58 protein-coding genes (2 of these 58 running past the window's edge) are annotated in these 57,671 nt (G+C 43.4%); 52 read left to right on the forward strand and 6 right to left on the reverse strand.

The genetic code is table 11. The features are described from left to right. The 4 genes in view from A0128_RS09755 to A0128_RS09770 are tightly spaced (at most 7 nt apart) and all read left to right on the forward strand, a layout consistent with a single transcriptional unit that may run on beyond the window. Positions 1-1,026 carry the 3' portion of a TolC family protein gene (locus tag A0128_RS09755; RefSeq protein ID WP_069607333.1) on the forward strand. The gene continues 363 nt to the left of window position 1, outside the view, so 1,026 of the gene's 1,389 nt are visible here — the last part of the coding sequence; its start codon lies beyond the left edge, outside the window; the stop codon is at positions 1,024-1,026. Further along, positions 1,023-2,090: a heavy metal-binding domain-containing protein gene (locus A0128_RS09760; protein WP_069607334.1), complete on the forward strand. Its 1,068-nt coding sequence runs from the start codon at positions 1,023-1,025 to the stop codon at positions 2,088-2,090. The genes A0128_RS09755 and A0128_RS09760 overlap by 4 nt, the downstream gene beginning before the upstream one ends. A gap of 7 nt (positions 2,091-2,097) precedes the next feature. After that, the gene (locus A0128_RS09765; RefSeq protein WP_069607335.1) at positions 2,098-5,508 is read left to right on the forward strand and encodes an efflux RND transporter permease subunit; all 3,411 of its coding nucleotides are present in this window, start codon (positions 2,098-2,100) and stop codon (positions 5,506-5,508) included. Further along, positions 5,505-5,741 (forward strand): hypothetical protein, encoded by a 237-nt coding sequence (locus tag A0128_RS09770; protein ID WP_069607336.1) that lies wholly within the window; start codon positions 5,505-5,507, stop codon positions 5,739-5,741. The genes A0128_RS09765 and A0128_RS09770 overlap by 4 nt, the downstream gene beginning before the upstream one ends. Positions 5,742-5,842: 101 nt before the next feature. Here the strand turns inward: A0128_RS09770 and A0128_RS09775 are convergent, their stop codons facing one another. Further along, positions 5,843-6,694: a flagellin N-terminal helical domain-containing protein gene (locus tag A0128_RS09775; RefSeq protein ID WP_069607337.1), complete on the reverse strand. Its 852-nt coding sequence runs from the start codon at positions 6,692-6,694 to the stop codon at positions 5,843-5,845. A 329-nt stretch (positions 6,695-7,023) separates the two neighbouring features. On the opposite strand from A0128_RS09775, the gene A0128_RS09780 reads away from it, so the two are divergent. The 3 genes from A0128_RS09780 to A0128_RS09790 are packed head-to-tail and all read left to right on the forward strand — an operon-like array spanning position 7,024 to position 10,174. Continuing rightward, positions 7,024-7,575 (forward strand): cob(I)yrinic acid a,c-diamide adenosyltransferase, encoded by a 552-nt coding sequence (locus tag A0128_RS09780; RefSeq protein ID WP_069609230.1) that lies wholly within the window; start codon positions 7,024-7,026, stop codon positions 7,573-7,575. After that, positions 7,551-8,855 carry a peptide MFS transporter gene (locus A0128_RS09785; RefSeq protein ID WP_069607338.1) on the forward strand — a complete coding sequence of 435 codons (1,305 nt, stop codon included), beginning with the start codon at positions 7,551-7,553 and terminating at the stop codon, positions 8,853-8,855. The genes A0128_RS09780 and A0128_RS09785 overlap by 25 nt, the downstream gene beginning before the upstream one ends. Positions 8,856-8,899: 44 nt before the next feature. Next, positions 8,900-10,174: a C40 family peptidase gene (locus A0128_RS09790; protein ID WP_069607339.1), complete on the forward strand. Its 1,275-nt coding sequence runs from the start codon at positions 8,900-8,902 to the stop codon at positions 10,172-10,174. Between the two features lie 198 nt (positions 10,175-10,372). On the opposite strand, the gene A0128_RS09795 is transcribed toward A0128_RS09790, so the two are convergent. Next, positions 10,373-10,906 (reverse strand): DUF1564 domain-containing protein, encoded by a 534-nt coding sequence (locus tag A0128_RS09795; RefSeq protein WP_069607340.1) that lies wholly within the window; start codon positions 10,904-10,906, stop codon positions 10,373-10,375. Positions 10,907-11,191: 285 nt separating this feature from the next. After that, positions 11,192-11,815 (reverse strand): LON peptidase substrate-binding domain-containing protein, encoded by a 624-nt coding sequence (locus A0128_RS09800; protein ID WP_083244212.1) that lies wholly within the window; start codon positions 11,813-11,815, stop codon positions 11,192-11,194. A 54-nt stretch (positions 11,816-11,869) separates the two neighbouring features. On the opposite strand from A0128_RS09800, the gene rfaE1 reads away from it, so the two are divergent. The 28 genes from rfaE1 (at position 11,870) to A0128_RS09940 (ending at position 35,677) form a co-directional block, all read left to right on the forward strand. Then, positions 11,870-12,883 (forward strand): D-glycero-beta-D-manno-heptose-7-phosphate kinase, encoded by a 1,014-nt coding sequence (gene rfaE1 / locus A0128_RS09805; protein ID WP_069607342.1) that lies wholly within the window; start codon positions 11,870-11,872, stop codon positions 12,881-12,883. A 3-nt stretch (positions 12,884-12,886) separates the two neighbouring features. Further along, positions 12,887-13,363 (forward strand): D-glycero-beta-D-manno-heptose 1-phosphate adenylyltransferase, encoded by a 477-nt coding sequence (gene rfaE2 / locus A0128_RS09810; RefSeq protein WP_069607343.1) that lies wholly within the window; start codon positions 12,887-12,889, stop codon positions 13,361-13,363. A gap of 100 nt (positions 13,364-13,463) precedes the next feature. Next, positions 13,464-15,080 carry a CTP synthase gene (gene pyrG / locus A0128_RS09815; protein WP_069607344.1) on the forward strand — a complete coding sequence of 539 codons (1,617 nt, stop codon included), beginning with the start codon at positions 13,464-13,466 and terminating at the stop codon, positions 15,078-15,080. 2 nt (positions 15,081-15,082) lie between these two features. Continuing rightward, positions 15,083-15,946 carry a 3-deoxy-8-phosphooctulonate synthase gene (gene kdsA, locus A0128_RS09820; RefSeq protein ID WP_069607345.1) on the forward strand — a complete coding sequence of 288 codons (864 nt, stop codon included), beginning with the start codon at positions 15,083-15,085 and terminating at the stop codon, positions 15,944-15,946. 11 nt (positions 15,947-15,957) lie between these two features. Next, the gene (gene lptC / locus A0128_RS09825; RefSeq protein WP_069607346.1) at positions 15,958-16,542 is read left to right on the forward strand and encodes an LPS export ABC transporter periplasmic protein LptC; all 585 of its coding nucleotides are present in this window, start codon (positions 15,958-15,960) and stop codon (positions 16,540-16,542) included. Then, on the forward strand, positions 16,539-17,909 hold the full coding sequence (locus tag A0128_RS09830; protein WP_069607347.1) for an LptA/OstA family protein: 1,371 nt from the start codon (positions 16,539-16,541) through the stop codon (positions 17,907-17,909). Before lptC ends, A0128_RS09830 begins: the two co-directional genes overlap by 4 nt. 9 nt (positions 17,910-17,918) lie before the next feature. Beyond that, a complete protein-coding gene (gene lptB, locus A0128_RS09835; RefSeq protein WP_069607348.1) occupies positions 17,919-18,644 on the forward strand; it encodes an LPS export ABC transporter ATP-binding protein in 726 nt (241 codons plus the stop codon). Further along, positions 18,641-20,062, forward strand: coding sequence for an RNA polymerase factor sigma-54 (rpoN, locus tag A0128_RS09840; RefSeq protein WP_069607349.1), 1,422 nt, complete (start codon positions 18,641-18,643; stop codon positions 20,060-20,062). The genes lptB and rpoN overlap by 4 nt, the downstream gene beginning before the upstream one ends. 4 nt (positions 20,063-20,066) lie before the next feature. Further along, entirely contained in the window at positions 20,067-21,029 is a 963-nt protein-coding gene (gene hprK, locus A0128_RS09845) for an HPr(Ser) kinase/phosphatase (RefSeq protein ID WP_069607350.1), read from the forward strand. Then, complete coding sequence (locus tag A0128_RS09850) at positions 21,004-21,267, forward strand: HPr family phosphocarrier protein (RefSeq protein WP_156781812.1); 264 nt, start codon at positions 21,004-21,006, stop codon at positions 21,265-21,267. Before hprK ends, A0128_RS09850 begins: the two co-directional genes overlap by 26 nt. Positions 21,268-21,285: 18 nt before the next feature. Then, positions 21,286-23,076, forward strand: coding sequence for an LIC_11548 family sensor histidine kinase (locus A0128_RS09855; protein ID WP_069607352.1), 1,791 nt, complete (start codon positions 21,286-21,288; stop codon positions 23,074-23,076). A 6-nt stretch (positions 23,077-23,082) separates the two neighbouring features. Then, the gene (locus A0128_RS09860; RefSeq protein ID WP_069607353.1) at positions 23,083-24,429 is read left to right on the forward strand and encodes a sigma-54-dependent transcriptional regulator; all 1,347 of its coding nucleotides are present in this window, start codon (positions 23,083-23,085) and stop codon (positions 24,427-24,429) included. Beyond that, positions 24,422-25,264, forward strand: coding sequence for a hypothetical protein (locus A0128_RS09865; protein ID WP_069607354.1), 843 nt, complete (start codon positions 24,422-24,424; stop codon positions 25,262-25,264). The genes A0128_RS09860 and A0128_RS09865 overlap by 8 nt, the downstream gene beginning before the upstream one ends. Then, on the forward strand, positions 25,261-27,204 hold the full coding sequence (priA, locus tag A0128_RS09870; RefSeq protein ID WP_069607355.1) for a replication restart helicase PriA: 1,944 nt from the start codon (positions 25,261-25,263) through the stop codon (positions 27,202-27,204). Before A0128_RS09865 ends, priA begins: the two co-directional genes overlap by 4 nt. A 1-nt stretch (position 27,205) precedes the next feature. After that, complete coding sequence (gene fmt, locus A0128_RS09875; RefSeq protein ID WP_069607356.1) at positions 27,206-28,153, forward strand: methionyl-tRNA formyltransferase; 948 nt, start codon at positions 27,206-27,208, stop codon at positions 28,151-28,153. Continuing rightward, a complete protein-coding gene (locus A0128_RS09880; protein WP_069607357.1) occupies positions 28,150-29,145 on the forward strand; it encodes a PASTA domain-containing protein in 996 nt (331 codons plus the stop codon). The genes fmt and A0128_RS09880 overlap by 4 nt, the downstream gene beginning before the upstream one ends. Continuing rightward, complete coding sequence (gene rpe / locus A0128_RS09885) at positions 29,142-29,789, forward strand: ribulose-phosphate 3-epimerase (protein ID WP_069607358.1); 648 nt, start codon at positions 29,142-29,144, stop codon at positions 29,787-29,789. Before A0128_RS09880 ends, rpe begins: the two co-directional genes overlap by 4 nt. Before the next feature lie 123 nt (positions 29,790-29,912). Then, complete coding sequence (gene rpsP, locus A0128_RS09890) at positions 29,913-30,179, forward strand: 30S ribosomal protein S16 (RefSeq protein WP_069607359.1); 267 nt, start codon at positions 29,913-29,915, stop codon at positions 30,177-30,179. Continuing rightward, positions 30,179-30,409, forward strand: a complete 231-nt coding sequence (locus A0128_RS09895) for a KH domain-containing protein (RefSeq protein WP_000391865.1) — start codon at positions 30,179-30,181, stop codon at positions 30,407-30,409. Before rpsP ends, A0128_RS09895 begins: the two co-directional genes overlap by 1 nt. Further along, positions 30,402-30,932, forward strand: coding sequence for a ribosome maturation factor RimM (gene rimM, locus A0128_RS09900; RefSeq protein WP_069607360.1), 531 nt, complete (start codon positions 30,402-30,404; stop codon positions 30,930-30,932). Before A0128_RS09895 ends, rimM begins: the two co-directional genes overlap by 8 nt. Further along, on the forward strand, positions 30,922-31,590 hold the full coding sequence (gene trmD, locus A0128_RS09905) for a tRNA (guanosine(37)-N1)-methyltransferase TrmD (RefSeq protein WP_069607361.1): 669 nt from the start codon (positions 30,922-30,924) through the stop codon (positions 31,588-31,590). Before rimM ends, trmD begins: the two co-directional genes overlap by 11 nt. Then, positions 31,587-32,018, forward strand: a complete 432-nt coding sequence (gene rplS / locus A0128_RS09910; RefSeq protein WP_069607362.1) for a 50S ribosomal protein L19 — start codon at positions 31,587-31,589, stop codon at positions 32,016-32,018. The genes trmD and rplS overlap by 4 nt, the downstream gene beginning before the upstream one ends. 6 nt (positions 32,019-32,024) lie before the next feature. Further along, positions 32,025-32,690: a ribonuclease HII gene (locus A0128_RS09915; protein WP_069607363.1), complete on the forward strand. Its 666-nt coding sequence runs from the start codon at positions 32,025-32,027 to the stop codon at positions 32,688-32,690. Between the two features lie 127 nt (positions 32,691-32,817). Then, positions 32,818-33,567 (forward strand): hypothetical protein, encoded by a 750-nt coding sequence (locus A0128_RS09920; RefSeq protein ID WP_069607364.1) that lies wholly within the window; start codon positions 32,818-32,820, stop codon positions 33,565-33,567. Then, positions 33,568-33,831: an EscU/YscU/HrcU family type III secretion system export apparatus switch protein gene (locus tag A0128_RS09925; protein ID WP_069607365.1), complete on the forward strand. Its 264-nt coding sequence runs from the start codon at positions 33,568-33,570 to the stop codon at positions 33,829-33,831. It abuts the gene before it with no gap. Position 33,832: 1 nt separating this feature from the next. Next, positions 33,833-35,023: an HD-GYP domain-containing protein gene (locus A0128_RS09930; RefSeq protein ID WP_069607366.1), complete on the forward strand. Its 1,191-nt coding sequence runs from the start codon at positions 33,833-33,835 to the stop codon at positions 35,021-35,023. A gap of 10 nt (positions 35,024-35,033) precedes the next feature. Further along, a complete protein-coding gene (locus A0128_RS09935; RefSeq protein WP_069607367.1) occupies positions 35,034-35,384 on the forward strand; it encodes a YraN family protein in 351 nt (116 codons plus the stop codon). Between the two features lie 95 nt (positions 35,385-35,479). Further along, a complete protein-coding gene (locus A0128_RS09940; protein ID WP_069607368.1) occupies positions 35,480-35,677 on the forward strand; it encodes a hypothetical protein in 198 nt (65 codons plus the stop codon). A 19-nt stretch (positions 35,678-35,696) separates the two neighbouring features. Here the strand turns inward: A0128_RS09940 and A0128_RS09945 are convergent, their stop codons facing one another. After that, the gene (locus tag A0128_RS09945) at positions 35,697-37,226 is read right to left on the reverse strand and encodes a YifB family Mg chelatase-like AAA ATPase (protein WP_069607369.1); all 1,530 of its coding nucleotides are present in this window, start codon (positions 37,224-37,226) and stop codon (positions 35,697-35,699) included. Between the two features lie 249 nt (positions 37,227-37,475). Between A0128_RS09945 and A0128_RS09950 the strand changes: the two genes are divergently transcribed. The 15 genes from A0128_RS09950 (at position 37,476) to A0128_RS10020 (ending at position 51,633) form a co-directional block, all read left to right on the forward strand. After that, positions 37,476-37,850, forward strand: coding sequence for a type II secretion system-associated lipoprotein (locus A0128_RS09950; RefSeq protein ID WP_069607370.1), 375 nt, complete (start codon positions 37,476-37,478; stop codon positions 37,848-37,850). After that, positions 37,819-38,832 carry a M23 family metallopeptidase gene (locus tag A0128_RS09955; protein WP_083244100.1) on the forward strand — a complete coding sequence of 338 codons (1,014 nt, stop codon included), beginning with the start codon at positions 37,819-37,821 and terminating at the stop codon, positions 38,830-38,832. Before A0128_RS09950 ends, A0128_RS09955 begins: the two co-directional genes overlap by 32 nt. Before the next feature lie 60 nt (positions 38,833-38,892). Next, positions 38,893-39,795, forward strand: coding sequence for a general secretion pathway protein GspC (locus A0128_RS09960; RefSeq protein ID WP_069607371.1), 903 nt, complete (start codon positions 38,893-38,895; stop codon positions 39,793-39,795). 5 nt (positions 39,796-39,800) lie between these two features. Continuing rightward, positions 39,801-41,588 (forward strand): type II secretion system secretin GspD, encoded by a 1,788-nt coding sequence (gspD, locus tag A0128_RS09965; RefSeq protein WP_069607372.1) that lies wholly within the window; start codon positions 39,801-39,803, stop codon positions 41,586-41,588. Position 41,589: 1 nt separating this feature from the next. Continuing rightward, entirely contained in the window at positions 41,590-43,263 is a 1,674-nt protein-coding gene (gene gspE, locus A0128_RS09970) for a type II secretion system ATPase GspE (protein WP_069607373.1), read from the forward strand. 5 nt (positions 43,264-43,268) lie between these two features. Further along, a complete protein-coding gene (locus A0128_RS09975; protein ID WP_069607374.1) occupies positions 43,269-44,495 on the forward strand; it encodes a type II secretion system F family protein in 1,227 nt (408 codons plus the stop codon). A 21-nt stretch (positions 44,496-44,516) separates the two neighbouring features. Next, complete coding sequence (gene gspG / locus A0128_RS09980; RefSeq protein WP_069607375.1) at positions 44,517-44,993, forward strand: type II secretion system major pseudopilin GspG; 477 nt, start codon at positions 44,517-44,519, stop codon at positions 44,991-44,993. Positions 44,994-45,014: 21 nt separating this feature from the next. Then, positions 45,015-45,587: a type II secretion system protein gene (locus tag A0128_RS09985; protein WP_069607376.1), complete on the forward strand. Its 573-nt coding sequence runs from the start codon at positions 45,015-45,017 to the stop codon at positions 45,585-45,587. Next, positions 45,562-46,101: a type II secretion system protein gene (locus A0128_RS09990; RefSeq protein WP_069607377.1), complete on the forward strand. Its 540-nt coding sequence runs from the start codon at positions 45,562-45,564 to the stop codon at positions 46,099-46,101. Before A0128_RS09985 ends, A0128_RS09990 begins: the two co-directional genes overlap by 26 nt. A 1-nt stretch (position 46,102) precedes the next feature. Further along, positions 46,103-46,747 carry a type II secretion system protein GspJ gene (locus A0128_RS09995; protein ID WP_427854303.1) on the forward strand — a complete coding sequence of 215 codons (645 nt, stop codon included), beginning with the start codon at positions 46,103-46,105 and terminating at the stop codon, positions 46,745-46,747. Further along, a complete protein-coding gene (locus tag A0128_RS10000; protein WP_069607379.1) occupies positions 46,710-47,879 on the forward strand; it encodes a type II secretion system minor pseudopilin in 1,170 nt (389 codons plus the stop codon). Before A0128_RS09995 ends, A0128_RS10000 begins: the two co-directional genes overlap by 38 nt. 7 nt (positions 47,880-47,886) lie before the next feature. Next, complete coding sequence (pilM, locus tag A0128_RS10005; RefSeq protein WP_069607380.1) at positions 47,887-49,512, forward strand: cell division protein FtsA; 1,626 nt, start codon at positions 47,887-47,889, stop codon at positions 49,510-49,512. A 7-nt stretch (positions 49,513-49,519) separates the two neighbouring features. Beyond that, positions 49,520-50,044: a hypothetical protein gene (locus A0128_RS10010; RefSeq protein WP_069607381.1), complete on the forward strand. Its 525-nt coding sequence runs from the start codon at positions 49,520-49,522 to the stop codon at positions 50,042-50,044. Further along, positions 50,041-50,952, forward strand: coding sequence for a type II secretion system protein GspN (gspN, locus tag A0128_RS10015; RefSeq protein WP_069607382.1), 912 nt, complete (start codon positions 50,041-50,043; stop codon positions 50,950-50,952). Before A0128_RS10010 ends, gspN begins: the two co-directional genes overlap by 4 nt. 99 nt (positions 50,953-51,051) lie before the next feature. Next, complete coding sequence (locus tag A0128_RS10020; protein ID WP_069607383.1) at positions 51,052-51,633, forward strand: D-Ala-D-Ala carboxypeptidase family metallohydrolase; 582 nt, start codon at positions 51,052-51,054, stop codon at positions 51,631-51,633. 23 nt (positions 51,634-51,656) lie between these two features. On the opposite strand, the gene A0128_RS10025 is transcribed toward A0128_RS10020, so the two are convergent. Next, positions 51,657-52,232, reverse strand: a complete 576-nt coding sequence (locus tag A0128_RS10025; protein WP_069607384.1) for a TetR/AcrR family transcriptional regulator — start codon at positions 52,230-52,232, stop codon at positions 51,657-51,659. A 226-nt stretch (positions 52,233-52,458) separates the two neighbouring features. Here A0128_RS10025 and A0128_RS10030 point away from each other — a divergent pair, with 226 nt between their 5' ends. Both A0128_RS10030 and A0128_RS22210 read left to right on the forward strand, forming a co-directional pair. After that, positions 52,459-52,683, forward strand: coding sequence for a tautomerase family protein (locus A0128_RS10030; RefSeq protein ID WP_069607385.1), 225 nt, complete (start codon positions 52,459-52,461; stop codon positions 52,681-52,683). Positions 52,684-52,707: 24 nt separating this feature from the next. Next, entirely contained in the window at positions 52,708-53,775 is a 1,068-nt protein-coding gene (locus tag A0128_RS22210) for a zinc-dependent alcohol dehydrogenase (RefSeq protein ID WP_069607386.1), read from the forward strand. A gap of 404 nt (positions 53,776-54,179) precedes the next feature. On the opposite strand, the gene A0128_RS10040 is transcribed toward A0128_RS22210, so the two are convergent. Then, positions 54,180-57,671, reverse strand: the 3' portion of a protein-coding gene (locus A0128_RS10040; protein WP_069607387.1) for a vitamin B12-dependent ribonucleotide reductase. 108 nt of this gene lie beyond the right edge of the window; the window shows 3,492 of its 3,600 coding nt (coding positions 109-3,600); the start codon falls outside the window, past its right edge; its stop codon occupies positions 54,180-54,182.

Genomic DNA, 57,671 nt, shown 5'->3' on the forward strand with positions numbered 1-57,671 from the left:
GGTTTTAGTTATCTCTCCGGAATCAATCGACTTTTGGGAGATCTTCTCTCCAAGCTCAATCGATATCAAAGACTTCAGAGCAAAAAGAACTTAAACGGAAAGATTGTGCAAATTCTTTCGGCGCAGAAGAATATCTCGGAAAGTTATTATTCTTCCGGAAATATTTCCCTCGCGGGAAGCCTCAAGGCCACGGTAGCAAAAACTGAGTCCTTTGAAAAAGAAACGGAATACAATACAAATCTAAAAGACCTTTCTTCTCAATTGAGTTACTTTCAAATCCAAGAGAGGCTCTCCTTTCACGATCTTTCTTCTTTGAATCTCGAAGACTACTTTAAAGAAAATGAATCTAAAATTCTAGGCTTAAAGGATTCTTTAGAAAAGGCCGCGAGTTCAAATCCGGAATACAAATCCTTTCTCACCGGTGAAAAAAGACTCAAAGAATCGGCCAAACTCAGTAAACTTTCTCTTCTTCCTCAAACCGAAGTTTTTGTTTCGTACATGAATCGTAGAAATCAAAATTTCGCGATCGATCGTGGACCGTTGAACTATCAATTGATGGATACGACGGAATACAGAGGCGACCTTTTTAGCTTCGGTGTGAATTTAAGAATTCCAGTTTGGTCAGCACTCAAATGGGAAAGTATTACGGGCCAGTATGAAAGGGAAGCGGACGCGGGAAAAGAATCCGCAGAGAAGGTGAAGATGCAGGTGATCTCGGAATTAAATCGTAACGTAGAACTGATCCGTGGTTACGAGAAGCAGATTGAAATTCTCGAGAAAAGATTGATTCCCGAATTGGAAAGGGTCGTTCGAGCCAACGCTTCTTTGTATGTTCCCGGAAAGGCGAGTCCGCAAGATATTCTGATGACTCAAGTGGAAGTGATCAACGCTCAAATTCGTAAGGAAGATCTGATAGAAAGGAAAAACGAATCGATCTTAAACGTACTTCGAATCCTGAGTCAAATTTATTCCGAACCAAACGATGGAACCCATTCCGGTCATGGAGAAGAAGGAGCTCGTCTATGAAATTCTCGTTTCGCTTTGCAGTCACGGTTATCCTGATCCTCGTTTTTGCCTGGAACTGCGCTAAAGAAAAGGAAATTTATTATTGCCCGATGCACCCGACGTATACTTCCGATCGTCCCGGGACCTGTCCCATCTGCAATATGGATCTGGTCAAAAGGACAAAAGGAGAGCATGAGGATCATAATACAAGTTCACCGAATTCTAATATAGAATCTTCGACAAAAGAAGATCACAATTCTCACGATCCAAAAAGTAGCGAAAATGCAGCTTCCGCATTGGAACTTTCGCTTTCCTTAGAAAAACAACAATCCATCGGTATCAAAACAGATCTGGTTCTAAAAAGGGATCTGACAAAAAAGATCTCAGCGTATTCTACGGTTGCTTATGATCCCGAGTTATACACGGCTTTGACGGAGTATAAGGAGATGCTTCGTTCTCGAGAATTTTTCTTGGATGCGGGCTCCGCAATAGGAGGTCAAAATCTTCAAATCCGTTTGCGACAGTTAGGTCTTTCCACGGATCAGATTCGACTTTGGACTTCCGGTAAAAGAGATCCATCGGAACTCATATTGGGTGGAAAATCAGGAAGAGCTCATATCTATTCCCAGATCTACGAATCGGATTTCTCATCGGTTCATGTCGGTTTAAAAATTTTGTTCAAGACCAACGTTTATCCGGACGTGATCTTTCCGGGAACGATTCGAAGTATCGATACGATCCTGGATAAGAACAGTAGAACCCTTCGTCTGCGAAGCGAAGTGGAAGACGGGCGACAAAAACTCAAACCACAAATGTTTGGAGATCTGGAAATTCAGATTCCTCTAAAACAAACGTTGAGCGTGCCGACTTCCGCGATTTTAGATACGGGAACTCATAAAGTCGTTTATGTTCAAACGGGACCGGATCGTTTTTTGGCGACTCAGGTCAAGACCGGATTGAGTATCGGAGCTTGGACCGAAATCAAAGAAGGATTGAAGGAAGGGGAAAGGGTTGTCTCCGAATCCACGTTCCTAATCGATTCCGAAGCAAGAATCCGCTTTGGCTCCGCGTTACACAATCATTGAGGTCGTCATGATTCAGAACATCATTCGTTTTTCAGTAAATCATAAATTTCTAATTCTTTTGGTAACGATCGGACTTCTTTTAGGATCCGTCATCTCTCTAAAGAACATTCCATTGGACGCGATTCCCGATCTTTCGGATACGCAGGTAATCGTATATTCCCGATGGGATCGAAGCCCCGATATCTTAGAAGACCAGGTAACGTATCCGATCATCACTTCTCTTCTGGGAGCTCCTAAGATCAAGGCGGTTCGTGGATTTTCAGATTTTGGATTTTCCTATGTTTATGTGATCTTTCAAGATGGAACGGATATCTACTGGGCCAGATCCCGTGTGCTCGAATATTTAACGCGGATTCAATCGAATCTTCCGGCCGGAGTGAAGATAGAATTGGGTCCGGACGCGAGTTCGGTGGGTTGGGTCTATCAGTATGCGCTGACCGATACGACCGGAAATTCTTCTCTTTCCGATCTTAGAACCTATCAGGATTTCAAACTCAAATTCTTACTCAACGCGGTGCCGGGAGTCTCCGAAGTGGCATCGATTGGGGGATTTAAAAAACAATACCAGATTACACTTCAACCAAACGCTTTACGTTCCTATAATGTAGATTTCGAAACTTTGATCCGAAAAATACGAGAAAGTAACCAGGAAACAGGCGGCAGACTCGTAGAACTTTCCGGAGCCGAGTTTATGGTCCGGGGAAGGGGATATCTTTCTTCCATCGAGGACATCGAAAACATATCCTTAGGAACGGATCTGAACGGAACTCCTATTCTTGTAAAAAACGTAGCAACGGTTTCATTGGGTCCGGATCTGAGACGAGGAATCGCGGACTTAAACGGAGAAGGAGACGTGGTCGGCGGGACGATTGTTATGCGACACGGAGAAAACGCGTTAAACGTCATAGATCGCCTCAAAACCAAAATAGAATCGATCCGAAAAAACCTGCCAAACGGAACAGAGCTCGTAACGACCTACGATCGATCGGAACTGATCGAACACGCGATCTCCACACTTCGATGGAAGTTGATCGAAGAGATGTTGATCGTATCCGCCGTAATCCTTTTGTTTCTCTGGCATTTTCCTTCGGCGATCATTCCGATCCTAACGATTCCAATCAGCGTTCTCATTACGTTTATTCCGATGTATCTTTTGGATATCAACGCAAACCTCATGTCTCTTTCCGGAATGGCGATTTCCATCGGAGTCCTCGTCGACGGGGCCATCGTAGAAGTTGAAAATGCGTATAAGAAATTAGAAGAATGGGAAACCTCCGGAAGAATCGGGGACTATCACCAAGTCCGATTGGAAGCCCTTTTGGAAGTCGGCCCCTCCGTTTTCTTTTCTTTGCTCGTCATCGCGGTCGCGTTTTTTCCCGTATTCGCGCTCGTGGATCAAGAGGGGAGGTTATTTAAACCTTTAGCATATTCAAAAAACATTGCAATGGCGGTCGCGGCCTTACTTGCCATCACTTTGGATCCTGCCTTTCGAATGCTTTTTACAAGGATGGATCCCTTTGTTTTTAAGAGCACATTGATTTCTAAGATGGCAACGAGTCTTTTTGTGGGAAAATACTATCCGGAAGAAAAACATCCTGTCAGTAAAATTCTGTTTCACTTTTACGGACCGGCCTGCCGCTGGGTTTTACACAATCCTAAGAAGACGATCTCCACCGGACTTATCTTGGTGATCCTAACGATACCGGTTTACTTGAGTTTAGGATCCGAGTTCATGCCTCCGCTTGACGAAGAATCCCTTTTGTACATGCCCACCACGTTACCCGGAATCGGAGTGGCCGAAGCTGAAAAACTAATGACCGCGATGGATAAAAAATTAAAATCCATTCCCGAAGTCAAAAGGGTTTTTGGAAAATCGGGGCGCTCGGACACTGCAACGGACTCGGCCCCGTTTTCCATGATGGAAACCGTAGTTCTTCTACATCCAAAAGAAGAATGGAGAAGGGCGGATCGATTCTATTCTTCTTGGCCTCGAATTCTACAATGGCCTTTTCTTCCGTTCACATCGGAAAGAGTTACCAAAGAAGAATTGGTCGCGATCCTCAATCAAGAGATGCAATTTCCCGGAGCCACTAACGCCTGGACGATGCCGATCAAAGCAAGAATCGATATGTTGAGCACGGGAATGCGGACTCCTATCGGAATCAAGGTATTAGGAGCCTCTTTAGAAGAAATCGAAAGGATCGGAGTTTCCATCGAATCTCTTCTAAAAACCGTTCCGGAAACGAGAAGTGTCTTCGCTGAAAGAACCGCGGGAGGTTATTATCTCGATGTCGAATTAAAACGAACTAGTTTAGCAAGGTATAATATATCCGTAGACGCGGCCCAACAAATCGTGGTCTCCGCGATAGGCGGAGAATCGATCACACAAACGATAGAAGGAAGAGAAAGATTTTCTGTCAATCTTCGTTATCCGAGAGAGTTAAGAGATTCCGTAGAAAAGATGAAAACGATTCTGGTTCCGACCGCGACCTTTGGACATATTCCGTTAAGCGAAATCGCGGACATTCGGGTCAAAACAGGTCCTTCTATGATCCGGGACGAAAATGGATTTTTGGCTGGATACATCTACGTAGATCCGTCGACTACTGACATCGGCGGTTACGTGGATCGAGCCAAAAAAATCGTCTCCGAAAAAATTCTTCTTCCGAGCGGATATTCGATAGAATGGAGCGGTCAATATGAAAATATGATTCGTGTTCGGGAGAGAATGAAATACGTCCTCCCACTTACGATTTTTATTATATTCCTTTTATTGTATGCAAATACAAAGTCGTATGCAAAAACATTGATCATTCTTCTTGCGGTTCCTTTTTCTTTGATCGGGGCGATCGGTCTTTTGTATATCCTTGACTATCATATCTCGGTTGCGGTCTGGGTGGGAATGATCGCACTCATGGGATTGGATGCGGAAACGGGAGTTTTTATGCTTCTTTATTTGGATCTTTCTTATGAAGACGCAAAGAAAAAGGGAAAACTGCGCAACCAAGAAGAATGGATAGACGCAGTATTACACGGAGCCGTCCATCGGGTGCGTCCTAAGATCATGACGGTGCTCGCCGCCATGATGGGTTTGATGCCGATCCTTTGGTCCCAGAGTACTGGTTCGGATGTAATGAAACGAATCGCGGCTCCGATGGTCGGCGGTCTTGTGACGAGTTTTATCTTAGAATTGCTGGTCTATCCTCCGATCTATCTGCTCTGGAAACAAGGAACACTTTCCTCTCTTCTTAAATTCGGAAATCCGAAGGAACAAAGCGGACTCCGAATGGAATCATACTTCCCGGAAACGGAAAAGTTTATTCAGAATGAGGAAGAAACCTCGGATTCGAAAACTGAAAATCTTGTAAGCGAAAATAAAAATCGAAAGAGAAAACATACAAAGAAGGAAAAACCATGATTCAAAAGACAATTCAAATTCTTATCTTAATCGGATTCTTGTCCGCGGCCGCATTGTCTGCGCACGAACACGAAGGCGATCACAAGGATCACAAAGATTCCATGGATAAACACCATGAACACGGAAAAGACGGGGATCATTCCAAACACAAGGAATCCGGGAAAGGAAAAGAAAAACATTCCGGAAAGGAGCACGATCATTCTAAGATGAAAGAATCGAAAGGAAAGAAGTAGAAAGCGACCTGCGAAAGCAGAAGGTTTCTTTAGAAGAAGTTTTGAAAACAAAAAAGCCGCCCGAAGGGCGGCTTTGAAACGTAAATTCAAATCAAAATTGTTTAACCGAATCTGTCGCTTAACAATTTCACTACCTGATCCGGTCTCATGTTCGCCTGAGCCAACATAGCAGAACCACTCTTGGTAAGAATTTGGTTTCTTGTATAATCAACGATCTGCTCCGCCATATCCGCGTCCCTTACACGGCTTTCTGCAGCGACCATATTCACGTAACTGGATTGTAGTCCTTGAGAAGTAATTTCCAAACGATTGTAGTAAGCTCCAAGATCGGCCCTTTGCTGATTTACTTTGGAAATCGCCGTGTCCAAAATTCCGATCATCGCGTTCGCGCTGGCCGGAGAGGAGAGGGCTTGTTTTTTTCCATTTGTCATCAATTGCAAACCGGTTGCGTTCATCGAATCGATAAAGATATCCAGTTTTTCGTTCTGGTTTGGACCAACCTGAAGTTGAATCGGCTTATTCGATTGTTTGGAATGATCGCCCGAAAGAGGTTTGATTCGATTGAACTCGGCGGATTTTCCGATTCTATCCACTTCCTCGATCAATTGATCGACTTCCAGTTGAACCAGTTTACGGTCTTCGTTGGAATAGATTCCATTTGAAGTTTGGATGGAAAGCTCTCTGAGCCTCTGCAGAATGTTGTTCACCTGTTCGAGAGTTCCTTCCGTAACCTGAATAAAGGAAACCCCGTCCATAACGTTTCGTTCTGCTTGCGCGAGACCGCGGATCTGAGTCCGCATCTTTTCGGACATGGCAAAACCCAAGGCGTCGTCTCCGGCACGATTGATTCGTTGCCCGGTGGAGAGTTTCTCCATGGTCTTATCCAATTCTTTATTCACGCTCTTCAGTACATTATTTGTACGGAGCGCGCTTATGTTGTGATTGATGATCATTGTCACAACCTCCCTGTATCGTGTTGCCCGGATCCGTCCGGGCCGAAGTTTGGGGCAGAAGCCTGCCTTTGTTTATCCACTGCGAACTTCCACTCTGTTTGGAACGGAGGTGAAAGTTTTTATATTTTTTTCCTAAAGTCTTGTCCAGAGGGAGCCGAACTTAAGTTTAGGGAAGTTTTGTCAAAATATTACACACAACCCTCCTTGAAAGCAACTCTTTTCCTTTTCCTCCCAAAAAAATCCTTTCCTTTCCATCGCGTTTTCTGAATGTTTTGATCGTATTTTGTCTCATCCTCGAATTGAGGATTTCGGAAACGAGTTTAAGAATTATGAAAATTTATACAAAGAAAGGGGACTTCGGTCAGACGTCCCTGGCGACAGGAGCTAAGGTTCCCAAATCCGATCGAAGAGTGGAATTGTATGGAACAGCCGATGAACTCAATTCTACAATTGGGGTCATAAAGTCTTTTTTGTCCGATGGAAGCGCTCTCCATTCTCCCTTGGAAACGATTCAGAACTTGCTTTTCGAGCTCGGATCCGAACTGGCCGGCTTCCGTCCCAAAGAAGAATCCTGCATTTTAGAAGAGGACATTTCGTTCCTGGAAAAGCAGATCGATCAGATGCAGGAAAAATTAACTCCGCTAAAAAAGTTTATTCTCCCGGGTGGAACAAAGGCTTCTTCCTTCTTACATATTTCAAGAACGGTTTCGAGAAGACTGGAAAGAGAAATGGTCCGTTATAAGGAAGAGGGACTGGAAATTCTTTCTCCTCCGATGATTTTTATGAATCGCCTCTCCGATTATTTTTTTGTCGCTGCGCGTTATGCGAACTTAGAGGAAAATATTCAGGAACCGACATGGACCTCCAGAGCAAAAGCTTAAGTTCTCATCCGAAATCGCTTTCGATTCTTTTTCTAACGGAAACCTGGGAGCGCTTTAGTTTTTACGGAATGCGGGCCTTGCTTGTTCTGTTTCTTACAAAAGTGTTTCACTATTCGGATCCGGTTGCACAAGATATCTATGGATATTATATCGGACTCGTCTATCTCACTCCTTTGATCGGCGGATATCTCGCTGATCGATATCTCGGCTTTAAAGTATCGATCTATCTCGGAACTACCCTTATGATGTTTGGTCATTTGAGCCTCGCCTTTGAAACAAAACCGTTTTTCTTTTTAGGACTCGCGTTACTCATCATCGGAGTCGGTTTTTTTAAACCGAATATATCGACGGTCATGGGAAGAATTTACGAAGAAGAAAACAAGAATCACATGAAAGATTCCGGTTTTACGATTTTCTATATGGGAATCAATCTCGGAGGTTTTTTAGGTCCGATCTTTTGCGGATACTTTAGCGCTGCCTTCGGTTGGGGATACGGTTTTGGAGTCGCGGCCTTCGGGGTCTTTTTTGGAATTCTGGTTTTTCTTTTTGGCCAAAGAATGATTCCCAAAAGTGTATTTGAACCTGGTAAAAAAAATCAACTGAACCAATCGGGAACGCCAGTTTCTCTTACCAAAGAAGAAAAGGAAAGAGTCGCGGTAATTTTTATCTTTGCTACGTTTATGATCATCTTCTGGGGAGTCTTTGAACAAATCGGATCTTCGATGAATCTTTTTATCGATCGTCACGTGGACCGCAATTTATTTGGATACGAAATTCCGACGCCGCTCTTTCAATCTCTGAATCCGCTTTTGATTCTTCTTTTTGCTCCTTTAGTTGCATCGTTTTGGACGGCACTTTCGAAACGAGATCTAAAACCCGATACTTCTACCAGATTTGCCTATGGCTTCCTCATCTTAAGTCTTGGATATCTGACCTTGATCGGGGCTACGTATGACTTTCGACCTGGGAGTAAAATTTCAGCTCTCTGGCTTCTTCTCATGGTGGCTCTTATAACGATTGGAGAATTGTTTACTTCTCCCGTAGGTTTATCCCTTGTAACAAAACTTGCCCCCACTCATCTGGGAGGTTTTTTGATGGGGATTTGGTTTATCTCCAGTTTTTTTGGAGGTATTCTTACCGGAAAGTTAGGCGGGCTTATGAGCACGGATAGTTTTCCTTCTTTTTTCGGTATGTTTGCGGGACTGGCATTTATCGGAAGTCTGATTCTTTATTTGGCAAGAAAGAAGTTTCAAGCGTGGATGCACGGCGGAGATTTGTAAGGTTCGATTGTTCCTTAACGTTTTTAATATATTAGGAGATTCTTATGTTTAGAATTTTATTTACGATCTGGATTCTTTTTTTATTTCAAACCGGAATTTCCGCGGATCCGTTTTCCGATCTTCTCAAGGAAGATTTTGAAACCGGTCAAACACTCCTAATTAAGAATTCGGTCTTTCAAAAATTGGGCGGAAAATCCAAGGATCCAAAGGTGATAGAAATTACAAAGAATACGATTCCGTGGGCTATCATGGAAGGTTTGGCGCCGGACGCGGTTGCGGACCTAATCGTAAATCAATACTACGTTTCTCTTTCAGGAATGCGTTTTACCGAATCCGAAGACGCGATTCCAGCTCTGGCAAAACAAAAACTTTCTGAAAAAGATTTTGTTTTGGTTTCGCTCTTTGTCAAAGAAACCGATCAAGCAGGAATCCGAGAAGAAATCAGAAACGTGTTTCTTTCGACGGCTCTCAAGTCTCGTTGGGACGGCTTTTCTATCCTTGCAGGAGGAAGGGCTTTGATTGCCGGAAAGTATGCGGGAATTCCGGAAAATAGATTGGCTTCACGGGTTCTAAGTCTCCTTCCTACCAAGGGTGGATCTTCTTCTTTTGAAAAAACGGATTCTGCATTTCGCCAAGCGATTTTTTTCAATCCGACAAATGATCGTTATACGCTGGCTTCCGATCTTCTTTCTCAATTGAAAACTCTTCATTCCGGAACAAAAAGTAAATCCTTGGATACTTGGACCGCGTCGATCGCAACGGCACGCACATTGGACAGCGGATTAAACTCTGCCGGTGAGATTGTAATTGGAGACAGACCAAAATTCGGTTTTGAAGAAAATATTCCGGAACCTCCTTTAGTTCCCGAGGTAGAACCCGATGCTCCCGTAGTTCCTGGAAAAGCCGATTGGGAAGTATTACGTTCTTCGAATTTACTTTCCGTCATTAAGGAATGGCAGGGGACTCCATATTATTGGGGAGGAACTTCTAAAAAAGGAGTCGATTGTTCGGGGTTTACGTTTAGTTCGTTAACGGATTCTCGAGTGGGAGTTCCGGCAAAAATCGTTCCTCGCCTGGGAAGAGATCAGGCGAAATCAGGAAGTCATGTTTCTCATGAAAATCTACAAGCTGGCGACCTAATTTTCTTTTCGGCTTCTCCCAATCAGAGTAAGATTACGCACGTCGGGCTTGTGATTTCAGATAAAGAATTTTCTCATGCTTCTTCAACGAGGGGAGTTGTAATCGATAAGATTTCTATGAAATGGTGGATCGATCGTTACGTGACTTCGAGAAGGGTATTTAAGAAGGTGAGTCCTTAAGTTTCTTTTAAAGTTTCACCCTCTCGTGAACGAATTGAATTTGATAAAGTGAAACCCAGCCTATGTTTGCAGATTTAGTTTAAAATGAACGATACTCCTGCTTATAAAAAGCGTATATCTCTTTATCGGTAAACCCCCGGAGCATTGCTTTAAAAACGTAACGTCGTTTCGGTTGATATTCAATTCGTTTTTTAAGAATTAAAACCAGTCTCGATAATCTAAAATTGAGAAAAGATGAGACGGTTCGCTTTCTAAACTCCGACTGATTCTATTTTTTGGAAAATCGACGTGGAGGATATATCTGTAATTCCTGTGAAATGTGGGAGCTCCCTCATTCATTATATTCACGATAGAACTTCCAACTCCAATTTCATCCAACCACAGCAGATAATTAAAAAGATAACAACGGGACACGCCATGAGTCTGCGCGAGAACTCCAAGCAAAGTCCAACTAGCCTTTCCCACACGAACATTCATCCGTTTCATTTTAGATCTTCCCGTGCTAGGTTGATACAAAGTCTTTCCCGCATTCTTACCCAGACGTTTTATGGAAGTCAGGTATTTTCCATATCTTATCAAAAGGATCGGGATTCTTCTTGAAAGCGTTCTCTTTTCTTTTTCTTCCAAGCGAGATAAGGTCGAATCCGGTATAAGTAAAGTGACAACTTCCGTTTTGTTTTCATTGAAAATGGAACGAATCTCGTGTTCTGAATTTAAAAGTAATGTGCCCATGCACAAAACGGTTCCTTCTCTTTTCTCTTCGTGCTGGATTGAAGCAAAAAAATTAAATTCTTCCCAAAAAAAATCAATCTTCCGTCGCGAATTTGCGTTGGGCCGGCCACCGCTCAAAATCTCAATCTCGGGTTCTACATTCCAAAAACTTTCTATCGACGAGAGAAATTATTAAAAGCTTCTCGGGGAAGAATAGCTGGAAAAACGGACTTAGGAGAGAAAGGTTAGAGATATATTAAGAAAACAGAAACTATCAAATCGTTTCGAGTTTCAAAAACGTAAAATTCATTCCTTTAGATTGAGTTCTTCCACAATCTCCAAAAGAATTTTTGTTTTTTCCATAGGATTCGGATCGACTAAAATTTCCTGCTTTTTAGAAAATTTGAAATTGAGAATGGAAGCGATAAAATCGATGGGAAAGGGATGCGTTATGAGTTCATTCATTCTCAAAATCAGATCCTCTCCTGCGCCCTCTGAAAGAAGAATTCTTTTGGTCATAAAGAGAAGTCTTTCGAAAATTTTCTTAAAGTCTTCGTCCTTTAGATATTCAAAATCGGGTTCGATCTTTTCGATCCTTGCGACCCGAAATGGTTCTACGGTTTCATAGTCTATGAGTTTTGCGATTCCTTTGCCTTCTAGGAGAATATTGGATCTTCCGTCGGGAAGCGGATCTCTTCGAATGATCTTTCCCCAGCCAAAAACGGTTTCGATTTCCGGATGTTTCGAAGGAGCTCTGGATTTCGCGGGAAGAATCGGAGCCACAGCCAATTCCTCTCCGGATTCCATACAATAATCCAACATCAGCCTGTATCGGGGTTCGAAGATATGTAGAGGTAAGTAAGTCCCAGGGAATAGAATGATTTCCGGCAAAGGAAAGATAGGGACAGTAGTAGTTGACACGGGAAGGATACTATAGCTGCTTAGAGAGAAACCGTAAATCAAAATCCAAAGGCTTGGTAGAATTTGTATTATCTGGACCGAAATCGTTTTCAAACTTCCACAGAAAAACTAAAAGACTTAAGAATCATCGTAATCGGTGATTTTATTTTGGACGAATATCTCATCGGCGAGGTAAACCGAATTTCTCCGGAAGCTCCAGTGCCCGTTGTCTGGGTGAGAAAGGAAAAGATTACTTTAGGAGGAGCCGGGAACGTAGTTAAAAACTTATCGACTTTAGGCGTCAAATCGGTAATCCTTGGAAGAGCCGGAAAAGACGAAAAAGCAAAGAGTCTTTTAGAACTTCTTTCCAACGAAAACACAGACCGAGAAAAAAACTTTCTTCTTCAATCCGAAGAGGTTCCGACGATTCTCAAGACAAGGGTGATCGCGGGTCACCAACAAGTTTGCAGAATCGACAAAGAAGAATTAAAGCCGATCACAAAAAAAGAAGAAGACCTTCTCATCCAAGCATTCTTAGATAGAATCGATTCTTCCGACGCAGTCATTCTTTCCGATTACGATAAGGGAACCTTGACTCCGAGACTCATTCAAGAAATTTCAAGAATCTGTTTGGATAAGAAAAAGATAGTTACGGTCGATCCTCAGGTGAGTCATTTTTTTCTCTACAAAGGCGTGAGCATTCTCACTCCGAATCATCACGAGGCGGGAAAGGCGATCGGAAAAAAACTCGAGACGGATTCCGAAATTCTTCAAGCAGCGCAAGAAATCACCGAAAAACTTTCTTCTCCTTCTCTTATGATCACGAGAGGTGAAAAGGGAATGAGTTTATATCTGACTTCCAAAGAAGAAATCTTTCACATTCCTACCGTCGCCAGAGAAGTCTTCGACGTAACAGGAGCCGGGGACACCGTGATCAGCGCTTACACCGCTTATCACGCGGCGGGACTCAATGAGCTAGACGCAAGTGTAGTCTCCAACGCCGCCGCGGGAGTCGTCGTCGGAAAACTCGGAGCCGAAACCGTAACTCCGGAAGAATTAAAAACTTCTCTTCAAACGATGGGAACCTTTCAGGGTTAGAATATGGATTTGAAAAATCATATCGTTCCTTGGGAAAAAGTTGCTTCCTTTTCCGATCAAATTCGAAATTCTAAAAAAATCGTTTTTACAAACGGATGTTTTGATCTCGTTCATCGTGGACATATCACTTATCTTTCGCAAGCAAAAGAACTCGGAGATTTTCTCTGGATCGGACTGAACGGGGACTCATCCGTAAAAAGGCTCAAAGGAGATCATAGACCCGTCGTTTCCGAAGAAGATCGAGCCATTCTTCTTGGAAACCTTCGATTTGTGGACGCGGTCACCGTCTTCTCTCAAGACACACCGTTAGAGCTCTTACGTTTGGTCCGACCTGCGATTCACGTCAAGGGTGGAGATTACAAAATCGAAGATTTACCGGAAACCCCTTTGGTTCGAGAATTCGGGGGAGAAGTCAAGATCTTGCCTTTTGTACCCGGAAAATCCACGTCACTATTAATAGAGAAAATCCTGAAACTCTAAAACTTACCTTTTCCATTTTTTTAGAGACAGAATTCCGAGAAATTCCTGTTTGAATTTCTGGAAACTCCCAAAACTCTGTTCTGAAAGGCGGGAATGGAAGTTGTCGAGAACTAAGTTTATCTTTGTAACCGGAGGGGTGAGTTCCTCACTTGGAAAAGGGGTCACCGTAGCGGCTCTTGGATGTCTTTTGGAAAGTAGAGGATATACGGTTTCCCTCCAAAAGATGGATCCATATATCAACATCGATCCGGGAACGATGAGTCCGTATCAGCACGGGGAAGTGTATGTTACCGCGGACGGAGCCGAGACCGATTTGGATCTTGGTTACTACGAACGTTTTACCCATTCCAAACTCACACGGAAGAATTCGGTTTCTACCGGACAGATTTATAATACTGTAATTCAAAGAGAAAGAAAAGGAGACTATCTCGGTAGAACCGTTCAGGTAGTTCCTCACATCACAAACGAAATTCGAAACCGAATGTATATCGTCGCTCGGGAAGAGAATCCGGATTTTATCATCGTAGAAATCGGTGGCACCGTCGGCGACATCGAATCCATTCCATTCTTAGAAGCCATCCGTCAGATGCGATACGAACACGGAAGTTCCAACGTCCTTTTTGTTCACCTCACATTAGTTCCAACAATCACCGCCGCCGGAGAAGCAAAAACAAAACCGACACAACACTCTGTGAAAGAATTGCTCGGTCTTGGAATTCAACCGGACATCTTGGTCTGTAGAGTTTCTCAGCCGATGACAAAAGAGATGAAAAATAAACTTTCTCTTTTTTGCAACGTAAAGGAAGAGAACGTAATTTCAGCGAGCGATATCTCCACTTCTATATACGAAATTCCTAAAATGTATAAGGAAGAAAAGTTAGACGAAGTCGTTTTAAAAACGATGGGTCTAGAACTGGGAACTTCCAAATTCGAAGGTTGGGATACGATGGTGAAAGGTCTTCTCACCACGAAACATACCGTCCAAGTGGCCGTAGTCGGAAAGTATATTTCCTTACAAGACGCTTATCGTTCCATCTACGAAAGCCTTTCTCACGGCGGAATCGCCCACGAAACAAAAGTGGAATTTGTCAAAATCGATCCCGAAAATCTAGATAAAGAAAACGTAATTGAAGCTCTCAAAAACGTACACGGAATTTTGGTTCCGGGCGGCTTTGGAGATCGTGGAATCGAAGGAAAAATTCTCGCAATCCAATACGCGAGAACGCAAGGAATTCCATTCTTTGGAATCTGTCTCGGAATGCAGTGCGCGGTCGTTGAGTTTGGAAGAAACGTTCTCGGTTTGAAGGATGCGAATTCTACAGAAATCAGACCGGACACGGAAAACCCCGTGATATCACTCTTAGAAGAACAAAACGACATCGAACAGATGGGCGGAACGATGAGACTCGGTTCTTATCCTTGTAAAATAAAAAAAGGAACCCTTGCTTTCGCGGAATACAAGTCGGAGCTCATACACGAACGTCATAGACATCGTTTTGAATTTACGAACCGATACAAACAACAATATGAGGAAAACGGAATGGTTCTTTCCGGCTCCTCTCCGGACGATAACCTCGTTGAGATCGTTGAAATTCCAAAACACAAATGGTTTATCGGAGTTCAGTTCCATCCGGAATTCCAGTCTAAACCTACGGCGCCCCATCCTTTATTCGCTGGATTTATCGGTGCGACCGTGAAATATTTAAAGAAAGGATAATCATGAAAGACAATACCTGCACCCAAAGAGAATTCCTAAACGGAGCCAAGATCGGAGGAGACCAACCTTTCTTTCTGATTTCGGGCCCATGTGTGATGGAAAACCGAGACCTCTTGGATCGGGTCTGCGCGGAGATGATCGAAATCTGCGGAGAATTAAAAATTCCTTATGTTTTCAAAAGCAGTTTTGACAAAGCAAACCGTTCCTCGGTAAATTCTTACAGAGGTCCCGGACTTTCGGAAGGCATTAAGAATTTAGAATATATTAAGAATAAATACAACGTTCCGGTTCTCACCGACATTCACGAAACTCACCAAATCGGACCGCTCAAAGACGTCTTAGACATCTACCAAATTCCCGCGTTCCTCTGTAGACAAACCGATCTCATCGCGGAATCTGCAAAAACCGGCAAATGGGTAAACGTCAAAAAGGGACAGTTCTTAGCTCCCGCAGACACGCGTCATATCGCGGTGAAAATGAAAGAATCCGGAAACGATAAAGTTCTCGTGACCGAAAGAGGAACGAGCTTTGGTTACGGAAATCTTGTCTTCGACGGAAGAGCGGTTCCTATCATTCACGGATTCGATATCCCCGTAATTTTTGACGCAACTCATTCCGCACAACTTCCGGGCGCGGCGGGAAATAGCACCGGCGGTCAGAGGGAATTTATTCCGAGCATTCTTCGTTCCGCGGTTTCCTTAGGAATCGAAGGAATCTTTATGGAAGTACATCCGGATCCCGACAAGGCTCTTTCCGACGCAACGACTCAATATCCTCTTTCTCAGATCAAAAGTCTTCTGAAGGAAATGATTGCGCTGGATCGTTACGTAAAAAAAGAAATTCTATCCACTGCAAATCATTCGTAATCGGACTTCTTATGAAACGCAAAGATGAAAGTTGGAATCGATCGTTATTCTTTCTGATTCTCTTTGGATTCTTTGCGAGTTCTTTTGAAAATTGTAAAAAAGTAAACTACGAAAGAGTAGAAAAGGAAAGAGAAAGCGGGGCTTCCATTTCCATTCGAAACTTCAAACGAGAAGCCTACGACCAAGACGGAAAACTTCAGTGGGAACTAAGAGCGGAAGAATCCTACGTCTACGTAAACGAGAACAAAACAATTTTTTACAATATCGATTTCGACCAATTCGAAAACGGAAAATTCAAATCCAAACTCTTAGGTGAAAAAGGGGAAATCAATCACAAGACCCGATTGATGAAACTGGAAGGCAAAATTTTTCTGAGAACGGACGACAACAAAATTCTTACCGCAAAACAAATCGAATACAATATGGACACTAAGAAGTTGGAATCCAATTCGGAAGTGACCGTAAGCGCTGACGGAACAACGATTCATGGAATCGGATTACGTGCTGATAAGGACTTAAACAAATTTACGATCTTAAGACCTTCCGCGATTACTCAGGGCGGAACAAACCCGCTCAAAGCGGCCGGTTCCAAATGATTCGAAAGGTTTTGCTTTTGATTCTATTTTGTTTTGCGTTTTCGCAAAATCATGGAAACGTAAAACCACCTCTTCTCATCGGCAGCGAAACCGCCGACCGAAAATTTGTAAGTATTCCCGAAAACGTGGAAAAGAAAAACACGGCTCCGAGTTTTCCGACCCTCTGGGGCGGCTCCGCTTTGACTCAGGAAGATAAGATGGTCTCCGGTCTCAAGATCACCGCATTCATTTTAGAAGGCGGGGCTTGGATTCAACACAAGAAGGTCAAACTCTCCGCCAATCAAATCGAAGTCTATGGAAAGGACGCATTCAAAGGATTCTTAAAAGGCGGTGTGTTTATCCAAGACGGAGACAACGGAGTCACCTTACGCGCGGGTACTGGAGAATACGATAAGCTCGAAGAAAAGATTTATATCAAAGATCGTCCCAGACTCTTTCACACGGACAAAAGCGGAACCAAGACCGTCATCTCCGCGACCTTTATCGAAAGAAACCTCGCCAAAAAAACCACTCTCTTAAAAGAAAACGTCGTCATCGCTCATCCGCAAATAACGATCCTTTGTAAAGAAGCAGTCTTTGAAGAAGACGAAGACAAGATCACGACAGACCCCAATCCAATCTTAATCGCTAAGGATCGTTATCTCACAGGAAATCAACTCACGTTTTATACGAATGAAAATCGAGTCGAGCTTACGGGAGAAAGTATTCTTTTTCAGAATTATATGGATACCGAAAAGGTTGAAAATAAGGATTCAAAAGAGAAACAACAACCGACCGAAGAAAAAACAAAAAAAGAAGTTAGACGAATCGCGATTTTTAAAGGTGATCGTTTAATCAGTGATAAAGACGAAACCGGAGAAAACAGAGTCGGTCTCTATGGAAACGCCACCATCTATCGTCATACCATGAAAATGAATGCTGAAAAGTTAATCAGCTATGGAAAAAATTCCACAAAAGTTGAAGCCAGAAATCAGATCACGATGCACGATCGTGAAAACCGATTGATCCTCTCCGGGAATGTCCTTGACTACTTCAAAAATGAACAGTACATTCATTTGACCGATTCGGGAAAAATCGATTTTCTCGATAAAAAAACGGACGCGGTAACGAGTACGATGACCGCTGTCGAGTTTGAAAGATTTATGGATAAGAATGAAACAGTCATTCGTGGAAACGTTCTGATAGAAGGCAAAGATTCTTCCGCAACGGGAGAATATGCTACGTATTTTGAAAAAGAGGAAAAAGTGTATCTTGAGGGAAATCCAACGTTGAAAAAAAACGGCCGAGACATTCATGCAGGAAGAATTATATTCTTTCCTAGAGAAGGCAGAGCCCTTTTGACCGATGGGATCATTCCCGGAAAGTAAATTACGAATATGAGTAAAACCTTCCGAATGGAAAACCTGGTCAAGGTCTACAACAAAAGAAAGGTCGTAGACGGAGCCAGCTTCGATATCAAAAAAGGAGAAGTGGTCGGATTGCTCGGTCCCAATGGAGCCGGTAAAACCACTTCTTTCTATATGTCCGTAGGATTTGTAAGACCGGACTCAGGCAAAGTTTATATAGACGGACAAGACGTAACCGATTCTCCGATGCATATCCGTGCGAGGTCCGGAGTAGGTTATCTCGCACAAGAAGCTTCTATCTTTCGTAAACTCACAGTCGCCGAAAACCTGGAAGCCATTTTAGAAACGATGAATCTCCCCCGAGCCGAAGTCATTCGAAGAAGAGATGAACTCCTAATTGAATTGCAGATCATGCGAGTCGCCAATCAAAAGGGTTATACTCTTTCGGGTGGGGAAAGAAGACGTTGTGAAATCGCAAGAGCCCTCGTGACCAACCCGGACTTTATTCTTTTGGATGAACCCTTTGCCGGAGTAGATCCGATCGCGGTAAAAGATATTCAAACCGTAATTCAATCCTTAAAAGACAGAGGACTCGGAATTCTCATCACGGACCACAACGTAAGAGAAACTTTGAAGATCACCGATCGCGCCTATATCATGTACAGCGGAAGAATTTTGATCTCCGGTTCCACACACGATCTCGTCAACGATCCAGAAACCAGAAGAATTTATTTGGGCGAGGATTTTACGCTGTGAACCTCAGTCATTCACTAGTTCAAAAACAGACTCAGAAACTGGTGATGACCCAGGACTTAAGACAGTCCATCGAACTTCTGCCCTTATCCACTCTTGAACTTTCGGATCGAATCAGTTCCGAGCTCGTTGAAAATCCGATGCTCGAAGAGGAATACGCATCCGAAAGAAATCGAACCCCCGATCTCTACAGTCGAGACGATCTCAAACGAAAGGAAAAAAATGATTTCCTAAAGAATTCGGATATCACCTGGCAGGATAATTTTTCCATCGATCGCGCCGGCTCGGGAGGAACGGATGCGAGCGATCGAAATCAAAAATACATAGAATCTTCTCCCGAAAAAAGTTCTCTTTCCGAACACTTACTCTGGCAACTCAGACTTTCCAATTTAAAACCGGATGAAATCGCGATCGGAGAAATTCTCATTTCAATGCTCGACGATCACGGTTTTATTTCCATACCGATCAAAGATCTTTGCGTGGAAATGAAGCTGAATGAAAAAAAGGTTCGTAAAATTCTTGGACAGATCCACAGACTCGATCCGATCGGAATCGGAGCCAAGGACGTCCAAGAAACTCTTCTCATACAAGCTAATATCCTAAAGCCGGACGATACAAAACTTCATACTCTGATTCGAGAACATATCAAGGATCTCGAGAAGCTGGATTACAAAACGATTTCCAAAAAGATGGAGCTTTCACTCGAAGCCGTGGAAAGCCTCGCATCCGAAATCAAAAAGTTGGAACCGTATCCGGCGACTCTCTACACGGCAAACAAACCGGACTACGTCATTCCAGACGTGGTAGTAAGGGAAGTAGACGGAGAATTCGATATCTATATCAACGACGAGTGGATTCCCAGGCTCAAGATCAATAAAGAATATAAGAATATTCTAAAAAACGCAAAAGACTCGGACAAGGAATACATCACGACAAAACTCGGCTCGGCCGAATGGTTGATTCGATCGGTCAACCAGAGAAGACAGACCTTGTTCAAGGTCACATCCGCCATCATAGAAATGCAGACCGAATTCTTCCGTAAAGGAATTCAATTCATCAAACCGCTAACGCTCAAGGATATCGCAGAAAGACTGGACATGCACGAGTCTACGGTTTCCCGGATCACATCCAATAAATACGTTCAAACCTCTCGCGGAATTTTAGAATTAAAATGGTTTTTTTCTTCCGGGGTTCGTTCAGCGGAAGGTGGAATCGAATCTTCCAAAAAAATCCATGATCTGATCCGAAATCTGGTGAAAGACGAACAACCTGAAAATCCGCTGTCCGATCAAGAAATCGTAGAAGAGATTCAGAAACAGGGAATCGAAATCGCAAGAAGAACCGTCGCCAAATACAGAAAGACATTGAAGATTCTTCCGTCCAGTCAGAGAAAAAAAGTCAAGTCTTTGGAGTCCAGATAACCCTATGTCCATGCCGGGAATCAACGTTTCGAATATTCTCAACGAACACGAGGAATTGGGTCTTCGCCTTTTGGCGGGCGAAAAAGGTCTCACCAATCGAATCAACATGTCCGAGATCAATCGCCCCGGTCTTTCCCTCACCGGTTTTTACGAAAGTTTTGCACACGATCGGATTCAGATTTTCGGAAAAGGAGAATGGGCTTATATAACTTCCCGATCTCCCGAAGACCTCAAACAAATCGCCGCCGATTTTTTTAGCTTTCATCTCAATTGTATCATTTTCACACACGGAAATCCTCCGCCTCCGATCTTCCAAGAAAACTGCGAAAGACTCGGAATTCCTCTGATGATTTCGGACGTTTCAACTCATAAGTTCATCACTCTGATCTCAGGAATCTTGGATCGAAGCCTAGCGCCGAGAACGATGAGACACGGGGTTTTGATAGAAGTTTTCGGAATCGGAATTCTTCTTTCTGGAAAAAGCGGAGTTGGTAAAAGCGAAACGGCTCTGGAACTCATCGAAAGAGGGCACCGTTTGGTCGCCGACGATATGGTGGAGATCAGAAGGCTTTCCGAAAGTTATTTGATTGGAACCTGTTCGGATCTCTTACGTCACCACATGGAAATTCGTGGATTAGGAATTTTGAATATTAAAGATATCTTTGGTATTGGTTCGGTCAGAGACCACAAATTGATAGAACTCATCATCCATCTGGAAGAATGGGCCGAAGACAAGGACTTTGATCGAACGGGTCTTGAAAATCCCACGGAAGAATTACTCGGGGTGCAGATTCCTCTGATCCGAGTTCCGGTAAGACCGGGAAGGAACATTCCGATCATCGTCGAGACCGCGGCGATGAACCAACGTTTGCGTAAATTGGGCAAAAACGCCGCGCAAGAATTCAATCAAAAATTAGGTCAATATTTACAGCAGGGTAAAATTGAAAGAAATCCTCCTCAAAATTAATGAGAATGGGACTGGGATGCACGCGAGACCAGCCTCCGTATTCGTAAATTGCGCTTCCAGATTTCCCTGCGAAATCACGGTAGTCAAAGACGACGTGGAAGTGAACGGAAAGAGTATCATGGGACTTATGATGCTCGCCCTCGCTCCGGGAAACGAATTTACGATTCAGGTCCGAGGCGACAAAGAAGAAGAAGCCTTGGAGGCTTTGACAAATCTCGTAAAAAACGACTTTGTTTGAAATTTTCTTTCTCCTCCCATGAACGATGAAACCAGATACTATCTAAGAGATTTACTCATCTTAGGTTTGATCATTCTTCTTTCCGTGATTCTCGCGGAAGCGATTCAATTTTCAGGAAGGAACATTCAAACCGACGATATCGGATTCTTAGATCGAATCGTAGTCTATATATTCTTTTTTATTCCGTTATTCTCCCTTTCTCTTTTGATTTCTTACTTCTATCGAAACAAAAGAAATCTCGAAACGGGAAGACTCAAGAGTTCGATTCGTTATCGATTGACCCTTTCTTTTATTTTCGTGGCTTTACTTCCTTCGGTGCCGATCCTTTTTCTTTCCTCGAATATCACCGGAAAAATCTACGAACGATTCTATGGAATCGATATTGAAGAAGCACTTTCCTCCGGTGAATCGCTGATTCGCAACGAAGAAGAACCGAAGAAAAAAATCCTGATCGAAAAAACAAGACTCTTGGAAAGTTTTTTAAGAATCCATCCTCTCAACTTGGAAAGTCTGGTCGCGGGAGCCTCTAAACTGAATCTCATCCAGAGCGACGAGTTTTACGTAGGAATCTACGAAAACGAAAAATCTATATTAGAAAATCGTGGTTTAAAATACAAACCCCTTGAAAAAGACTTTAAACCCTTTTCCAAAACTTCTCTCTGGACGGAATTTACTAGTTATCGTCCGGATTATTGTATGTATTATCTTCGAGTTCCGTTTCCGATCGGAAAACGAATTCTTCAAACCGGAATCAGAATCCACAAAGGAGAAGAGAAGATCGTCTACTCGCTCATCTCCACGCGCAGAAACTACGATCGTGCCGATTTGGCAAAAGAAAAACTTCCGTATCGAATTCGTTTAACATTTAGTATCATCACCGTTTCTATTTTTCTGTTAGCGATTTATTTTTCTCTTCTTTTCGCGAGAAGAATTTCAAGACCGATCATCGAGCTCGCAAACGCGACTCAGAAAATTTCGATGGGGGACACGGACATCAGTTTAGAAATCCGTGAAACCGGAGAAATCGGAGCCTTGATCGATTCTTTTAATCAGATGGTTCAGGATCTCAAATCCAAAAACGCGGAGCTCATGCAAAGTCAGAGAATCGCCGCCTGGAAGGAAGTCGCCCAAAGAATGGCTCATGAGATCAAAAATCCTCTGACTCCGATTCAACTTTCCGCGGAAAGGATTCGAAGAAAGATGAAATCAGAAAACTGGGAAGAGTTTCACGAAGTTGTGGAAAGCGGAACCAAAACGATCATCAAACAAGTTCGAGTTTTGGAACATCTTGTAAACGAGTTCTCCGACTTTGCCCGCATGCCCGCGCCAAAGCTCATCAATCAAAACTTAGAACCGATCATCGTGGAAGCAGTCAAACTTTTTGAACACACACCTCAGATCAAAATTGAAACAAGAATCGCAAAGTCCTTTCCTCAACTTTTTTTGGATCAAAAGATTATCCTTCGAGTTTTAACGAACCTCATTAAAAATTCCATTGAAGCGATCGAAAGAAAACGAGAGAAAGAGGAACTTCCGGATTATATCGGTTCCATTTTGATTTCCGTTTCGATTAGCAGAAAGATTATGCGAAGGGTTGCGATCATCGCGATCGAGGACAACGGAATCGGAATCTCACCCGAATTAAAACAAAAAGTATTCGAACCTTATTATTCCACAAAAAACAACAACACTTCGGGAATCGGCCTTGCGATTGTACAGAAAAGTGTGATTGACCATAACGGGCATATCTCGATAGATTCTTCCAGTATGGGCGGTTGCCGTTTCCAAATCGAACTCCCGGTTTCTTAAAACTCAATGAAAATATTTATCGCCGACGACGAACCCGAAATCAGAAAGTCTCTGAAAGAAATTTTAGAAGACGAGGGCTTTGAAGTCGAAACGTTTTCGACCGGAAAGGCCCTCCTCAAACAACTCAAAGGAGACAGGCCGTCTTTAATTCTTCTCGACGTTTGGCTTGGAAAAGAGGACGGAATCGTAGTCTTAGACGAATGTAAAAAAATATATCCGACCCTTCCGATCTTAATGATCTCCGGACACGGAACGATTGAAATCGCGGTTTCCGCCACCAAAAAAGGTGCGGTCGACTTTTTGGAAAAACCTCTTTCCATCGAAAAGGTGCTCCAAGCGATAGAAAACGTAATCCAACCGGATGAAAAAAATCAAACCGCCGACATTAAATTAGAATATGATGAAATTCTGGGAAACTCTCCCGCGATTCAAAAAGTAAAGTTTGCAATCGCACAAGCCGCCTCGACAAACGCTAGAGTGTTTATCTATGGGGAGAATGGAACCGGCAAAGAACTCGTCGCCAAAACTATATTCAAGAATTCTAAAAGAAAAGATCTTCCTTTTGTGGAAATGAACTGCGCGGCCATCCCGGAAGAATTGATCGAATCCGAACTTTTCGGTTTTACCAAGGGCGCTTTCACAGGAGCGACCGATTCCAGAATCGGAAAATTCGAAGCAGCTAACGGCGGAACTCTATTCTTAGACGAGATCTGCGACATGTCTCTTTCGACTCAGGCGAAAGTATTACGAATCTTGCAAGAACAGAGATTCGAAAAATTAGGAAGCACCGAAACGATCACCGTCGATGTAAGAATCATCGCAGCCACCAACATTCCGGTCGAAGAGGCGATCCGAGACGGAAAATTTCGTGAAGACCTTTACTATCGTTTGAACGTGATTCCGATCACGATTCCTCCTTTGAGAGAAAGAACGTCCGATATTCCCTTACTCGTGGATTATTATATCGCAAAGACCTTGGAAGAAAACAACCTTCCTCCGAAAAAAATCGAATCCGAAGCGGTCTCCATTCTTCAAAATCATTTTTGGCCCGGAAACATAAGAGAGCTCAAAAACATCATGGAACGACTTTGTATTATGACCGTGGGTTCTACGATCACGGCAAACGACGCAAGGGACGCGCTCAAAGGTTTCAAAACGGCGAACGAAATGGTGGAGCTCGGAGATTTCAGAAAGGCAAAAGAAGAATTTGAAAGACAGTATATTATAAAAACATTACAGACAAACGAAGGGAACGTGACCAGAACATCCCGAGTTCTCGGAATCGAACGCTCGCATTTATACAGAAAGATGAAGTCGCTTAACATTTCTTCGGATCAATACACCGATGGATAAACAAATTCTTACAAGCTTAGGAAGAATTTTGGGCGACTTACGTTTTTTGATTCAAAAAAAACAGGTTCCGATTCTACAATTTACAGGAGAAAAACCTCCCGAAACCACCGAACTCGTCTGGAAAGAGGACTGGAATCCGGGAGAAGAACAAAAAGACCTTCAACTCGAAGCCGAAGGAATTCAAGTACGAAGACCGGCCCGAGCAGCCGAAAGGAATTTTACCTGCAAACTCTGCGTTGATCGAATCAGTGCCGTTCGAAACTTTCTCGTAAAGGGAAGAAAACCTGTATTAGTACTTCATTATACGGGGGAAATCGCTCCGGGAAGACCTTCCTTTTCCAAAACTTCCCCGGATCAGATCTTTAGAACCAAGGACGCGGAAGAACTTTTCGGAAGAATGATCCAAAAACAATTCGGCTTTAGTCATCAGGAATTCTACTATCAAGAATATCCGGCTTGTATCTTTGCTCATTCCAAATCCAACGCGGAAGACTGGAAACTCAGAACTGAAAAGTGCGAAACCCAAGTTAAGGAAACGATCGAATCCGAAAAGATCAAAGGAATCATCCTCTTGGGAACGAGTGCGATCGCCGTCTACGGAAAGGAAAAAGCCCTGGAGATGATGGGAAGAACGTTAGACTTCCTTCCCGGAATTCCAATGGTAGTATTACGTTCTCCGGAAGCGATCTCCGCGATCGAAACCAAACGGAAAAACTTTTCAGGCTCTAAAGAATCCTTCGAATTCGAGACGATCAAAAAAGAAGAGATCTCAATCAAAGAAAGTATTCTTTCCCAACTCGCGCTCTTTCAAACCAAACTCAAGGACGTACTTTGATCTATTACGCCGAGGTCGCGTTTGATCTTCCGATCGAGGAAGACACTTTTACATACGAGGTTCCTCCCGGTACAAAAGTTGGAGTCCGTGTTCACGCAAAGTTGCGCAATCGAGAAGAAGAGGGCATCATTGTTTCCGTTCACCAAAACGAACCAAGCTACAAGGTTCTGCCTGTGGATAAGATCATAGATAAAACTCCGATTCTTCTCCAAGAACAGATCGACTTGGCGTATTGGATGAAGGATCAATACATCGCTTCCTTGGGAGAATGTATCTACAAGATGATTCCCGCCGGAAGAAGACAGGTCAAACTCGAAGCCTTTCCCTCGGACGCGGAAGGGAAACCCGTAAAACTCAATCAAGAACAGGATGTCGCTTATCAAAATATAGTTTCAACTTTCGGTCAAACGGCGGTTCATCTTTTATTCGGAATCACCGGTTCCGGAAAAACGGAAGTCTACATCCATCTCATCCAAAAAATTTTGGAAAGTTCGGATCGATCCGTGATTCTTCTCGTTCCCGAAATTAGTTTGACCTTTCATATCATTCGAAAACTGGAACTCATCTTTCCGGGTCAACTCGCGGTATTACATTCCGCCCTGAAAGTTTCCGAAAAATTCAAAGCATACAACGAACTTCTCACCGGCAAAAAAAGAATCGCGGTGGGAACAAGAAGTGCGGTCTTCGCACCCGTTTCGAACGTGGGTCTGATCATCATAGACGAGGATCATGATTCTTCCTTTAAAGAACATTCGAGTCCGAGATACCACGCAAGACAAGTCGCGATGCAGAGGTGCAAGACAAACAACGCGGTTCTCGTGATGGGGACGGCGACACCTTCCCTAGAAATCTATCACTTAGCGAAAGAAGGGAAAATTCATCTTCATACCCTCACCAAACGGCCCGAAGGCGTTATGCCTCCTACGGTTCGTATCGTGGAAAATCAAAAAGAATCCAACGTTTTAAGTTCGGAACTTTCCTTTGCAATAAAACAACGTTTGGATAAAAAAGAGCAGGTGATTCTTCTTTTAAATCGAAGAGGTTACAGTCCTCTGATCTATTCTCCTGCGACTTCGTCGTACGTTCCTTGTCCGAATTGTACGACCAATCTTTGTTATCACAAAAAAGGGACCGCGATCTGCCACCTCTGCGGCCACACCGAAACGTTAGACTCGCTTGAAAAACGAATGGGCGAAACCCTGACCCTCAAAGGAACGGGAACTCAAAAGCTGGAAGAAAATCTTCTCGAAGCGTTTCCGCAAACACGCGTCGAACGTCTCGATCAGGATTCGATCCAGGATCGAAGTTTGTTAAACGAAGTCATCTCCCGTCTTTTAGGAGGTGAGATCGATATTCTTACCGGAACCCAGATGATCGCAAAAGGTCTGGATGCGTCCCAAGTAACGTTAGTCGGTGTTTTAAACGCGGGAATCGGACTCGGTCTTCCGGATTTTAGAGCCAACGAAAGGGTTTTTTCCCTTTTGACCCAGGTTGCGGGAAGAGCGGGGCGTTCGACGCTCAAAGGCGAGGTTCTGATCGAAACCAACGCACCAGACCACCCGGTCATTCAGATGGCGATGACCCAAGACTATATTCAATTTTATGAATGGGAAATCCCCGTTCGAAAGGAATTATTTTATCCGCCGTTCTCCCGTTTGATTCGAATTGTATCCAGATCCAAAGACGAGACCGTTTCTCTGGAAACGATCGAACTCGTCTTTAACGCTCTTAAAAAATTCTTTCCTTCGAAAGATACGGTTATGCTCGGCCCGGCGCCTTGCCCTTTTTATAGAATCGATTCCAACTTTCGAAATCATATCATTCTCAAAACGTCTTCGATTCAATATTGGAGAGAGATCATCAAAAAAGAAGTTCGTCCTTTGAAACTTTCCAAAAAAGTTTATCTTGAAATCGACTTTGATCCCTTAGATTTGGTGTAATATGAAAATCGGATACTTTGGAACCCCGGAACATTCCGCAGAGCTTTTAAAAGCGTTGATCGACTCGAAGATCGTCGAAGTTCTTTTTGTAGTCACCAATCCGGACCGTGCCAAGGGAAGAAGCAGAACTCCCGAACATGGGCCCGTAAAAAAGATCGCTCTCGAACACGGACTTCCCGTGTTTCAATATGAATCCATCAAAAAAGAAAAGGAACAAGCTCTTCAAGACTTCGGATCCTTTCCTGCGGATCTCTATATCATCTTTGCTTACGGATCGATTCTTCCATCCGAGGTTTTTAGAAATCCTCCTCTGACTTCGATCAACTTACACGGCTCCCTTCTTCCGGATCTACGCGGCGCGTCCCCCGTACAAACCGCGCTCTGGAAAGGTTATACAAAATCCGGAATCACGATCCAATACATCACCGAAAAGATGGACGAGGGAGACGTTGTCGCTTATCAAGAAGTGGAAATCACTTCCGAAGATAACACCGGAACCTTGATGGATAAGATTACGAAAGCGGGAATCACAACCATTCTTCGTTTACTCCGGGAATTCGACGGCAAACCTTTCTCAGCGACTCCGCAAGATTCTTCCAAAGCAACCTATTGCGGAAAGATCAAAGCGGAAGATAGAATTCTGGATTGGTCTTTGGACGCGGATGATCTTCACAATCGAATTCGCGCTCTCTTTCCGGACGCAGTGGCAACCACTCAGTTCCGAGAGAAACGACTCCATATTCTAAAGTCCAGGACTTCCGAACTTCCGGCGAAGCTTCCGCCTGAGCCTGGTAAATTGAAACGATTGGACAAAAAAGGCCTTCTTACACAGTGTGGTGATGGTAGATTTTTGGAAATTCTGGAATTGCAACCGGAAAACAAGAACAGGATGTCCTCATCCGATTTTCTCAACGGTTTCAGAATCCAAGAAGGGGAAACATTCGGGTGAATCAGGAACAAATCAAAGAGAAATACCTTCCGATCGGGGGTTATATCTTATTCTTAGCGGCTGGTCTTTTATTATTCTTTAGCGCCGCATTCTTAGTCGTATTCGTTAGAACCAAAAGCACAGCGAAGGTAATCGTTCCCGATCTGGTCGGAAAGTCTTATCCCGAAGTTCACAACGAACTCAATCGTCTTCAGTTGAAGGTGCGTCTGGAAAACAAACGTTATCCAGACAAAACGGACGGAATCATTCTCTATCAATCCATTCGTCCGGGAAGAGAAATCGAAGCCGGAAGTAAGATTGTTCTCGCGGTCAACACGGGAGTGGATCGACTTCTTGTTCCCGACGTCAGGGGACAGTCCATTGATTCCGCAAGAGCTAATCTTCAAAAAGTTCTCGCCGGAGAAACTTATGTAGAATTACAAATCGGTGGAATCACTTATATTGAACCACAAGCCGACCAACTTCCAAACACGGTCATCGATCAAATCCCGGAACCAGGGAAGAATACAACTTCTCGAGAAAAAGTATTCCTACTCGTAACCAAGGCGCCTGCCAAAACAAAAGAAGAATTTGCGCCGACTTCTTTTCAAGGTGCGTCCTTTCCTCTCGTTCAAAAGAGCTTAACTCGTTCCGGAATTAAGAGTAGGGTGGAAGAAATCATCAGCACAAGAGTTCGCACCGAAAACGGACTCATTCAATCCGCGAGAATGGAAGGAGATGAAATTCGGTTCAAAGTATTCTACTTCGAACCCGAGCTCGCGGTCGAAAGCGGATATGAACTTTTCTCCTACGAGGTTGGAGACAACGGAGAATACAAGGCGGTCGTCAAACCGGAAAACCAAGACGTGGCCGATGTTCTCACACTTCCAGTGAGTCTCAAAGACGGAGAAAAGTTTCAGACCGTATTCTATAGAAAGGGAAGCGTAAAGTTAACCCTTCTAGACGCAACCGATTCCAAAGTAAAATCCAAATCCTACGAGAGTGAACTTTGAAAATTTCCGCATCCATTTTAGCTACTAAACTCACAGAACTCGGAAAGACCGTTCCCGATTACGATCCTTCCGCCATCGACTTGATGCACATGGATGTCATGGACGGAAACTTCGTTCCTCAGATCAGCTTCGGAGAAGCCCTGAGCAAGGAAGTAAAAGCACTCACTTCCATTCCTTTGGATGTGCATCTTATGGTTTCCAAACCGGAAAACCACGTTTCCAAATACTACGAACTGAGTCCCTATTGTATTACGTTTCATATCGAAACCACCGATTTTCCGGTGCGTTTGGCTCAGGAAATCAAGTCCCAGGGAACCAAGGTCGGAGTTTCTCTGAATCCGGGAACAACCGTTTCTTCTTTGGAAAACGTTCTTCCGTATATCGATTTGATTCTTCTGATGACAGTGGAACCTGGATTTTACGGACAAAAGTTTATCGTGAACGGAATGGAAAAAATCCGCAAAGCGAAGGAACTCATCGGTTCCAGACCTATCGAACTCGAAGTGGACGGCGGCGTAAACGATACCAATATCCAAGAGCTCAAGAAGAATGGGGTGGATATCGTGGTAGTCGGAGCTGGACTTTATAAAACCGGAAACCCGGTGGAGAACGCAAAACATCTCAAATCCCTGGCAAAATCCTGAACCTGCATTTTTGTCGGATCATTTCTTGACAGAGGGACATATTGTCCAATATTGGTAAAAATCATGCATTCTTTTTCCCTACAAATCCTTGTAGGGAAAAAATGATAAAAGGAAAACGATCCCTTGGTAAAGCTTAGATTACAAAGAACTGGAACCAAACACGACCCTCATTATAGAATTGTTGCCGCTGACAGCAGAGCACCTAGAGACGGAAAATTTGTAGATATCGTTGGTCACTATCATCCAGCACAAATCAAAGAACAGACTACCTTCAATAAGGAAAAAATTCTTACTTGGCTGAAAAACGGAGCTCAACCTACTGGAACCGTTTTGAACCTGTTTAAAAGCGCAGGCATTTGGGCTGAATACAAAACCACCCTGAAGAAGTAATGGAAGAATTGCTGAAGTACATCGTTGCTTCTCTCGTTGAATTTCCCGAAGAAATCGTAATTCGGGAAATCGAAGGGGAAGAACAGAACATCATCGAACTTCGCGTTTCCCCAAAAGACGTGGGAAAAGTAATCGGTAAGAACGGTCGTATTGCAAAATCCCTGCGCGCGATTCTTACTGCGGCTTCCGTAAAAGCAGGAAAAAACTTCTCGCTCGAAATCATTGACTGAAGGCTGGATTTCACTCGGCCAACTCGGAAAACCCTTTGGAATCAAAGGGTTTCTTCGTTTTAATGTGAGAGAAACCGTTCTCACAGAATTCAAACTTCCCATTCAACTAAAACTTCGCAAACCGGATCCCAATTTTCCGGAGAAAGACATTACAATTCTCGAATTGCAAGCGCATACTGGAAAGTTTATCCTTCGGATCGAAGGAATCAACACTCCGGAAGAAGCAGAAAGATTTACCGGTGGAATCCTTCTTTTACCGGCTCATCTACTTCCTAAGATCAAAACCAAGGACGAATTCTATATCTCCGATTTGATCGGACTTCAGGCCGTGGACGAATCCGGAAAGAAATTGACTTGGGTCTTGAAAGAAGTTTTAGACAATCCGGCGCATCCTATTCTTTCTTTTACACGACCTGAGGGAGAAGAAATTTTAATTCCTTTCATTCACGTCTACGTCGGGGAAGTGGATTTAGAAAAGAAAACCATCGTCCTCAATCAACCGGAGGTATGGAATGAAATTTAATTTCATCACTCTTTTTCCGGACAAGATTCGTTCTTACTTCTCAGAAGGACTTCAACAAAAAGCAATCGAAGCCGGAGTATTCTCCGTAAACCTCGTTCGCCTTCGAGACTTCGCCGGGAACAAACACAACCGTGTGGATGATACGATATACGGCGGCGGCCCGGGAATGCTGCTTCGAGTAGAACCGATTCATAAGGCTCTGGAATCTCTCGGAGAAGACAAGGGGACGGTCATTCTCACTTCTCCTTCCGGAATTCCGTTTCATCAAGGCATTGCTACGAAGTTAAAAGAAGCCGGAAGGCCTCTTACTTTTATTTCCGGATACTATGAAGGGGTGGATCATCGTGTGGCGGAACATCTAGTTGACATGGAAATGTCCCTTGGAAATTATGTATTATCTGCCGGGGATTTGGCCAGCATTTGTATAGCGGATGCGGTGTCCAGACTTCTGCCGGGTTTTTTAGGGGCAGGGGAAAGCCTGCTGGATGAGTCTCATAACCATCCCGATATTTTAGAATATCCGCAGTTTACAAAACCCTCGGAATACAATGGATGGAAAGTTCCTGACGTCCTGCTCAGTGGCAACCACGCTTCTATTTTAGCGTGGAGGGAACAAAATAGAAAGAAGATCGACCCTGATCAAGAGAGGAAATTATGAATCAACTTTTAAGAGAAGTATTAACTCCAGACGCAGAAAGAAAACAAAACTTTGCGGTAGGCGATACCGTTAAAGTACATTATAAAATTGTCGAGTCTGGAAAAGAAAGAGTTCAGGTTTACGAAGGTGTAGTAATTTCAGTAGCGAACGAAGCAAACGGAAAAACTTTCACTGTTCGTAGAGTTTCTTACGATATCGGCGTGGAAAGAATCTTCCCTCTTTTTTCTCCAAGAATCGCAAAGATCGAACTGATCCGCAAAGGAAAAGTAAGAAGAGCAAAACTTTATTATCTCAGAAATCTTGCCGGAAAAGCGGCTCGTATCAAAGAACTCAAGGGCGGTAAAACTCTCGTGAGCGAAGATAGAAAGAGACAAATCCAAGAAGATTCGGCAGCTGCTGCGAAAGTTGCGGCTCCGGCGGCAGAATAATCCGGTTTGCCGGAAACAAAACCCAAATTTGAACCGGAAGAACTCCGGTTCTACTCAGAGTCCATTCCCTGCGGAATTGACGAAGCCGGAAGAGGTCCTTATGCGGGGCCTCTTTCTGTTGCACTCGTTTCCTTTTCACAAAACACTCTCGAACAAATCTTAGATGGAAGGCTCCTCGCGGGCTTAACCGATTCTAAAAAGCTCTCAGAGAAAAAAAGAGAAGCCCTCTATCCCGAGATCCTCAAACACGCGCAAATCTCCTACAGAACTTTCTTAAGCCCCGATTATATCGATCAGGCCGGAATCAACCGCGCCGTTTTAGAAGGAATTCGAAAATGCGCCAAACTAGCGATTCGGGTTTCCAACTCGACTCATCCTCTGCAACTTTTGATCGATGGGAACTACAACTTCAATCGATATCCGGAATGGAGTTTTTTAAAAAATAGGTCCGTTTTTTACACCAAAGGGGATCTAAGAATCGTGAGCATTGCGGCTGCGTCCATTCTCGCGAAAGTTAGCCGAGATCGTTATATGGTCTCTATTTCCAAAAAATATCCCCGTTATCAATTCGATCAGCACAAAGGATACGGAACAAAACTTCACGAAGAACTGATTGTTCGCCATGGTCTTTCCGATATTCATAGAAGAAGTTTTACCGGTAAATTCTTATAATTTTAATAAACCTCATCCATTTTTCTGAAATTAATTTTAGAAAACGGTTGGAAGAATTTGGCAGAAACTTCTTTCGATTTCGTATTATGCTTAAGCTCTTTCTCATTCTAAAGCAGGGCGGATTCTTATGAAACTTTCCGCGGATTTTTCTGCGGGAAATCTACGTCTCTTTCTTGGAAAGGATTCAGAACTCGGCCAATCCGCGTTGCTGAACTTCTCCTCCGATCAAAGGGTCAAAGGATTGGTTGTAGAAATATTTCCCGGAGGAGCTTGGATTTCTTTTGCGGGAAAGAAGATCAAAACGAGCTCGGATGCAACTCCCTTATTTGTGGGAGAAATTCTTACGTTAGCCGTTAAGTCAGGGAAAAAGGGAGTCGAACTGAAAATCGTCGAAAGAGAATGGTCGGGAAACGAGAGCCAATTTTCGAAATTTCAGGGAATCGGAATGAGCGTGCGCGATTTATCCGAAAAAATGGCATTGCAAAATCCATCGGATAACTCAGTAGAAACTTCACTCCTTCGAGTTTTAAAATCATACTATCCATTTATAGAATGGAATCTGGATTTACCACATTTCCGTTGGGAACTTCCGGAAGGAAACGCAGAGGGAACCTTTGATGGAAAGCAGGAGATAAAAAAATTCCTATTTAGAATTCAAACTGAAAAAACAGGGAAGACTCTGGTGTTATTCTTATGGAAAGAAACTTCTTCGGAGGACCTTCAAATCAACGCAACTTTTGATAATTTTAAAATGTACTTGCACGCTTGCCAAAACAAAGAGAAATTTAAGCGAATCTTGAATGAGTCTTCCGTAAGCTTCCAAGGATACAATATAGCTTATAAACCTTCGCTGACTCAGAAGGAATGGAATGCGTAAATGATCAGTGTGGCACTTAAATTCATACCCCAAAAGGACGACGCTCCCGTAATCACCGCGTCTGCTTCCGGTCTACTGGGTGATACCATTCGTAAGATCGCAAAAAGAAATTTGGTTCCAATCGTAGAAAACCCAATTCTCGCTGAAACTCTTTCCGAATTCCAGGTTGGCCAGGAAATTCCGGAAAATTTATACAGAGCCGTGGGAGCGATTTTTTCTATGATCCTGGAGTTGGATCCAAGTTCGGGAAAAAGGAAAATTTAAAATGAAAAAGTTTGCCGTCTCTGAACTCAAACCGGGAATGAGGTTTACGAAACCTGTCTACCTGGATAAGGAAAATTTATTCATAACCTCCAATACTCCGGTTACTGACAGCGATTTGGATCGGTTGAATAAATTCGGAATCCAAGAAGTGATGACCGCCGGAGAGTTGCTTCAGATCGGAAGTAACGTTGCAACGGATTCGGATCAATTAGAAACGAGTATCGATGACGTGATCGTAAATACGATTGTAGACGACGATCTTCAACCTCTCAAAGCGATCTACGACAACCTCAATCGAATCAAGGTGGCGTTTAGCAATCTATTCCGAGAAAGTACACAAGTCCTCCAGGACGTTTTCAAAAAGACCCTCGATGAAAAACCTCTCGAGGTCACTCCCGTTCGCGAGATCGCGGAAAAACTTACGGACTTTGTTCGTTCCAATCAGAATATTTCTTATCTCATTCTCTCCAACAATCCGAGCGGATATTATCTTTATAACCAGATCACAAACGCGACTTTTTATTCTTTGATTATGGGAAAGCTACTGGAATATTCCAGACCCAAGATGATCGATCTTGGAATTTCTTGTTTGCTAGCGGACATCGGAATGTGTAAGGTTCCTTCCGCAGTTTCCGAAAAAAACGAACAACTCAACGACGAAGAATTTAAGACGATCATGAAACATACGATTTTGGGTTATCAGATTCTTTCTCAAAGAATGAAACTCAAAAACAATCTCGCGATCGTCGCTCTTCAACATCACGAAAGATACGACGGAAACGGTTATCCTCAAAAATTGTCTTCGAACGCGATCGAAGAACAAGCAAGAATTTATGCGATTGCCGATAACTTTTCAGCGCTCGTTACCAATCGCCCTCATAGAAAAAAAATTCTTCCGCACGAAGCGATCAAATCGATGATCAGCATGGACGTAGGTAAATTCGATCTCAAATTGGTTCGTTCTCTTTTAAACCATCTTTCTCTTTATCCGGTTGGTTCTTGTGTGGAACTTTCCGACAAAAGAATCGGCGTTGTGTTGGGTCCCAACCCGGACAAACCGATTCGTCCCTGCATTCGTATTATAAAAGATGAATATGGTGAAATGGTCCGAAATTTGATTCTTGTGGATCTTCTTCGAGATACGAATCTCTTTATTTCCCGTCCCGTGGACCTACAGGAAATCACCGGCTGATTCTTTTTGCTTGCGGGACTTTCGGAAACAAAAAGGAACCGATGGAGAAACTCTCGCCTGCGATTTTTTGATTTCCTCCGGTCACGAAATTCTCAAACGGAATTACCGATTTTCTCGATACGAAATCGACATAATCTCAAGCAAAGAAGAAGAGCTTCATTTTATCGAAGTTAAGAATTGGGAAGAATTTTCAACCTTCGACCCTCGTTTTTCCCTCAACCGAGCCAAACAAATGCGGATGAGAACCGCGGCGGAGGCGTTTTTGTCTCAACATCTTTCCTTTCAGAATCATTTTGTCTCATTCGATCTTGTCTTCATAAACTCTAAAAAGGGATGTGAATATTATCCTCAGCTCTTTTGAAATGTGCGTTAAGGTACTTCCAACAACCACCGAATTCTTTAATTGTCTGCGGGTTCTCAAGGAAGAGAGCCTTAAATCGTTACAAGGAAGTAACTATGAAGAGCATCCCGATTTTAGGAAATCTGGCCGAATCAGATGATTTCGGACCGGATCCGGTCATTCTCCGTAAAAGGGGAATGCCGATTAAAAAGCGAAAATTTGAAGATTACAAAAAGAAATTGGAGGACCCGAGCTACATCGATTTTGCTATCGATAAGATCGCTATGGAAATCTCCCACTTTCTTTCCAAATGAACTTCTCGCTTAACGGGAATTAAGCGATGGCCCTGTTTTCTCCGTAATTTCCGGCGTTCTGGAAATTCAGGGCCTCTAGAAGGTGCCTTTCCTCCACGGCTTCACTTGCCTCCAAATCCGCGATCGTCCTCGCCACTTTTCTGATTTGGTTGAACTTTCGAATGCTAAGTCTGTGAAGTCGAATCTGGTTTTCGAGTATGTCTTCGCAAACTGAATTGAATTTAAGATACTGATTCACCAATTCTCCGCGAAGTTGACCGTTGAAAAAAATTCCCGTATCCTGATATCTTTGATTCTGAATCTTCGAAGCCTCATAGACTTGGTCCCTCGATTCTTGCAGATCGATCTGGATTCTTTTTCTTTCCTTTTCTTTAGAAGGAAACATCTGCACTTCAAGATCGATCCGATCTCGAAACGGTCCGGAATAGGGGGCTTGGTATTTTTTGATCTTTTGCGCATTACAACTGCAAGGTCCTTCTTCCACTCCGTAGTATCCGCAGGGACACGGATTGGTTGCCGCCACCAAAAGAAAATGCGCTGGATAAGTGACGGTTCCCGTAATCCTTGAAACTGTGATCGAGCCTTCTTCCATCGGTTCTCGAAGGGCTTGCAAAACACCTGATCTATATTCCGAGAGTTCATCTAAAAATAGAACCCCTCGATTTGCTAAAGTAACTTCTCCCATTCTTAAATCCCGAGAACCTCCGACTAAGGATATATCCGAAGCCGTATGATGCGGCGCTCGATAAGGTCTTTCGACGAAGAGTTGTCTGAGAGGGAATTGTGCCGATTGAATTTTTAAGATATCCAGCGCTTCGGATTCTCCCGGAGGCGGAAGTAGTGAACCCAACATCCTTGCCAAAAGACTTTTTCCCGTTCCAGGAGGTCCGGTGAGAAGAATGTGATGCCAACCCGCCGCGGCGATTTGTATCGCTCGGAACGCAACCATCTGATCCTGATATAATTCCAATGTTTTCAAAAGCGGCGGAACGTTTACTTGAATCGTAGATTTGATTTCCGGATTTCTTCGATTCTCCAGAACCTCTTCGATTTCTTTCAAATGAGAAATTCCGTAGACTTCAAATTTTTTGAGAAGGGCGGCTTCTTCCTTATTTTGAAACGGAAGAATCACCGTATCGTATTTTTCCGAAGAGATTCCCGAAAGGATCGGAAGAACTCCTTTGAACGGTTTGAGACATCCGTCCAAACCCAATTCTCCCAAAAGCAGAGTTCGCTTTAATTTCCCGGATGCAAAAATCTGTCCCGTTAGAACCAGGATTCCACAAGCGATCGAAAGATCTAAGAGTGTTCCCTCCTTTTTTCGTCCGGCGGGTGCGAGGTTTACGAGAATATTCTGAAACGGACAAGAATAACCGCTGTTTTCCAGAGCGATTCGAACTCGCTCGGAAGATTCTCGAATCGACTGAGCGGCGAGGCCCGTTATCATAAACCGAGGTAGTCCTCGTTTTAAATTCATCTCAACGGAAACCGGAAAGGCTTCCAATCCTTCCAAATTCGCACCTGTCAAACAAATCCAAGAGTTTTTCATTCTTTTACCCCTCCGAAATTTACGGTTCCTCCTTGTTTGCTCAAACGGCTCTTCTCAAAACCTTTTTTTAAAAAAGAACTCTTTCATCCAAACAAATGGGAAGAGAGGAGCTAAGAATCTGGTTCGAGCGAAAAGTAGGGAAGAAGAACTGGGCTAAAAGGGAGATTATCGCAAAATTTAAAGAGAATTGAGGTTGATTCTAAAAAAACTAGTTTCAAATACCTTCGCCCTCAGTAATTTTGCACTGAAATGTTTCGTATCACGGTTTTCCTGCTTCCGGGGATCATTCTTTTTCTTGCGGGCTGTGGAAACCGACTGATTCGCAAAGATGCCGTTGCCCAAATCAACGAACACTACGCGGATAAGACCTATTACATGATTCAAGACAAAAAGGTCTCCAATACGGAAACCTTTAAGAAAGGGATGCTCGTTAAGATCTACATCGAGTCGACACCTTCCATGGTGAAGATTAAATGTTATCCCGCAGATCATAAAAGAGAATACGCCATCGGAAGGATGATCATCTATCAATTGAACGATGAATACAGCGGAAAAAAGATTACGATAGAGGATCTGGATAAACTGATAGCAAATGAACTCGTGGAATATAAAAAGAAAAAATAGATCCTCCCGAAGAGGTGGTTCAAGATCGGCGGGATCGATGTCCGATACTAAAAAGGTGAACGGAAAGCTCTTTTTGATTCCCCTTATCTCCTCTTTGGTTCTGTCTTCTTCCTTGGGAGCGGATCCATTGAAGAATTACGACGCGGAAATTTCCGAATACACCAATAAGGATTCTTCCTTTTTTACGGACAAAGAAGAACGTAAAATAAAACAACTATTCTCTCAATCGCCTGAAAACTGGCAGGAAGAGAAATATTCCCTCAATTATCATAAAGACAAATCCAATCTGGAACTCCCCAGCTTTATCAGCGTAAACCGAGTTATTTCTTCTAAGATTGTAAGCCATAGCGGCGTAGTATATAAGAATTATATTGTAAAGCAAAAGGATACACTTTCTAAGATCGCGAGAATTATGAAAACCTCAGTTCAGAAGGTAAGCTCCGCGAACGGACTCAAGAAAAATTCAACGCTCCAAGTGGGACAAAATATTTCGGTTCCGGTTCAAGTAAAAAACGCAAGCAGAGAAAAAGTCGAGTTTCGTAAGGTTTTTGTTTCTCCGGTCGTAAACGCAAAGATGACTTCTCGTTTTGGAAGAAGAAAGGATCCGTTTCATACCGGTTCGGGCGGTTATCATAGCGGGGTCGATTTTGGTGGAGCTCAAGGTTCTCCGATTTTGGCTTCTGCGGACGGAGTCATTTCCTTTGCCGGAGTAAACGGCGGCTACGGAAACACGGTTATCATCGATCATGAAAATGGCTACAAAACCATGTATGCTCATTGTGCAAAAATTACCATCGAACAGGGAACGAGAGTGAGCGCGGGGACGGTCATAGGAGCCGTTGGCAGAACCGGATCGGCGACGGGTCCTCACTTGCATTTCGAAGTATTCTTAAACGGAAATCGGATCAATCCGGAAGCAGCCTTAAGAAAGACCTTGAAGATTGTGACTCCCTTAGACCCCGGTAAATTTGCCAGACTCTAACATCCTTTCAAGACTGGGTGTTATTCAAATCTCTGAAAGAAATTTACTGATCGGATTCCTATGAACGCGATTTTTTTAGAACTCAGGAAGAACACATTTTATACTCTCATTCCTGTAATCTTATTCTTTTCATATTCGCTTTCGTATCTCTTGCGCGCGGTAATCCTCGCATTCTTAAATCCTAGCGTCCAAACAGCAAATACCAATCTCAATCCAACTCGAAAGGTCGGCCCTGAAACCAATCGAGCCCTTTCTTCCTACGAAGAAATGATCCAAGGAAATTTGATTCGTGGAATCATTCCCAGAGCAGGAGAGGTCACAACGGAAGGCGAACTCTCCACGGCTCCGCCGGATACGGGAGAAGGCGAAGAGATGAGAATCACCGGAACGTTGAGCGGTCATTGGTCCTTTGCTCGAGTTACAATCGTAGAAAAGGGTAAGCCGGATGCGCAGGAATTCGCGACCGGAGAAACCGTAGCCGGTTATAAAATTCGTTCCATCGCTCTTAACTACGTCGTTTTAGAAAAGGGGGGAGTTTCTCTCAAAGTTGAAATCGGTCAGACCCCCGGAGAAGCAAGGGCAAAACTGGGTCAAGACGCGGCACCGAAAGGTGATCCTGGTCAGACCGCCTCCGCAGATACGATTCGTAAGGTTCTTTCCAGACAAGACGTCAACCGAAAGCTCAAAGATCCCGCGGCCTTGTATAAGAATGCAAGATTTGGTCCCGCTCTGATCAACGGTAAAATCACTGGCTACAAGATCTACAGCGTTGCACCGGATCATATCTTTTATGCGTTGGGAGCAAGAAACGGAGATACGATCAAACGAGTCAACGGTATGGCTTTGACCGAAACCGAAAAAATGTTAGAAATCTGGGGATCCGTAAAAACTGCCGATAAGATAACGGTAGATGTGGAAAGAGGTAGCCAGATTCTCACCTACGAATTTATTATCAGAAACTAAAAAAAATGCCCGGAACAACCAATCAATTTCCAATCTTTAGAATTCTTTCTATTCTCATGCTCGTACTTTTGGTGTGGGATAGACCCGTATTCCCCCAAAATAAGAAAAAAGTTTCCGTAAAGACCAAGTCGGCGGCTTCCCCGGAAGAACCGGCGGAAAGAACTTTTTACGCCAACTGGAGAGATACGGAACTCAATGATTTTTTAAAAGGAATGAGCGCCATTCTCAAGAAAAACATTCTTTTGGATGAGAGTTTAAAGGGCAAAAAAATCACGATCATTTCTCAAAAAGAAATTCCGATCAAAAATGCATTCGTTTTTATGAAATCTGTTTTGGAATCTCTCGGCTTCGGGGTCGTAGAAGAACCCGATCTAATCTCCATCGTCAAAATCAAAGACGCACTCGCAAGATCTCCCATCGTTCGTGTCGGGAAGGAATTGATTCCGGAAACAGAAGTCGGAGATTTTAGAAACATCACTCAGATCATTCCGGTGGAAAATGTGAAACCGGAAGAGTTGGAACCGATTCTCAAACGTCTGACATCTCCGAATACGGACGTGATCGTTTATAAGAATACGAACACGATCGTTCTTTCCGGTTCCGCAGCCGATATCAACAAACTCTTACTCTTAGTCAATGAACTGGATCAAAAATTAGAAGAAGCTACGCCGGGCGCGGTATCTTCCGCAGGCGACGTTCATATTTACACTCTGGAACACAGTGAAGCGGAAAAGATCGCAGCAACGTTAGTCAAGCTTGATAATCCGGTTGTTCAAACCGAAGAGCTGACTCCTGAGAAAAAGGCACAGGGTCAGGTTCCCGGAAAAGTGGATAAGATCAAAGCCGTCGGCCACAAAGAATCGAACTCCGTAATCGTAACCGCCACGAACTCGGAATGGACAGAGATTCGAAAGATCATCAAGGTTTTGGATTCCGCCAGAAAACAGGTTCTCTTAGAAGTGTTGATCGTAGAATTGACATCCAGCGATCTCAACGACTTTGGTATCGACTGGAGATATAAGAGCGAAGCCTACGGACAATTCAACACCGGTCTTTCCAAAGAAGGAAATATCATCAACTCAAACGGTCAAGTGAACCCGAACATCAACACCTTGAGCGGTTTCTCTTTGGGATTTTTAAAAGCCGGTTCAGAGCAGATCATCGGTATCTTGAGCGCAAACCAAGGGAATGAAAACTTCAACGTTTTATCCGCTCCACAAGTTTTGACCGTGGACAATCAAGAAGCGGAGATCAGCGTGGGACAGGACGTTCCCGTAAGAACACAAAGTAGAAACGCCGGAACCGGCGGAGCCAACGCAGTAACGGTGGACAACTACGAATACCGTCCGACCGGGATCAAACTCAAGTTTACTCCGCACGTAAACAAAAACAATAAGATCACGTTAGAACTCTTTCAAGAAATCAAGAACATCGCAGAAATCGCCCTCGCCGGTGGAAACCCGACCTTCAATCGGCGCGAGATCAAAACGTCAGTCACCATTGAAAATACTCAATCCATCGTTATCGGTGGTTTGATTTCTACGGACAAACAAAAACGAATTATCAAAATTCCTTTACTCGGCGACATTCCTTACTTGGGACATCTGTTCAAAAGAACCACTGAAAAATTAAAAAAGACCAACCTTATGGTTTTTATCACACCTCATATTCTCGATAGCAGAGAGAATGCGGATAAGATGACGGTGAAGAAAAAGATGCAGCAAGAAAGATACGAACTCGAAAGAGAAAGAATCCTCAACAAAGAAAAAGAAATCAAAGAAAGAGGGGACTAAGTTGAAAACTCTCGGAGATATCCTAATCGAAGAGGGGATCATATCCGAAAAAGATCTGGAAGATTCCCTGAAGGTTCAGAAAAAGAATAACCTTCCTCTCAGTCATATCATTCAAAAAAAAGGAATCGCCGGAGAATCTGATATTCTCCGCGCGCTTTCCAAACTCTATCAGCTTGAGTTTCGTGAAAAATTAGAATTCTCCGGAATGGAAGAGGTCTTTCAGCAGATTCCTCTCAAACTCATTCAAAGAAGTAGAATCGTTCCTTTTCAACTCTCCAAAAAAACGATTCGAATTGCGGTCTCCGATCCTTCCGATCTGCATCCGATGGACGACGCTCGTAATTTTCTAAAAGGATACAACGTAGAGTTCATTCTCGCGCCCGAACCGGAAATCATGCGGATCATCCATTCGCATTTCGATACAACTTCCTCCGCAGCCAAAGAAATGCTGAACGAAATGGAAGGAAGTTTTTCCGAACTCGCGGAAGCCTTTGAAAACGATTCTCTCGATCTTAGCGACGACGCGCCGATCATCAAGATGGTCAACGTTATTCTTTCTCAAGCAGTCAACGAGCGAGCTTCGGATATCCATATCGAACCGTATGAAAAATCTCTTATAGTTCGTTATCGTGTGGACGGTATTTTGCATAACGTGCTCAGTCCGCCGAAATCCTATCACGCGGGAATCTCTTCCAGAATCAAGATCATGTCGAACTTGAATATCGCGGAAAACAGACTTCCTCAAGACGGTAGAATCAAACTCCGATTGACCGGAAAGGATATCGATATCCGCGTTTCTACGATTCCTTGTCAGTTCGGAGAAAGAATCGTGATGAGGCTTTTGAACAAAACCGATCAAAAGTATTCCTTAGAAACAATGGGTTTTTATCCGGAACTCGTGAAGACGATTCGATCGCTCATCATCGAACCGCACGGAATCATTCTTGTTACAGGTCCTACGGGTTCCGGTAAGTCCACGACGCTCTATTCTGCACTCAGTGAATTGAATACCGAAGAAAGAAATATCATCACCTGCGAAGATCCTGTGGAATATCAGTTCGAGGGAATTTCTCAGATGCAAATGCAGGAGAAAATCGGACTCACGTTTGCAACGGGTCTTCGAGCCATTCTTCGTCAGGATCCGGACGTCATCATGGTCGGAGAGATTCGGGATGAAGAAACTGCAAGGATCGCGATCCAAGCTTCTCTCACGGGTCACTTGGTATTTTCCACGCTCCACACAAACGACGCTGCCAGCGCCGCGACCCGTCTCGTGGATATGGGAATCGAACCGTATTTAATCACATCGACCGTTCTCGGCTTTATGGCGCAGCGACTCGTGAGAGTGATCTGCGCTCATTGTAAGGAAACTTACAAGCCATCAGCATCTGAATTAGAATCGATTGGAATTTCCAAAAAAACTCTGAAAAACGGAACGCTTCACAGAGGAAAAGGTTGTTCTCATTGTATGGGAACGGGTTTTAAAGGAAGAACCGGGATCTACGAACTTTTATTAGTAGATTCTCATATTAAATCGGCTATTCTTCAAGGTAGCGACTCCGGAAAATTAAACGATATCGCAAGAGAACACAATTTCAAAACTTTAAAGGATTATGGAATTCGAAAGGTAATCGACGGCGTTACAACGATTGAAGAAGTGCTCAGAGTCACTTAAACAAAATGGCAATTTATTCTTACGTAGCATTCAACAAAAAAGGAAAAGAAGAAAAGGGAATCATAGACGCGGCGTCCCTCCAAGCGGCTCGTTCGAAACTAAAAAACAAGGGACTCTACGTTCGAAACATCTCAGAAGATTCCGAAAAAAAAGACCGAGAACTTTTTCCATTCTTAGCAAAATACTTTTATAGAATTCCTAGAAAAGAGGTCGGTCTTTTTTCAAGACAACTCGCGACCTTGCTCGGAGCGGGAATTCCTCTCGACAAATCCTTGGCGAGCATCGTAGAACAAACCGATAATCAGAATTTTAGAAAAGTTTTAACCGGAATGCAAGCCAACATCACCGAAGGCTCTTCCTTATCCGAAGCGATGAAAAAACATCCTGACGTGTTTCCGAGTCAGTTTCCTTCTCTTGTCGCGGTCGGAGAAAAAACGGGAGATTACGAAGCGACTCTCACTCGACTCGCCGAATTGGAAGAGAAGTCGAGCGAGCTCAAAGCAAAAGTCCAAGTCGCGATGGTTTATCCCTTTATCATGGGTTCTCTTTCCATCTTTGTAACGATCTTTTTATTGACCGTGGTAATTCCTCAGATTCAAGAATTGTTTTTGCAGTTCGACGCAAAACTCCCTTTGATCACTCGAATCGTCATCGGAGTTTCCGATATTCTCATAGGATTTTGGTGGCTTCTTCTCGCGTTGGGTTTTGGTGGAATCGTGGGCTTTATCTATTATAAAAATACTCCCCAAGGAAAACGAAACTGGGACGAGTTTATTCTCAAGGTTCCGATTTTGGGTTCTTTGGCTCGTAAGGTTTTAGTCAGTAGTTTTGCGAGAAACATCGGGATTCTTCTAAGCAATCGAGTTCCCTTGATCACAACTCTTTCCATCGTTGAACGTATTGTGGATCATTCCATCTTCGGGGAAGAAATCAAAAACGCGGTCGATAGAATCAAGGAAGGAGAAAAACTTTCGGCTTCCTTTAGCGGATCGGTGATTCTTCCTCAGATGGTGATCGGTATGATTGCAGCCGGAGAGGTTTCGGACCGGGTTCCGGAAATGATGAACAAACTCGCGGATATTTACGATACCGAAGTGGATACCGCGATTAAAACGATGACACAATCCATGGAACCGCTCATGATTGTGGTAATGGGTCTTCTCATTGGAACGATTATGGCCTCGATCATGGTCCCAATGTACAACTTGACGCAGCAACTTCAAAATATATAATTTAGAATAAGGAGAATTCAATTGAATCTGTCCAAATTAAAAAGAAAATACAGAAAAGGTCTCACACTGATAGAACTCGCTGTTGTCGTGATTATCTTAGGAGCGCTCATCGCTTTGGTTTATTCCAACTTTCGTCCGGGTGAAATTAGCGACGATACGGCGGCTCTGAAACTTAAGAAAGACGCATACGAATTACAATCTCATCTGGAAAGATACGCACAGAGATACGGCTCTTATCCGAGCGACGAACAAGGATTAGAAGCTCTTGTCGAAAAACCGACTACGGGAGAAGTTCCTGAAGATTGGAAACCGATCCTGAGTAAAAAAGGAGCGATCAACGATCCTTGGGGAACTTCTTACAAACTCAAAAGAGACGCGGCCGGAGACGTTCAATTATTTACCCTAGGCAAAGATAAAAAAGAAGGCGGAGAAGGCAAAAATGCTGACTTCAACATTCTCAACGAAGACGAATATCCTTCCGACTTCCGCAGAAAATAAACTTCCTTCTCCTTTCCGGTTATGAAAATAAGAAATATCCGGAAAGGATTCACCCTGATCGAGTTGATCGTGGTGATCGCGATCCTCGCGGGGTTAATTAGTATTCTTGCAACTACCGCCGCGAATTTCATCGTTCCCTCTAGTTCGGACGCGGCACAAACTCTCAAACAAGCGGCTGAATTTTGTTATCGCAAATCGATTCTTACAAATACGACCATGGTTTTGGAATTGGATATTGAAAACGATACTTACACCGTAAAAAAACTCGTCCGAGACGAAAGTGGAATCAAAGAAGTGTTGGTCTTCAAACCTCAAAAACTTCCGTACAATTCCGAAATCATAGATATCACCGACATTCGAGGTTTTCGATATACAAAGGGAATCGTCAAGGTTCCTTTTACTTACCTAGGCATCGCCGCGGATTACAGCATTCACTTGGGAAACGATCCGTCCATTTATCGAACCTTGATCATCTATCGTTACGGAGGAAAGGTTACCGTTCTGGAAGGGGAACAATTTCACACTTCTTCCAACCTCTCAAACGATAAGAATTGGAAAGAACAACAGGATGAAAACGAACAACAGCAGCCTTAAATTCTTCTCCAAATGGAAACATTCTTTTCGAAAGGGTTTCAACCTGATCGAGGTTTCCATCGCGCTCGCGTTAGCCGGAATCGCGATGACGTATACGTATATGGTCATTTCCAACGGGATCAGACAACAAAGACTCGCGGCTGTCATGTCAAACGCGGTTCATCTTGCAAAGATCAAGATGGCTCAGATCGATTCCGTTTCGGTTCTTCAATCCGACAACACTACCGGAGAAATTCCGGGTTATCCAGGTTATAGTTTTAAAACACAGATCGGGGAAGAAGATATGGATCTTCTCAAACTCGCGGGTAAGGAAGGTAAAAAACCGGAAGACCTGTTGGGTGGAAGAGATTCGGAGATGAACAAACTGATTATGCGAAGATCCGGTCAGGCGAATCAAGGAGCTTCCACAGCAGGGATCATTCGAGTTTTTAGAATTAAGGTTACGATCAATTATCCTACTGGAAGCGGAACCGAATCCTATACCGCGGAAACTTTCAAATCGGCACAGTATTAAAATGAAAAATGCCCGTTCAAAATTCTTTCGCAAAGGGTTCACCTTGATCGAAATTTCGATCGTAGTGATGATTTTGGGCGTGATCTTTACCGGAATTTTTTCTACCTATTATACGGCTCTTAAAATTTCCAGGGAATCCTCTTCTCCAGGCGGAGCTTCCAAAAGAGACATTTTGCTCGCGATGGAAAATGTTCGTAGTACGATTTCAATGGCTTACTTTCACCAAACACAAAGAAGGTTGATCTTCGTTGGAAAAAACGACGGGAGAGGAATCGATCGAAAGGACCGTTTGGACTTTGCCGCGACCCATCCCAACTCGGAAGAAACCTCGATGCCCGAAGTCAGAGAAGTCGGATTTTATCTCAAACCTATGCCGGAGCAACCGGATTACAATTTTCTGATTCGAAGAGAAGACGAGATGGTGGATCGTTATCCGAAATCGGGCGGAACCGAATACACTCTCCTCAGTCACGTCAAAAGTTTTCAATTAAAGTATTCCAGAACGGGCGCCAAATGGGAAGACGAATGGGATTCCAAGCTCACAAAGGTTCTACCGAGACTCATTCGAATCGAGATGATCGTAAATTCCGGCAAAAAGGAGGTCCGCTATGAAACTCTCGCGTTTCCGGGAATTCTTTTTAAATAAGAAAATCAGAATATTCTTAAATACCTCCGAGTTTAAAGAATCCAGAACTTATCTCGCGCGTAAAACTCTGCGCAAATCCAGGGAAGGATTTATGGTAGTCATTCTCGTCATGGCGATCGGAACGGCTTCCTTTTATACGGCTACCGAATTCGGAGAACGCGCCCTCGGAGAACGTAGGATTGCGCAGGCGGACGCGGACGGATTCAGAGCGCTTTTGCTTGCAAAAGCTGGATTTCAAGGCGCGTTAGGCGCTCTTAAAAAGATTCCGGAAGAATACCTCTACAAAAGTGGGATCGCACTCAATCCGCCTCCGCTTCCGATGGGTGGAGGAACGATCTACTATAAGATCAGCTCCGAAGACGGAAAGATCAATCTCAACACACTTCTCAATCCGGATGATAACCAACAAAATCTGCGCGCCGTGGAAATGGTTTCCCGTCTTTTCGATAAACTCGGAATCAAAAGGGAAAAGATCTTTCCGATCTTTGATTGGATGGATACGGATCTTCAGGAAACCGGCGGGGGCGCCGAGGACGGATACTATTCTTCCTTAAAACCTCCTCGCAAAAATAAGAATTCATTTATGTATTCCGTTTCCGAACTCGTTTCCGTAAAAGGTTTCGATCGGGAAATCGTCTATGGCTCTTTAAAGCCAGCGGACTACGCTGAAAAGTATTCGAACGCGTTTCAATCCGAAGAAGAAAAGGCCCTCATTGGAGACAGTGATTTCGTTTTGGCAAACAATATCACCGCCTATATCCCATCCGGACAAAACTCAGACGATAGAATCAACTTGAACGCGGCGCCATATTTTGTTTTGATGTCTTTATCCGATTTTATGACTAAACAGGCCGCTATGAGAATTCTCAAATTCAAATTGGAGCAGGGCGGTTTTATCAAAGAGCTGAAGGACATCGAGAAATTTCAGGAATTTCAGATTCCGACGGCCGGTGGTCTTACTCTTTATAAGGAACTCGCGGGGGAAGGAACTGACGTCTCCGGCGGAAGGGTCAAGACCAAGGGCGAAATATTTAGAATCGTAGCGGTGGGACAAGTTGGAAAGACAATTCGAAGGATCACCGGAATCTTCGATCTGACCAACAGCACCATGCTCTATTATATGGAAGACTAAAAGTAAGATGTTTATTTACGATCAATTTCTTGCAATCGACTACGGAACGAGCACGATCAAAGGAGTTCTCTTCCAAAAAGTTCTCGGAAAGCTGAGCATTCTTCGTTCCGAGATCATGAGTATCTCTCATGGTGAAGAAGAAGAGTATCGCCACAACGTTCTTCGTTTTATCAACTCTTACTTTCCCGGAGAAACGAGTATCGTCCTCAATCTTCCTCTGGATCGTTTGTTTGTTCGAGAATTGCACATTCCACTCACGACTGTCAAAGCGATTCGAGAAGTGATTCCTTTCGAAGTGGAAAATAGAATTCCGTTCCCAATGGAAACCGTAGAAGTCACGGGAAGTATCTGGAGAATCGATCAGGAAAAATCCGATGTGATCGCGTATTGTGCTCATCACTCGGAACTCGACTTCATCACGTTTCCTTTTTTAGATACGAACATAGTTTTCCGAGGCCTCTTCGTAGACTCCGTGAGCTTGTCGACGGTCATCGCGGAACATACAAACAAGGAAATCACTTATAAGAATTGTGCGCAGGCCGACATCGGAGGAAGAGTTACGATCCTAAACATTCTCTCCGAAGGAAAGGTGGCGCATACGAGATATATTTCCATGGGAGGAGACACTCTCACGGAACAGATCGCTTCGGATTTAAAAATTCCATTTGAGAAAGCGGAAGCGATCAAACTTTCTCTCCAATTCGAACCTTTCTCCGGAGAAGACGACGGCTTAAATCTATTCGCAAAAGAATTCAAACTCAAAGTCGCCGATATTAAAAAATCCTTTCAAAGCGTTTCGAAATTTGCTGAAAAACTTTCCTCTGAAATTCACAGAAGTATCGTTTCTATGAATGAAACTGAAAGACCGGAAGTTTTGTATCTTTCCGGCGGGGGAAGTAAGATCCGAGGAATCGAATCTGTTTTTGGAGAATCCCTCGGACTGATTACGAGAAGATACGATTTTCTCTCCTTGGACGGCGACACATTCTCCACTTGTTTCGGAATGGGTTACCATTTCGGTTTAGCAAAAAAAGATAAAATCGATTTTATCAACACTCCTCACGTAAAACGGATCAATAAGAATATTCTAAACTTCGATCAGTTTCGTCCGCACCTGATTTTTTCAGGCGTATCTCTTTTTATCCTAATCACTGTTTTTTTCGTGGGAATCGTCATCGATAAAAGAAAGTTAAGCGCGAGCGAAAAACTACTCGCCGAAAAATTCCAAAGGGGTTTTGGAAGATCCGCCCCAGAAGACGTGGACATTTTAGAATACGCCACAAAACTCAAAAACGACGAGAAGAAAAAGACCGAGATCTACAGACTCTACTTAAGTAAACCGAGTATTCTTGATATTCTTTTTGAACTCTCTATGAACTTTCCAGCGTCCGATATGCAACCGTTTCAGTTGGATCAATTCGACTACGATCAGGATCTGGTGAAAATAGGCGGAAGAGTGAACGAGTTTAGCGAAATCGGGGTTGTACAAAGATCCTTGGAAAAATCTCCGATGTTCAAGGACATAGAGGTGACAAACAAAAGAATGATGCAGGGTATCAAGACCTACAAAGTTTCTTTTACGATCACGATGAAGGTTGTGAATAAGCCCGTCGGCGCGGAGGAATCTTTTTAAGATCATTATGCTCGAAAAATTAGAACCCAGAGAAAGGTTGATCGTACTCGGTGGAATCGGCGCGATTCTACTGCTGATTTTATTCTTAGCCATCCAGAAGATCGTAAGTATTCGCCAAGGTTTAACCGAAAGGGTTCAAGATTCGAGAACCGCTCCGGTAAAACTGGATAAGATCATTCAGGAATACAATGACTTTCGTTCCCTGGATTCTTCCGGAGGAGATTCGGACGTTAGCGCGATCTATGCAAAACTCGACGAAATTTTTGTAAGATACGGCTTGAAAGAAAAAATTTCAACGATGAAAGACTCGTATGCGATCGAAGATAAAAAATACAAACGAACTACGATCGATATCAATTTTAGGTCGGTCACGCTTGACAATGTCTTTCGTTTTGTTTACGACATAGAAAAAAATAAAATGATCAATGCGAGAGTGGAATATCTTAACTTTAGAAAACCGTTTCAGGGAAAGGAAGTCTATGACGTAAACCTGAAATTGTCGAGCTATAGTCGAGAAGGCAACAAACGATGAAAAAAGAAGAAGAATTTCAGGAAGAAACCCTCACGCCGGAGGAGGAAGAATTCTTAACTCTGGAACTTCAAGAAGAGGAAGAAGAGGCTGCGCCTCGATTCACTCTAAAACAAAAACTCTATCTAATCGGAACCGGTGTTTTTTCCTTTTTTCTATTTACGATTCTTCTCTTTCCTCTGGACGAAATCATACGTAGTTCTTTGAATACTTCTTCCACAAAAACAGGAACCATCATCAACTTTCGAGATCTGAGCATTTCCATCCTGGGAAACATTACTCTGGATACTCTGGAAATTACTACACCTTCCAATCTCAAAATCAAATCCGAAGAGACGGTCTTGAAGACTTCTCTGTTCGGACTTATGAAACGTAAGTTCGACGGAAAATTCAAACTCATCTCTTTGAAAATCGATACGGAGAACGGACCGTTTGCAAAAATTCCTCGCATCGAAGGTCAGGGGAAAATCGAAAATCTGGACGCCGGAATCGCAAGAATGGGCGGTGACCTGGATATAGAAATTCCGGCTGGATCGTCCGCGATGATCATGGAACTTCCGGAAATTCCTCTTCTCGGCGAACTCAAGAACATCACGATAAAGAAATTTTTGGCAAAGATCAATCTTCAAGGCGGGAATCTAATCTTTAAAGATTTTACCTTGGATACTTCGATCGCACGCTTTGATATCACGGGAAATATTCGTTTATCTGAAAGTATTCAATTCTCGCAGCTGAATCTTAAGGTCTGTTTAGAATTGGATCGTAACTTTGCTTTAGAAAGACAGGATATCGAAGATATGCTTACGGTTTTGAGTAAACAAAGTAACGAAAAGTGTATTCCATTGATGGGAACCATTGGAAAACCGGAAGCAAAGATTCCGGGATTGACCGGCCCGCCCGCAACTCCGTAAGGGAGTTATTTGATAGTATTTGAATCCGGATTGAAATGTTAAAAAACGGATTTTGAAATTTTTACGATTTTTCGTTCTATATCCTCCTCTATCGATGTCATGAACAAGCTCGTCCTCAAGAGAATTGTTATTTTTATCCCGTTGTTTTTCTGTTCTTTCTGCGCTTTCCAACCTCATACACCTCCTTCGAAAGAACAGTGGAACGAATTTAGGAAACTTCCGGGAAATCAAAAAAAAATCAAAGCCTTGGAAACATTTCTTCGTGAACACAAAGTCTTGAATGTAGTTCCCTTGGAACAACTATTGAGGCAGGGCACGGATTGGAGACAAACGAAAAGTCAACCTTTTGCGATTCCTCCCAAAGCTCTGTGGTCAAACATCCTACCGACATTGAGGGTGATTCGCGATTTGATAGTTCCCCAGATCGGTCCGGTTACGGTGGTTTATAGCTTTCGAGAAGAAGATTATAACGAAAAAGCGGGCGGTGCAAAATCGAGTCGGCATCTTCATTTTTCCGCTTTAGATATGATCCCCGATCGCGAAATCGATCACGCCCATTTAAAGAATCGTCTTTTAAAACTTTGGGAAAAAAATGGAGCCGAACGAAAGATCGGACTCGGATTGTATTCTCGAAACCGATTTCATATCGACACGAACGGTTTTCGAAAGTGGGAAAAGTAAAAATTTCTTCCGATCGATCGAAACTAACGTTTTACGGTCACGCCTGCGATTATCAATTCAACGATCGTATCATAGGGTTCTGAAGAAGATAAACCTCGGGCTAATAGCAAGCCGCCTTCCAACGCGGCCAAAAGACCAAGTCCGACGGCTTTCGCTTCCTTTGTCTTTAAACCGGCATTTTTTAGAGTGGATTCAATCGCCTGGCTCCAACGAGTGAAGGCGTTTGCTACCGCTTCTCTTACCACAGGCGGTTGCGAATGACCTTCTATGGCTGTGGCTGCGACGGGGCAACCGACTTGCCATTTGGAATTTTCTGGAGTCTGCCTAAAAACGGAAGCAATCTTTCGTATGACCTCGGCTACGTTTCTTCCATTTCTACCGGCTCGAATGATACCTGTTTCGGCAAGAATTGTCGCTTCTTCGATGGCTAAGCAGATCAATTCGTCTTTTCCACCGGGAAAATGATGATAAATCGAACCTCTGGAAGTTTCCGCGACCGAAACAATTTCCATGAGTCCGGTTGCGGCAACTCCCTTTGCTTGAATCAGCTTACGAGCGGCCGTAATCATTTCTTTTTTCGTTCGGGATATTTTTTCCATCAATTCTTCCTCAAATTAGAATTCCGCAAAGATTTTTGATTCTTAGATCGGAAGCCCAAATATTAGACAGTCCATCATAATTTTAATCGGATTCTCTTTTTCAATCTCTAAATTATTTTATACCATAGTCAATTTTTCTACATTTTATTGCAATCTCCGTTAAAATTTTTCTTGATGATTATGATGATCGTCATAATATTAAATCCTGTAAAAAAGGAGAATTCTTATGCCCTTAGTTCAAATTTTTGTCCCTGCGGGATCCTTGTCGGCGGAGATGAAGAATGATATGATTCAAAAAGTGACCGACGCAGTCGTAGAAGCGGAAGGAAAACCGGTCGTTCGTCGATACACCTGGGTCCATATTAACGAGGTTCCCGACGGAGGCTGGGGAATGTCCGGAAAAGTAGTCACGTTAGACGCAATGAAACAATCCACGGAAACTACAAAATAAAATTCAATCTATGAGGAAAATAGGATGAACCGAGCTCTTACATACTTTTCACCGGGGAAGTTGGATTGGAGGGAATCGCCCGAACCTACCTTGTTACATCCGGAAGACGCAATCGTCCGTCCTGTTGCCTCGTCCACTTGTGATCTGGATATAATGATCATTCAAGGAAAAACACCTTTTAAAGGACCTTTTGAGATTGGACACGAATGTATCGGCGAGATTATCGAAGTCGGAGAAGGTGTTCGAAGTTTCTATAAGGGTCAGTTAGTCGTTGTTAGCTGGCACCTTTCTTGCGGTCAATGTCATCGATGTCGAAAAGGATTGATGAACACTTGTGCTTCGTATCCTCAAGGCGCGATGTTCGGTATGTCCGTAGGAGGAAAGTGGGGCGGTTTTTTTTCAGATCTCGTTCGTGTGCCGAATGCGGATGCTACGTTATTCGCCTTACCCGCGAGTCTCAATCCTTCTCACGTCGCAAGCCTAAGCGATAATATTCCTTTCGGCTACGAATTGACCGTACCACATCTTCTAAACAACCCCGGAGCCGATGTGTTAATTATGGGTGGCACCGGTTCCATTGGACTGTTTGCGGCGGCTTACGCGCGCGCAGCGGGGGCAGGAGCCGTCGACTATGTGGATACAAACAAAGCAAGATTGGAAATCGCCGAAAAACTCGGAGCCAATCCGATTGAAAGTTTACCAAGACAAAGAATTGGAAAACGTCCCGGCAGATATCCGATTACGGTCGATACGAGCGCTTCGCAAGAAGGTCTTTTGTGTGCGATTCGTTCTACGGAACCGGAAGGTTATTGTTCAAGCGTAGGAGGGCATTTCAACGATATAGCATTCCCTATGTTGGATATGTATGCAAAGGGTTTGCACTTTTATACAGGGCGCGGCTTGGGTAGAATTAATTTTGCAGCGGCTACCGACTTCATTACGAGTGGAAAAATCAAACCGGAGATCATCGTAACAGAGGAAAGGCCATTCGACGAGGCTCCGACTGTATTGAGTGATCCTTCGATGAAACCGGTATTAGTTCGTCCCAGCATTCTCACCGATGTATACCGACCTAAAATTGAAGTCCCTTAATCTTATCAGAAAAATCACTGATACGTTCGAAACCCGGGATCGATCGAATCGGTGATATAACTTAAAAAACAAATCGATCCTACCGTCTTTCGTTAGGGACTTCCTTCGCCCGAGACGCATCGAGGCAAACTTTGAATTTTTTCATTCAGAATTGAGAAGAGCACTAATCTGGAAGGATTCGAATTTTTTTAAAAGAAATCCCAGTTAAATAAAAAGCTGATACAAGATTCGGATTGCGAGGATGCGATTTACATCTTGAAATCAAAATGCTTTTTGAATTCTTTAAATAAAAACGTCTCCTAAAAAAGAAAAGGTCTGAATGAAAATCCATCCAGACCTTTTTTTCACCCGATATCAAATCAATAACCTCGGGATCTTTTATCTTTTCTTTTAGCGACTTTGAATCAAGAACATCCAGTGGTAGACCCGCAGGACATACACTTCAGACAAGATCCATTTCTCACCATTTCAAACGATCCACATTCGGAACAAGAATCTCCGGTATAACCCTTGATCTTCGCGAGTTTTACTTCTTCCAGAAGCGCAAGTCCAGTTGGAGCAGAAGTTCTTTCCTTGGAAATCATCTGAGAATAAGAAATGGTTTCCACTTCTTTCTTCGGAGGAGCTTCCGCAACCGCAGTGTTCGTAACCGTTTCTTTTTCACTTACGTTTGATTCTGCGGTAGCTCTTTTGGAACCGATCTCGTCTCCTCTCAAATCTTCCGGAGCCACTTGTCCGAGGTCGTATCTTCCGAGATAAGTAATCGCCAATTCTCTAAAGATATAATCGATAACGGAAGTACTCATCTTGATGTGTTTGTTTCCGGAAACGATTCCGTTCGGCTCAAATTTGAAGAATGTAAATGCATCCACATATTCTTCCAATGGAACCCCGTGTTGAAGACCTAAGGAAACTGAAATTGCGAACGCGTTCATCAAACTTCTAAACGCCGCTCCTTCCTTGTGCATATCGATAAAGATCTCTCCGATCTGACCGTCTTCGTATTCACCGGTTCTCAAATAAACCTTGTGACCGCCTACGATCGCCTTTTGAGTATACCCCGCTCTTCTGCTTGGAAGTTTTCTTCTATGAGAGATATACTTCGTAATTACTTTTTCCGCGATTTGAACGGGATCTCTGGAAATCAAAGCTTCTCTGACTTCGTCTTGCTCTTCGATTTCAATTCCATTCAGAAGCTCCAACACGGAATTGAGCGGTTGAGAAAGTTTTGATCCGTCTCTGTAAAGAGCGTTTGCTTTGATCATCATCTTCCAGGAAAGGAAGTATGCGTTTTTCACATCCTCTACGACCGCGTCTTCCGGAAGGTTGATCGTCTTAGAGATCGCGCCGCTGATAAACGGTTGAGCCGCTGCCATCGTGCGAATATGAGATTCGTAAGAAAGGAATCTTTTTCCATACTTACCGCATTTGTTTGCACAATCAAAAACAGGATAGTCTTTCTCTTTCAAGAAAGGAGCGTTTTCTATCGTCATCGTTCCACAAACGTAATCGTTTGCTTTGTTGATATCGTCTTTAGAAAAACCGAGGTATTCCAAAAGAGAAAAACCGGGAACATCAAAGATTTCCTTTGCGATTCCAAGATTACGGGTTAAGAAGTCTTCTCCCAGATTGAACTTGTTGAACGCAAAGTTGATATCGAAAGCGAGCGGAAGAGAAGCTTCCACTTTTTCGAGAATCTCATTCGTAAAACCTTTTTCTTTCAGAGCTTGTGTATTTACGATCGGGGCACCGTTCAGAGTAGCGTGTCCTTTGCAATAGTTTACGATCGCTTCAATCTCGGAAGGAGAATAACCTAATTTTTTCAAACCAAAAGGAACTGATTGATTGATGATTTTGAAATAACCGCCGCCGGCGAGTTTTTTGAATTTCACCAGTGCGAAATCGGGCTCGATTCCCGTAGTATCACAATCCATCACGAGACCGATCGTTCCGGTAGGTGCGATTACGGTAACTTGAGCATTTCTATAACCGTGTTTTTCACCCAGAGCCAAAGCGAGATCCGAATCCTCTTGAGCCGCTTTCAACATATAGGAAGGGCAGAACGCAGGATTGATTCCCACGGGAGTGATCGTAAGACCTTCGTAATCGCCGGAAGGAGCATTGTAAGCCGCTCTTCTATGATTACGAATCACTTTCAACATGTGCTTTTTATTCTTCGCATACCCTGCAAAAGGACCTTGTTCTTTCGCCATCTCTGCGGAAGTAGCATAAGCGGTCATGTGCATGATGGAAGAGATCGCACCTGTGATCGCCATCGCTTCTTGAGAATCATAAGGAATTCCAAGAATCATCAGAACGGAACCGAGGTTTGCATAACCAAGACCTACTGTCCGGAACTTATAAGAAAGTTCTGCGATTTCCTTAGACGGAAACTGCGCCATCGTAATGGAGATTTCAAGAATGATCGTCCAGAGTTTACAAAGATAACGATATCCTTCCACGTCGAAGTTCAACGTTTCCAGATCTACGAACTTTTGTAAATTCGCCGAGGCGAGATTACAAGCCGTGTTATCCAAGAACATATATTCGGAGCAGGGGTTCGATGCGTTGATCGGACCGTCTTCCGGACAAGTATGCCATTCATTGATTGTTGTATGATATTGAGTTCCAGGATCCGCGCTCGCCCAAGCAGCATAGGAAATTTTTTCCCAAAGTTCTCTCGCTCTGAGAGTTTCGGAAGCTTTTGGTTTGCGTCCTTCCGCTTTCGCTCTTTCTTTTTCGGTTCTGAAATACAAGTTCCAAGGTTGGTCTTGTTCTACCGCGGTCATAAATTCATTCGTAAGACGAACCGAGTTGTTGCTGTTCTGACCGGAAACCGTATTGTAAGCGTCGGATTGCCAATCGGTTGTGAGTTCTTCAAAAAGAATTTCTTTGTAACCTTGTTTGGCGAGATCGATCACACGTTTGATGTAATTATCGGGAATTAAAACCTTCTTTGCTTCTACGATGGTTTTTTTAAGAGAAGAATTCTTCTTAGGATCAAAACGATCTTCACCTTCCATCTCGTAACAAGCGGAAATGATCGCATTGAGATGACGGTTATTCAACATAGAACCGGTTACCAGAGAAGCTACTTTCTTTTCTTCGGTTACTTTCCAATCTACAAAACTTTCGATATCCGGATGGTCTACGTCGAGACAAACCATCTTCGCGGCGCGACGAGTAGTTCCGCCGGATTTGATCGCACCCGCGGCGCGATCTCCGATCTTTAAGAAACTCATGAGACCGGAACTCTTTCCTCCGCCGGAAAGGGGTTCGTTTTCTCCTCTTAAATTGGAGAAGTTGGTTCCAGTTCCAGAACCGTATTTAAAAAGTCTGGCTTCACGAACCCAAAGATCCATGATTCCACCTTCGTTTACGAGATCGTCGTCCACACTTTGGATAAAACAAGCGTGAGGTTGAGGATGTTCATAGGCCGAAGCGGACTTAACGAGCTTACCGGTCGTCGGATCCACATAATAATGACCTTGAGATTTACCATCAATTCCATAAGCCCAGTTCAAACCTGTGTTGAACCACTGAGGGGAATTGGGAGCCGCCATCTGAGTAGCGAGCATATATACGATTTCATCGTAGAAAACTTTTGCACTTTCTTCATCGGAGAAGTATTTGTATTTATATCCCCAATACGTCCAACATCCCGCTAGTCTATGAAAGACTTCGAGCGCGCTGGTTTCACCGCCAAAACGATCTTCCGGCTTTAACGATTCCAATTTTTCCGTATCGGGAACCGATTTTTGAAGCCATTCTGGAATCCCTTCCTCTTGTATCTTTTTGAGATACTTAGGAATTCCTTTACGACGGAAATATTTCTGCGCAAGAATATCAACTGCGACCTGGGACCAACCCTCAGGAACCTTGATGTCGTTTGCTTC

Origin of the sequence: Leptospira tipperaryensis, from assembly GCF_001729245.1 — a bacterium.
Lineage (GTDB): Bacteria > Spirochaetota > Leptospiria > Leptospirales > Leptospiraceae > Leptospira > Leptospira tipperaryensis.

Excerpts from the sequence above, each read along its gene's own strand:
- A0128_RS10010 (WP_069607381.1), top strand. The coding sequence starts at position 49,520 with ATGCTCGAAAAATTAGAACCCAGAGAAAGGTTGATCGTACTCGGTGGA.
- A0128_RS09960 (WP_069607371.1), top strand. The coding sequence starts at position 38,893 with ATGAACGCGATTTTTTTAGAACTCAGGAAGAACACATTTTATACTCTC.
- A0128_RS09975 (WP_069607374.1), top strand. The coding sequence starts at position 43,269 with ATGGCAATTTATTCTTACGTAGCATTCAACAAAAAAGGAAAAGAAGAA.
- hprK (WP_069607350.1), top strand. The coding sequence starts at position 20,067 with ATGTCCATGCCGGGAATCAACGTTTCGAATATTCTCAACGAACACGAG.
- kdsA (WP_069607345.1), top strand. The coding sequence starts at position 15,083 with ATGAAAGACAATACCTGCACCCAAAGAGAATTCCTAAACGGAGCCAAG.
- A0128_RS10020 (WP_069607383.1), top strand. The coding sequence starts at position 51,052 with ATGAACAAGCTCGTCCTCAAGAGAATTGTTATTTTTATCCCGTTGTTT.
- A0128_RS09830 (WP_069607347.1), top strand. The coding sequence starts at position 16,539 with ATGATTCGAAAGGTTTTGCTTTTGATTCTATTTTGTTTTGCGTTTTCG.
- A0128_RS09950 (WP_069607370.1), top strand. The coding sequence starts at position 37,476 with ATGTTTCGTATCACGGTTTTCCTGCTTCCGGGGATCATTCTTTTTCTT.
- rfaE2 (WP_069607343.1), top strand. The coding sequence starts at position 12,887 with ATGGATTTGAAAAATCATATCGTTCCTTGGGAAAAAGTTGCTTCCTTT.
- A0128_RS09860 (WP_069607353.1), top strand. The coding sequence starts at position 23,083 with ATGAAAATATTTATCGCCGACGACGAACCCGAAATCAGAAAGTCTCTG.
- A0128_RS09790 (WP_069607339.1), top strand. The coding sequence starts at position 8,900 with ATGTTTAGAATTTTATTTACGATCTGGATTCTTTTTTTATTTCAAACC.
- A0128_RS09770 (WP_069607336.1), top strand. The coding sequence starts at position 5,505 with ATGATTCAAAAGACAATTCAAATTCTTATCTTAATCGGATTCTTGTCC.
- A0128_RS09920 (WP_069607364.1), top strand. The coding sequence starts at position 32,818 with ATGAAACTTTCCGCGGATTTTTCTGCGGGAAATCTACGTCTCTTTCTT.
- A0128_RS09945 (WP_069607369.1), bottom strand. The coding sequence starts at position 37,226 with ATGAAAAACTCTTGGATTTGTTTGACAGGTGCGAATTTGGAAGGATTG.
- A0128_RS09765 (WP_069607335.1), top strand. The coding sequence starts at position 2,098 with ATGATTCAGAACATCATTCGTTTTTCAGTAAATCATAAATTTCTAATT.
- lptC (WP_069607346.1), top strand. The coding sequence starts at position 15,958 with ATGAAACGCAAAGATGAAAGTTGGAATCGATCGTTATTCTTTCTGATT.
- A0128_RS22210 (WP_069607386.1), top strand. The coding sequence starts at position 52,708 with ATGAACCGAGCTCTTACATACTTTTCACCGGGGAAGTTGGATTGGAGG.
- A0128_RS09990 (WP_069607377.1), top strand. The coding sequence starts at position 45,562 with ATGAAAACGAACAACAGCAGCCTTAAATTCTTCTCCAAATGGAAACAT.
- A0128_RS09985 (WP_069607376.1), top strand. The coding sequence starts at position 45,015 with ATGAAAATAAGAAATATCCGGAAAGGATTCACCCTGATCGAGTTGATC.
- A0128_RS09955 (WP_083244100.1), top strand. The coding sequence starts at position 37,819 with ATGAACTCGTGGAATATAAAAAGAAAAAATAGATCCTCCCGAAGAGGT.
- fmt (WP_069607356.1), top strand. The coding sequence starts at position 27,206 with ATGAAAATCGGATACTTTGGAACCCCGGAACATTCCGCAGAGCTTTTA.
- A0128_RS10025 (WP_069607384.1), bottom strand. The coding sequence starts at position 52,232 with ATGGAAAAAATATCCCGAACGAAAAAAGAAATGATTACGGCCGCTCGT.
- A0128_RS09930 (WP_069607366.1), top strand. The coding sequence starts at position 33,833 with ATGAAAAAGTTTGCCGTCTCTGAACTCAAACCGGGAATGAGGTTTACG.
- A0128_RS09780 (WP_069609230.1), top strand. The coding sequence starts at position 7,024 with ATGAAAATTTATACAAAGAAAGGGGACTTCGGTCAGACGTCCCTGGCG.
- A0128_RS09865 (WP_069607354.1), top strand. The coding sequence starts at position 24,422 with ATGGATAAACAAATTCTTACAAGCTTAGGAAGAATTTTGGGCGACTTA.
- A0128_RS09855 (WP_069607352.1), top strand. The coding sequence starts at position 21,286 with ATGAACGATGAAACCAGATACTATCTAAGAGATTTACTCATCTTAGGT.
- A0128_RS09795 (WP_069607340.1), bottom strand. The coding sequence starts at position 10,906 with ATGGGCACATTACTTTTAAATTCAGAACACGAGATTCGTTCCATTTTC.
- A0128_RS10000 (WP_069607379.1), top strand. The coding sequence starts at position 46,710 with ATGAAACTCTCGCGTTTCCGGGAATTCTTTTTAAATAAGAAAATCAGA.
- gspD (WP_069607372.1), top strand. The coding sequence starts at position 39,801 with ATGCCCGGAACAACCAATCAATTTCCAATCTTTAGAATTCTTTCTATT.
- A0128_RS09775 (WP_069607337.1), bottom strand. The coding sequence starts at position 6,694 with ATGATCATCAATCACAACATAAGCGCGCTCCGTACAAATAATGTACTG.
- lptB (WP_069607348.1), top strand. The coding sequence starts at position 17,919 with ATGAGTAAAACCTTCCGAATGGAAAACCTGGTCAAGGTCTACAACAAA.
- gspN (WP_069607382.1), top strand. The coding sequence starts at position 50,041 with ATGAAAAAAGAAGAAGAATTTCAGGAAGAAACCCTCACGCCGGAGGAG.
- A0128_RS09940 (WP_069607368.1), top strand. The coding sequence starts at position 35,480 with ATGAAGAGCATCCCGATTTTAGGAAATCTGGCCGAATCAGATGATTTC.
- pilM (WP_069607380.1), top strand. The coding sequence starts at position 47,887 with ATGTTTATTTACGATCAATTTCTTGCAATCGACTACGGAACGAGCACG.
- A0128_RS09995 (WP_427854303.1), top strand. The coding sequence starts at position 46,103 with ATGAAAAATGCCCGTTCAAAATTCTTTCGCAAAGGGTTCACCTTGATC.
- A0128_RS09760 (WP_069607334.1), top strand. The coding sequence starts at position 1,023 with ATGAAATTCTCGTTTCGCTTTGCAGTCACGGTTATCCTGATCCTCGTT.
- trmD (WP_069607361.1), top strand. The coding sequence starts at position 30,922 with ATGAAATTTAATTTCATCACTCTTTTTCCGGACAAGATTCGTTCTTAC.
- A0128_RS10030 (WP_069607385.1), top strand. The coding sequence starts at position 52,459 with ATGCCCTTAGTTCAAATTTTTGTCCCTGCGGGATCCTTGTCGGCGGAG.
- A0128_RS09895 (WP_000391865.1), top strand. The coding sequence starts at position 30,179 with ATGGAAGAATTGCTGAAGTACATCGTTGCTTCTCTCGTTGAATTTCCC.
- A0128_RS09925 (WP_069607365.1), top strand. The coding sequence starts at position 33,568 with ATGATCAGTGTGGCACTTAAATTCATACCCCAAAAGGACGACGCTCCC.
- rplS (WP_069607362.1), top strand. The coding sequence starts at position 31,587 with ATGAATCAACTTTTAAGAGAAGTATTAACTCCAGACGCAGAAAGAAAA.
- A0128_RS09785 (WP_069607338.1), top strand. The coding sequence starts at position 7,551 with ATGGACCTCCAGAGCAAAAGCTTAAGTTCTCATCCGAAATCGCTTTCG.